The organism is Streptomyces montanus, assembly GCF_005786655.1.
In the GTDB taxonomy this organism is placed as follows: domain Bacteria; phylum Actinomycetota; class Actinomycetes; order Streptomycetales; family Streptomycetaceae; genus Streptomyces; species Streptomyces sporangiiformans.
In genome coordinates, this window is the sequence record NZ_VBZC01000009.1 from 172,595 (window position 1) to 223,577 (window position 50,983).

The 50,983-nt window shown below is 69.8% G+C and carries 44 protein-coding genes and 1 pseudogene (1 of these 45 only partly in view); 28 read left to right on the forward strand and 17 right to left on the reverse strand.

Features of this window, described 5'->3' with window-relative positions:
• Positions 1-72 carry the 3' end of an alpha/beta hydrolase gene (locus FE633_RS10440; protein ID WP_138044829.1) on the forward strand. Its footprint begins 846 nt before the window's first position, so 72 of the gene's 918 nt are visible here — the last part of the coding sequence; its start codon lies beyond the left edge, outside the window; the stop codon is at positions 70-72.
• Between the two features lie 1,002 nt (positions 73-1,074).
• Here FE633_RS10440 and FE633_RS10455 read toward each other — a convergent pair.
• Positions 1,075-1,542 (reverse strand): winged helix-turn-helix transcriptional regulator, encoded by a 468-nt coding sequence (locus tag FE633_RS10455; RefSeq protein ID WP_138044830.1) that lies wholly within the window; start codon positions 1,540-1,542, stop codon positions 1,075-1,077.
• 104 nt (positions 1,543-1,646) lie between these two features.
• Here FE633_RS10455 and FE633_RS10460 point away from each other — a divergent pair, with 104 nt between their 5' ends.
• The 6 genes and pseudogenes from FE633_RS10460 to FE633_RS48245 form a co-directional block, all read left to right on the forward strand.
• Positions 1,647-2,147: a PaaI family thioesterase gene (locus tag FE633_RS10460; RefSeq protein ID WP_138044831.1), complete on the forward strand. Its 501-nt coding sequence runs from the start codon at positions 1,647-1,649 to the stop codon at positions 2,145-2,147.
• A 246-nt stretch (positions 2,148-2,393) separates the two neighbouring features.
• Positions 2,394-2,984: a TetR/AcrR family transcriptional regulator gene (locus FE633_RS10465; RefSeq protein WP_138044832.1), complete on the forward strand. Its 591-nt coding sequence runs from the start codon at positions 2,394-2,396 to the stop codon at positions 2,982-2,984.
• Between the two features lie 325 nt (positions 2,985-3,309).
• Positions 3,310-3,711 carry an alpha/beta hydrolase fold domain-containing protein gene (locus FE633_RS10470; RefSeq protein WP_246113543.1) on the forward strand — a complete coding sequence of 134 codons (402 nt, stop codon included), beginning with the start codon at positions 3,310-3,312 and terminating at the stop codon, positions 3,709-3,711.
• A 419-nt stretch (positions 3,712-4,130) separates the two neighbouring features.
• Positions 4,131-4,946 (forward strand): oxidoreductase, encoded by an 816-nt coding sequence (locus FE633_RS10475; RefSeq protein ID WP_138044833.1) that lies wholly within the window; start codon positions 4,131-4,133, stop codon positions 4,944-4,946.
• A 148-nt stretch (positions 4,947-5,094) separates the two neighbouring features.
• Positions 5,095-6,177, forward strand: coding sequence for an SMP-30/gluconolactonase/LRE family protein (locus FE633_RS10480; RefSeq protein WP_246113544.1), 1,083 nt, complete (start codon positions 5,095-5,097; stop codon positions 6,175-6,177).
• 49 nt (positions 6,178-6,226) lie between these two features.
• A pseudogene (locus FE633_RS48245) lies at positions 6,227-6,352 on the forward strand (TetR/AcrR family transcriptional regulator); the annotation flags it as partial.
• 23 nt (positions 6,353-6,375) lie between these two features.
• Here FE633_RS48245 and FE633_RS10490 read toward each other — a convergent pair.
• A complete protein-coding gene (locus FE633_RS10490) occupies positions 6,376-7,113 on the reverse strand; it encodes a TetR/AcrR family transcriptional regulator (protein ID WP_138044834.1) in 738 nt (245 codons plus the stop codon).
• A gap of 149 nt (positions 7,114-7,262) precedes the next feature.
• Here FE633_RS10490 and FE633_RS10495 point away from each other — a divergent pair, with 149 nt between their 5' ends.
• Complete coding sequence (locus FE633_RS10495) at positions 7,263-8,729, forward strand: serine hydrolase domain-containing protein (protein ID WP_138044835.1); 1,467 nt, start codon at positions 7,263-7,265, stop codon at positions 8,727-8,729.
• Between the two features lie 146 nt (positions 8,730-8,875).
• Here the strand turns inward: FE633_RS10495 and FE633_RS10500 are convergent, their stop codons facing one another.
• Entirely contained in the window at positions 8,876-10,963 is a 2,088-nt protein-coding gene (locus FE633_RS10500) for an acyl-CoA dehydrogenase family protein (RefSeq protein WP_246113545.1), read from the reverse strand.
• A 289-nt stretch (positions 10,964-11,252) separates the two neighbouring features.
• On the opposite strand from FE633_RS10500, the gene FE633_RS10505 reads away from it, so the two are divergent.
• The 4 genes from FE633_RS10505 to FE633_RS10520 all read left to right on the forward strand — a co-directional run bounded on the left by FE633_RS10505 (position 11,253) and on the right by FE633_RS10520 (position 16,177).
• Positions 11,253-11,948 (forward strand): ScbR family autoregulator-binding transcription factor, encoded by a 696-nt coding sequence (locus tag FE633_RS10505; protein WP_138044836.1) that lies wholly within the window; start codon positions 11,253-11,255, stop codon positions 11,946-11,948.
• 124 nt (positions 11,949-12,072) lie between these two features.
• Entirely contained in the window at positions 12,073-13,332 is a 1,260-nt protein-coding gene (locus FE633_RS10510) for a cytochrome P450 family protein (protein WP_138044837.1), read from the forward strand.
• Between the two features lie 188 nt (positions 13,333-13,520).
• Entirely contained in the window at positions 13,521-14,279 is a 759-nt protein-coding gene (locus FE633_RS10515; RefSeq protein WP_138044838.1) for a TetR/AcrR family transcriptional regulator, read from the forward strand.
• Positions 14,280-14,569: 290 nt separating this feature from the next.
• The gene (locus tag FE633_RS10520; protein WP_212747195.1) at positions 14,570-16,177 is read left to right on the forward strand and encodes an MFS transporter; all 1,608 of its coding nucleotides are present in this window, start codon (positions 14,570-14,572) and stop codon (positions 16,175-16,177) included.
• Positions 16,178-16,229: 52 nt separating this feature from the next.
• Here the strand turns inward: FE633_RS10520 and FE633_RS10530 are convergent, their stop codons facing one another.
• Together FE633_RS10530 and FE633_RS10535 are read right to left on the reverse strand one after the other, a co-directional pair.
• A complete protein-coding gene (locus tag FE633_RS10530; RefSeq protein ID WP_246113546.1) occupies positions 16,230-18,002 on the reverse strand; it encodes an IclR family transcriptional regulator domain-containing protein in 1,773 nt (590 codons plus the stop codon).
• A 59-nt stretch (positions 18,003-18,061) separates the two neighbouring features.
• Positions 18,062-19,342, reverse strand: a complete 1,281-nt coding sequence (locus FE633_RS10535; RefSeq protein WP_138044839.1) for a M6 family metalloprotease domain-containing protein — start codon at positions 19,340-19,342, stop codon at positions 18,062-18,064.
• Between the two features lie 243 nt (positions 19,343-19,585).
• Between FE633_RS10535 and FE633_RS10540 the strand changes: the two genes are divergently transcribed.
• Both FE633_RS10540 and FE633_RS10545 read left to right on the forward strand, forming a co-directional pair.
• Positions 19,586-20,230 carry a TetR/AcrR family transcriptional regulator gene (locus tag FE633_RS10540; RefSeq protein ID WP_138044840.1) on the forward strand — a complete coding sequence of 215 codons (645 nt, stop codon included), beginning with the start codon at positions 19,586-19,588 and terminating at the stop codon, positions 20,228-20,230.
• Positions 20,231-20,456: 226 nt separating this feature from the next.
• Complete coding sequence (locus FE633_RS10545) at positions 20,457-22,010, forward strand: MFS transporter (protein ID WP_138044841.1); 1,554 nt, start codon at positions 20,457-20,459, stop codon at positions 22,008-22,010.
• Between the two features lie 169 nt (positions 22,011-22,179).
• Here the strand turns inward: FE633_RS10545 and FE633_RS10550 are convergent, their stop codons facing one another.
• Positions 22,180-22,683, reverse strand: a complete 504-nt coding sequence (locus FE633_RS10550) for a MarR family winged helix-turn-helix transcriptional regulator (protein ID WP_138044842.1) — start codon at positions 22,681-22,683, stop codon at positions 22,180-22,182.
• Positions 22,684-22,842: 159 nt separating this feature from the next.
• Here FE633_RS10550 and FE633_RS10555 point away from each other — a divergent pair, with 159 nt between their 5' ends.
• Both FE633_RS10555 and FE633_RS10560 read left to right on the forward strand, forming a co-directional pair.
• Entirely contained in the window at positions 22,843-23,610 is a 768-nt protein-coding gene (locus FE633_RS10555; RefSeq protein WP_138044880.1) for a dioxygenase family protein, read from the forward strand.
• Between the two features lie 548 nt (positions 23,611-24,158).
• The gene (locus FE633_RS10560; protein ID WP_119105859.1) at positions 24,159-25,157 is read left to right on the forward strand and encodes a sigma-70 family RNA polymerase sigma factor; all 999 of its coding nucleotides are present in this window, start codon (positions 24,159-24,161) and stop codon (positions 25,155-25,157) included.
• Positions 25,158-25,480: 323 nt separating this feature from the next.
• Here FE633_RS10560 and FE633_RS10565 read toward each other — a convergent pair whose 3' ends face one another.
• The gene (locus FE633_RS10565) at positions 25,481-26,464 is read right to left on the reverse strand and encodes a helix-turn-helix transcriptional regulator (protein WP_138044843.1); all 984 of its coding nucleotides are present in this window, start codon (positions 26,462-26,464) and stop codon (positions 25,481-25,483) included.
• 128 nt (positions 26,465-26,592) lie between these two features.
• Here FE633_RS10565 and FE633_RS10570 point away from each other — a divergent pair, with 128 nt between their 5' ends.
• The 4 genes from FE633_RS10570 (at position 26,593) to FE633_RS10585 (ending at position 32,226) form a co-directional block, all read left to right on the forward strand.
• Positions 26,593-28,128, forward strand: a complete 1,536-nt coding sequence (locus FE633_RS10570; protein ID WP_138044844.1) for an MFS transporter — start codon at positions 26,593-26,595, stop codon at positions 28,126-28,128.
• Between the two features lie 178 nt (positions 28,129-28,306).
• The gene (locus tag FE633_RS10575) at positions 28,307-29,068 is read left to right on the forward strand and encodes a DeoR/GlpR family DNA-binding transcription regulator (protein ID WP_138044845.1); all 762 of its coding nucleotides are present in this window, start codon (positions 28,307-28,309) and stop codon (positions 29,066-29,068) included.
• A complete protein-coding gene (pfkB, locus tag FE633_RS10580; protein WP_138044846.1) occupies positions 29,065-30,012 on the forward strand; it encodes a 1-phosphofructokinase in 948 nt (315 codons plus the stop codon). The genes FE633_RS10575 and pfkB overlap by 4 nt, the downstream gene beginning before the upstream one ends.
• 147 nt (positions 30,013-30,159) lie before the next feature.
• Positions 30,160-32,226 (forward strand): PTS fructose transporter subunit IIABC, encoded by a 2,067-nt coding sequence (locus FE633_RS10585; protein WP_138044847.1) that lies wholly within the window; start codon positions 30,160-30,162, stop codon positions 32,224-32,226.
• A gap of 169 nt (positions 32,227-32,395) precedes the next feature.
• Here FE633_RS10585 and FE633_RS10590 read toward each other — a convergent pair whose 3' ends face one another.
• The 3 genes from FE633_RS10590 to FE633_RS10600 all read right to left on the reverse strand — a co-directional run bounded on the left by FE633_RS10590 (position 32,396) and on the right by FE633_RS10600 (position 35,845).
• Complete coding sequence (locus FE633_RS10590; RefSeq protein ID WP_138044848.1) at positions 32,396-33,142, reverse strand: DUF6227 family protein; 747 nt, start codon at positions 33,140-33,142, stop codon at positions 32,396-32,398.
• Between the two features lie 168 nt (positions 33,143-33,310).
• A complete protein-coding gene (locus FE633_RS10595; RefSeq protein ID WP_138044849.1) occupies positions 33,311-34,516 on the reverse strand; it encodes a L,D-transpeptidase in 1,206 nt (401 codons plus the stop codon).
• 300 nt (positions 34,517-34,816) lie between these two features.
• Positions 34,817-35,845 carry a P1 family peptidase gene (locus tag FE633_RS10600; RefSeq protein ID WP_138044850.1) on the reverse strand — a complete coding sequence of 343 codons (1,029 nt, stop codon included), beginning with the start codon at positions 35,843-35,845 and terminating at the stop codon, positions 34,817-34,819.
• Between the two features lie 74 nt (positions 35,846-35,919).
• Between FE633_RS10600 and FE633_RS10605 the strand changes: the two genes are divergently transcribed.
• Positions 35,920-36,096 (forward strand): hypothetical protein, encoded by a 177-nt coding sequence (locus tag FE633_RS10605; RefSeq protein ID WP_138044851.1) that lies wholly within the window; start codon positions 35,920-35,922, stop codon positions 36,094-36,096.
• A gap of 72 nt (positions 36,097-36,168) precedes the next feature.
• On the opposite strand, the gene mscL is transcribed toward FE633_RS10605, so the two are convergent.
• From mscL to FE633_RS10635, 6 genes are all read right to left on the reverse strand, one after another.
• Positions 36,169-36,642, reverse strand: a complete 474-nt coding sequence (mscL, locus tag FE633_RS10610) for a large conductance mechanosensitive channel protein MscL (RefSeq protein WP_281291161.1) — start codon at positions 36,640-36,642, stop codon at positions 36,169-36,171.
• A gap of 135 nt (positions 36,643-36,777) precedes the next feature.
• Positions 36,778-37,341 carry a CpaB family protein gene (locus FE633_RS10615; RefSeq protein WP_138044853.1) on the reverse strand — a complete coding sequence of 188 codons (564 nt, stop codon included), beginning with the start codon at positions 37,339-37,341 and terminating at the stop codon, positions 36,778-36,780.
• A 271-nt stretch (positions 37,342-37,612) separates the two neighbouring features.
• Complete coding sequence (locus FE633_RS10620) at positions 37,613-38,455, reverse strand: S-methyl-5'-thioadenosine phosphorylase (protein ID WP_138044854.1); 843 nt, start codon at positions 38,453-38,455, stop codon at positions 37,613-37,615.
• A gap of 78 nt (positions 38,456-38,533) precedes the next feature.
• Positions 38,534-38,857, reverse strand: coding sequence for an FmdB family zinc ribbon protein (locus FE633_RS10625; RefSeq protein WP_138044855.1), 324 nt, complete (start codon positions 38,855-38,857; stop codon positions 38,534-38,536).
• 68 nt (positions 38,858-38,925) lie between these two features.
• Positions 38,926-40,239, reverse strand: coding sequence for an MFS transporter (locus FE633_RS10630; RefSeq protein WP_138044856.1), 1,314 nt, complete (start codon positions 40,237-40,239; stop codon positions 38,926-38,928).
• 298 nt (positions 40,240-40,537) lie between these two features.
• On the reverse strand, positions 40,538-42,043 hold the full coding sequence (locus tag FE633_RS10635) for a potassium/proton antiporter (protein WP_138044857.1): 1,506 nt from the start codon (positions 42,041-42,043) through the stop codon (positions 40,538-40,540).
• 234 nt (positions 42,044-42,277) lie between these two features.
• Between FE633_RS10635 and FE633_RS10640 the strand changes: the two genes are divergently transcribed.
• A complete protein-coding gene (locus tag FE633_RS10640; RefSeq protein ID WP_138044858.1) occupies positions 42,278-45,022 on the forward strand; it encodes a penicillin acylase family protein in 2,745 nt (914 codons plus the stop codon).
• 84 nt (positions 45,023-45,106) lie between these two features.
• On the opposite strand, the gene FE633_RS10645 is transcribed toward FE633_RS10640, so the two are convergent.
• Positions 45,107-45,682: a 5-formyltetrahydrofolate cyclo-ligase gene (locus tag FE633_RS10645; protein ID WP_138044881.1), complete on the reverse strand. Its 576-nt coding sequence runs from the start codon at positions 45,680-45,682 to the stop codon at positions 45,107-45,109.
• 133 nt (positions 45,683-45,815) lie between these two features.
• Between FE633_RS10645 and galU the strand changes: the two genes are divergently transcribed.
• The 6 genes from galU to FE633_RS10675 all read left to right on the forward strand — a co-directional run.
• A complete protein-coding gene (gene galU / locus FE633_RS10650; protein WP_138044859.1) occupies positions 45,816-46,718 on the forward strand; it encodes a UTP--glucose-1-phosphate uridylyltransferase GalU in 903 nt (300 codons plus the stop codon).
• A gap of 5 nt (positions 46,719-46,723) precedes the next feature.
• Positions 46,724-48,052, forward strand: coding sequence for a molybdotransferase-like divisome protein Glp (glp, locus tag FE633_RS10655; protein ID WP_138044860.1), 1,329 nt, complete (start codon positions 46,724-46,726; stop codon positions 48,050-48,052).
• A gap of 61 nt (positions 48,053-48,113) precedes the next feature.
• Entirely contained in the window at positions 48,114-48,626 is a 513-nt protein-coding gene (gene moaC, locus FE633_RS10660; RefSeq protein WP_138044861.1) for a cyclic pyranopterin monophosphate synthase MoaC, read from the forward strand.
• Positions 48,623-49,168: a MogA/MoaB family molybdenum cofactor biosynthesis protein gene (locus tag FE633_RS10665; protein ID WP_138044862.1), complete on the forward strand. Its 546-nt coding sequence runs from the start codon at positions 48,623-48,625 to the stop codon at positions 49,166-49,168. Before moaC ends, FE633_RS10665 begins: the two co-directional genes overlap by 4 nt.
• Positions 49,165-49,824: a GNAT family N-acetyltransferase gene (locus tag FE633_RS10670; protein WP_171059889.1), complete on the forward strand. Its 660-nt coding sequence runs from the start codon at positions 49,165-49,167 to the stop codon at positions 49,822-49,824. Before FE633_RS10665 ends, FE633_RS10670 begins: the two co-directional genes overlap by 4 nt.
• Positions 49,825-50,001: 177 nt before the next feature.
• The coding region (locus FE633_RS10675) for a gephyrin-like molybdotransferase receptor GlpR (RefSeq protein ID WP_138044863.1) at positions 50,002-50,983 on the forward strand (982 nt) is incomplete at its 3' end.

The following is a 50,983-nucleotide window of genomic DNA, read 5'->3' on the forward strand; positions in this document are numbered from 1 at the left end:
GGCCGGGTTCCGGAGGTCGACGCCGCCATCGCACAGATCGGCGCGTGGGTCCGGGAGAAGACGAAGATCTGACCTAAGCGGCCCCGGGGAAGTTCAGGCACGCCCCCACGCCGCCCGGCACGCACTCTCGCCGCACCGGCCAAAGGCCCAAGTAGCTCCGCTACGAGGACATTCGTCCGGCACGCCGAGAGCACGCACCGAACGACGCGGGAACGCACCCGCACTTCCCCGGACCCGCTTAGCGGTCCGGGCGCGGCAGTCGCAAGATCCGCGCGCCTGCCGGATCGGGACGGTGAACGGACGCCGACATGGCCTGCGGTGGCGCGCAGGTCCGCGACGCCCGCGACCTGGTCCCGGTCCGGCAGACGACGGTCGGGATTGCCGACCACGACGGCGGCTTCAGCTACGCGCGCACCGCCGCGCGCGACCAAGCTCGTCGACTCTCGGGTCGCCGTCCTGGCCGAGGATCCGTCACGCCCGGTCGACAGCGACGTCGCCACAGCCGTCGACGACGTACTCACCGTGCTTCGGGGGCGGCCGGCGCCAAGGTCCGCAGTCCAGCCGACGAGCCTCCCCGTCGACATCGCGACCAACCACCAGCCGGCCTTCCTGCCCCTGGTCTACGGTGCGTTCAGCTACGACCGCATCGCCCCTGCTCCTGCCTCCTACGCCGCCCTGCCGGCCCGGCTCGTCGAGCACCCACCCGGCGACGCAGGTCCTGCCCTGCGGAGAACCTTCGGTCGGGCGACGGCCATCTCGGTGCGCAGAGGCAGGAGCGGACTGCCCATCGGTCTGCGGGCCATGGGCCCAAGCGGGGGCGATCTCATCACCATCGAGTTCGCCGCGCTGCTGGGCCGGGAAGTCGACGGCTTCGTGCGGCCTCCGGACTTCGTCCAGACGGGTTACCCGGAGCGCACCGCGATCGTCTTCGGTGACGACCGCATCACGTACAGAGCTCTCGACGCCGCGGCGGCCAACCGCGTCGCGAACCTGCTCGTCTCGCGCGGCATCCAGCCGGGGGACAAGGGCGCAATGTCTCATCGGTGTCTGGCCCGCGACCGCGAGGTCGATGGCTCACGACCGGAGGCGGGCGCCTGTTCCCAGCCGGGCGGTGACTTCACGGGGAGTGAGGGGGGAGTGTTCCGCGGAGCACTCGACGACGACGCGGACCGGGGCCTCGCAGTCGGTGTGGCGGACGTCCAGCACGGGGCCCTCGGGGCCGAGGGCGTGCGTCTCGCCCCACTGGCTCAGTGCCATCAGGACGGGCCACAGGTCCCAGCCCTTGCGGGTCAGGCGGTATTCGTTGCGGGAGCGGCTGCCCGGCTCCCGATAGGGGGCGGTCTTGAGGATCCCGGCCGAGATCAGCTTCCGGAGGCGGTCGCTGAGGACGGCCTCCGACAGGCCGATGTGGCGGTGGAAGTCGTCGAAGCGGCGGACTCCGTTGACGGCGTCACGCAGGATCAGCAGAGTCCATTTCTCCCCGATCACGTCGAGCGTGCGCTGGACGGGGCAGTTCTCCGTGCTCGCCTCAAGCCACTCCATGCCGCCATCGTAAGGGTCTGGCTTCGTCATTGACAGTCAGGTGGGCAAAAGTCTAGCTTCACTTGGAAAAGTCAGCTGACAGTCAGAGGGAGAGGCGCTGGACCGTGGGGCGAACGCGTACATATCACTGGGACGATCCCGCGATCTCGGCGGAGGCTGCCGGGCGCATGGCCGGCATCGACTTCCTGCGCGAGGTGCGGGCGGGGCGGCTGCCGAGGGCGCCGATCAGCTCCACCGTCGACTTCGCCCTGGATGAGGTGGAGCCCGGCAGGGCGGTCTTCTCGCTGACACCGGGCGAGGAGCACTACAACCCGATCGGCAGCGTCCACGGCGGCGTCTTCGCCACCCTGCTCGACTCGGCGGCGGGCTGCGCCGTCCAGTCCACCCTCCCGCAGGGCATGGCGTACACCTCGCTCGACCTGACCGTGAAGTTCCTGCGGCCGATCACCGTGGACACCGGCACGGTGCGCGCCATCGGCACGGTCGTCAACAGGGGACGCCAAACCGCCCTCGCTCAGGCCCAGTTGGTCGACGCGACGGACCGACTGCTCGCCCACGCCACCAGCAGCTGCATGCTCTTCCCGGTACCCGCCCCTCGGGTGTGACTCCGCAGGCAGGGCCGTCGGTCCGTGGGGGCGGCCGGGGCAACAGCGAGTGCATCGAAGTTCCACTCGGCGGCGGCCCGCTGCCCCTGGGTGTCGGGTGTCGGGTGCTCTGCTCGGGCGGCGTGGACGGTGTAGCCGGCCGCGCCGCCGCCGCTGTCGACTCTTTGGATTACGTTCGCAATATCATAGACTGGCGAAGTCGGTGAAGGGCAACCGGTCCTTCCGGTCGGCGAAGGAGCGTGTGCTGTGGTGCGGTACGGAAAAGAGCACAAGTCGGAGACGAGGCGGCGGATCATCGAGACGGCGGGCCGCCGGCTCAAGCAGGACGGTATCGACGGCTCCGGGGTCTCGACGCTCATGAAGGACGCGGGGCTGACCAATGGGGCCTTCTACGCCCACTTCGAATCCAAAGATGACCTCGTCACCACGGCAATCGCCGACCAGTTGAAAGTGCAGGCCGAGAGCGTCGTCGCGCGGGCTGCTCCTGGCCGTGCCGGACTCGAGCAGATTGTGCGGGGGTACCTGTCGCCCCAGCACCGCGACAGCCGTGGCGACGGCTGCCCCAACGCCGCTCTGCTCGACGAGATCGGGCGCTGCACCGACACAACCAGGCAGGCGTACACCGACGGCGTGCTGGTCCTCATCGACGGCATTGCCGCCCGCATGGCACCCGAGGCCCCGTCCTCCGCACGTGTGAAGGCGCTCAGCCTCCTCGGCCTGATGGCCGGGACACTGCAGCTTTCCCGCGCCTTGACCGACAGCCAACTCGCCAAGGAGCTCCTCGATCAGGGGATCAACAACGCCCTCGCCCTGCTGGACGCCGGGCAGCGCGTCTGACGCACCACATCCCTGGCCCCAGGCCGTGGCTCTCGGGGGAGCGGTCCGAAGCCGGCAGGTTCTCTCCAGCTGGGACGCAGCCGACGCCACCGGGGATCTCTTCTCGAAGGGCATGGCCAACTTCCTCGCGGACTGGCCGCTCCAGACCACAGCCGAACCGGACGATTCAATCCGGGCGGGTCGGCGACAGCGGATCGGGTGCCGCCGCCAGGCTGAGTGAGGCGGCGCCTGGCCGACGTGGCGGCGGAGTCTGTTGCTGTGCGTACCGGGCGGCCGTCGACGCTGCAGGTGAGGACCTCGTAGCGGACGGGCCGAGATCCGGCCGGTGTTCCAACTGCTCCTCTACTCCATGCTGGACGACCGCACGACGACGAGAACCGACCTGGACACCCTCAAGGTGCGCGTCTGGACGCCCAAGAGCAACCGGTACGGCTGGTCGTCCTACCTCGGCGACGCCGTCGCGGGCCCGGACGTCTCCCCGTACGCGGCCGCGGCCCGCCGCGAGGATCTCACCGGTCTGCCGCCGGCCTGGATCGGCGTCGGCACCCTCGATCTCTTCCACGACGAAGACGTCGAGTACGCGCGTCGGCTGAGTGACAGCGGCGTCCCCTGCGACCTCGACGTCGTCCCCGGCGCTTTCCACGGCTTCGACTTCGTGTTTCCCAAGGCCGAGGTCTCGCGGGAGTTCTGGCGTCGGCAGGCACGGGCCCTGGAGGGCGCACTGTGAGGCCGACCGAAAGTGAAGGCAGATCGACATGCAGATCGCGGAGAGGGTTTTCGTCCTCACGGCGGCGGCAACGGGATCGGGCGGGAAGGGGTGCTCGGACGCATCTCCCGAGGTGAGCGCGTAGATGCTGTCGTCCACAGCGACAGCCGGGACTGGTGCCACCAGCTGTACCCGGTGGCGCCCCCTGCGCCACCCGCGGTGATCCCGAAACCGTTCGCTTGCCCTCTCGGGTGATGCGAGGGCCGGCCGTCTCGGTCAACTGCCCGTCGTCCGCTCGTGGTCTTTCCCGTACCGCACCCCACGTTTCCCAGAACTTTCTCGGATCGCCGGACGTGACCCCTTGCCATCGACCGACGACCACCATATGGTCGTACGAACGTAAGGCATACGAACGTAATTCAAAACCAAGGGAGCTCGTGATGGCGACAACTCGGCCCGTGGCGCTCGTGACAGGTGCCTCATCGGGGATCGGCAAGGAGACGGCCCGCGCCTTCGTCGCGGCGGGTTTCGAGGTGATCGGAACCGGCCGCAAGACCTCCGGACTCACCCCGCCCGCCGGTGTGACGTACCTCGATCTCGACGTGGCCAGTGACGACTCGGCCACCGCCGCGGTCAGAGAGGTGATCGACCGGTTCGGACGCATCGACGTCCTGGTCAACAACGCAGGCATCGGCTCGGCGGGCGCCGTCGAGGAGAACTCCGTCGCCCAGGCCCAGAGCGTCCTGAACGTCAACGTCCTGGGTGTCGTCCGTATGACAAAGGCCGTCCTGCCGCACATGCGCGCCCAGGGTGGAGGACGCGTCATCAACATCTCGTCCGTACTCGGGGTCGCCCCCCAGCCCTTCATGGCCCTCTATGTCGCGTCGAAGCACGCCATCGAGGGCTACTCCGAGTCGCTGGACCACGAGGTCCGCGAGCACGGCGTCCGGGTCCTCCTCGTCCAGCCCGCCTACACCAAGACCAGCTTCGACACCAACGCCATGCAGCCCGACACCCCGCTGCCGCTGTACGCGGAGCGACGGCGCGCCTTCGACGAGGTCATCGTGCAGGCGATGAAGGACGGCGACGACCCCGCCGTCGTCGCCAAAGCGATCGTCACCGCGGCCACCGACAAGAAGCCGAAGCTGCGCTACACCGCTGGCCCGCTGGCCTCACGCGTCACCACGGCGCGCCGCCTCGTCCCCGCCGGAACGTTCGACAAGCAGATCCGCAAGAACAACCGCCTGCCCGCCTGACATCAAGGTCCGGCCTCAAAGGCGCCGATGACATCCCGGTCCGGCTTCAAGGTCGCCGGTTCCGCCCGCATATCTCCGATGTACCCGACATCGCTGATGTCGCCGAAGGTCCATTGATCAGTTACTCGTTGATTTGCCAAGGAGAGGCATGCAGCAGCAACGCCAGCAAACGGCCCGGCGCAGTACATCGCGCGCAAGGCGTTTTCTGAAGAAGAACGCCGGAATCGCGCTGGCGGTCACCGTGACGGCGGCCGTCCTGGGGTCGGCGCCGTCCGCGTCCGCAGGGACGGGACACTCGTATGGCGGACCCGTTGTCACCGACGTAACGACCGCGGCGAAGTTCGACTACGCCGCCGGCGAGATCCCCGAGAACATCACCGCCAACCCCGACGGCTCAGTGACCCTGTCCATGCTCGGCAGTTGCGCGGTGTGCGAGCGCACCCATGGGCCGCAGCTGATGCGTATCTCCCCGTCCGGAGAGCGCACGGTGCTCGTCACCGGGCAGGTGAGTGAGGCGATCAGCGGCAACACCCGTGGCAGTGACGGCACCGTCTACTACAGCGTGTGGGCCCCGGGCAACGCGGCCAGGAACGGCGTATACGCGCTGCGTGAGGACGGTGCCCCTCAGCGCATCGCCGCTCTGCCCGCCGACTCGGGCCCCAACGGGCTGGCCATCGATGCGGCCGGACGCACCCTCTACATCGCGGACAGCCTGAAGGGCATCATCTGGTCCGTTCCGGCCTCCGGCGGATCGGCGACCCCGTGGCTGACCGATCCCGCTCTCGCCCCGGTGCCGACCGAAGCACTGCCGATCGGCGCCAACGGGCTCCGGTTCCACAACGGCGCCCTGTGGGTCAGCAACTTCAACAAGGGAACACTGCTGCGCATACCGGTCACCACCACCGGCACCGCCGGCCCCATCCGCCTCGTCGCGGGCGGCCTGCCCAACATCGACGACCTCAGCTTCCTGACCCCCCGCTCCGACGTGGTCTTCGCGGCGCAGAACGGCTCCTCCTCGAACAACGGCCCGGACAGGATCGTGGTCATCTACCCCAACGGCACCTACAAGCCCGTCCTGACCAGCGCGGACGGTCTCGCCTCACCCTCCGCCACCGCCGTTCGCGGCGACCGTTTGTACATCACCGACGGCGGGGTCCCCGAGCCCCACGACGCGAAACTGCAGACCGGGAGGATCAACTTCGCTGCTCTCCTTGCAGGCGCGGCACACTGACCTGACCAGCGGCAGCCGGGCGCAAGCTCCGGCTGCCATTGAGGAACACATCGTGCGGTACACGAAAGAACACAAGCGGGAGACAAGGCAGCGGATCATCGCGACGGCCGGCCGTCGGCTCAAGCGGGACGGCATCGACGGCTCCGGAGTCGCGACGCTCCTGCTGGGGGCAGGGGCCTGGTCGTGGTGTTCGGGGCGTTACGGTGCTGGTGGGAGGCGGGTGGCCAGGCCGTCCAGGACTCGGTCCAGGCCGTAGTGGAAGTTGTTGTCGCGGGACTCGCGGGGGTCCCTGCCGCGGGCTTCCGTGTAGCCCTCGCGGAGGTGGGGGTGGCCCTGGACGGCCTCTTCGGCGGCGGGCCAGAGGCGGTCGAGCCAGTCCTGTTCGGTCTGGCCGCTGCGGGCGACCGTCGTCAGCCAGGCCGCCTCGCTGGTGGTCATGCCGGTGACGTAGGCGAAGAGGGTGCGGACGGCCTGGTCCGCCTCGTCCAGAGGGAAGCCCGCCCGGGAGAAGAGGGTGAGCATGTCCTCCGAGAGCCGCATCATGTTCGGGCCGAGGTGGGACAGGCCCAGCTCGCCGAGGGCCGAGGCGATCCAGGGGTGGCGCAGGATCGCGGCGCGCAGGCTGTGGGCGAAGTGCGCGGCCGCCTCGCGCCAGTCCGCGCCCGTGTCGTCGGCCGCCGGTACCTCGATCTCGCCGTAGATCTCGTCCACGACCAGTTCGATCAGCTCGTCCTTGTTGGCCACGTGCCGGTAGAGCGAGGTCGCGCCCGCGTCCAGGCGGGCGCCGAGCTTGCGCATGCTCAGCGCGTCGATGCCCTCCGCGTCCAGCAGTCGCACCGCCTCGCTGACGATCTGCTCCTGGCTCAGGGCGGGCTGTTCCCGTCGGCCCTGGGGTCGGGTCCACACCGACTGGACGGCCTGCTTTCGGGTGGGCATGGGCGACCTTCCTGGCTCAGCGGTCGGTAAATGGTGCGCACACCATACGCATTCAGCGTACGCCGCGAAAGATTGCGAACGCTGCACCGTCATGCGTACAGTGTTCGCAGAGCGGTACGACGTACGTATCGCTCCTTGGAGGAGGAGTCATGGCAGCGGCGAACGTGACCTGGGACGCGAAGGGCGACTGGGAGGCATCCGGCAGCTGGGGGGCGACGGAATCGAAGGGCCGGGGCTTCTCTCTCGACCACTGGCAGGCCCGCCTCGACCGGCTCCGCGCCGCCCACCATGTGCCCGGTGCCTCGCTCGCCGTGCTCGCAGGCGGGCGCATCCACGAACTGGCCAGCGGGTTACTGCACCGCGGCACCGGAGTGGAGGCCACCGCCGACTCCGTCTTCCAGGTCGGCTCGCTCGCCAAGATCTACACCGCCACCCTCGTGATGCAGCTGGTCGACGCCGGGAAACTGGATCTCGATGCCCCCGTCAAGGACGTACTCCCGGACTTCGCCGTCGGTGACCCGGAGGCCACCGAGACCATCACCGCCCGCCGGCTGCTCTCCCACACCAGCGGGCTCACCTGCGACTTCACCTATGACTCCGGGCGCGGCGACGACTGCATCGCGCGCTATGTCGAGGCCGCCAAGGAGGTGGGACTGGACTGCCCGACCGGCACGGCGGTCTCGTACAGCAGCCTCGGTTACAACGTGCTCGGCCGCATCGTCGAGGTGCTGACCGATCGGACGTGGGACGACGCCCTCAAGGAGTGGCTGATCAAGCCACTTGGGCTCGGCGGCACGATGACGCTGCCCGAGGAGGCGCTCTCCCACCGGGTCGCCATGGGGCACCTGGGGGAGCTCGGACAGGACCCCGATCCTGCGCCCGCGTGGGATCTCATGCCGCGCTCGGCCGGGCCGTACGGGCGAGTGCTGGCCACGGCCGGCGACGTCGCCCGGCTCGCCAGGATGCATCTCGACGGCGGTTTGGCTCAGGACGGCACCCGGCTGCTGAGCGCCCGGAGCGTCGCCGCCATGCAGCGGCGCGAGGTCGACGTACCCGACAAGTGGACGGTGAGCGCGGACGGTTGGGGACTCGGCTGGACTCTCTACGACTGGTTCGGCAAGCCCGGCTTCGGACACGACGGCGCCTCCATCGGGCAGTACGGGTTCCTCCGTGTCGTCCCCGAGGCGGGCGTCGCGCTCGTGCTGCTCACCAACGGCGGCGACGCGCGCAGGCTCTACGAGGAACTCTTCGGCGAGCTGCTCGCCGACCTCGCCGACGTGCGGATGCCGGACCCGTTCGGGCCGCCCGCGCAGCCGCCCGCGGTGGACATCGCGCCGTATGCCGGCACGTACAAGCGCGAGGGCGTGCTCATCACGGTCACGGTCACGGGCGACGGGGAAGAGGGGAAGGCGCACCTCGTCTACGAGTTCGTCGACGGGATGAAGGACTTCTCGCCGCCGCTGGAGATGGACCTCGTGCCGGTGTCGGAGAACGTCTTCGCCGGGCCGGGCTCCGGGGCCTACAGCGCGGACTGGATGCCGGTGGTGTTCTCCACGCTCGCGGACGGCACGGGGTGCGTGTACATCGGGATGCGGGCCGCGCCCAAGGTGGCGTGATCTCGCTCGCGCCCACGCGTCACACAACTCCACGCGTCACACAGCACATGGACTGCGGCGACCAGGGCTCCCACCCCGGCCGCCGCAGTGCGTCGATGCAGTACGTCAGCGCAGTACGTCCATCAAGTGCGCCTGCGTGAACCTGGTCAGCAGAGCGCGGCGAGCCTTTCGGTCATCGGCTCCGCCGCCTCACCGAGTGTCCGCACAATCGATCCGCCGCTCGCGATCGGAATGCTCGACAGAACCTCGGCCGGCAGGTCGAAGGCGTCGACGAGAGTCATCATGTGCGGGGCGAGATCACCGATGACCGTGTCGACGGCCTTCGGCAGGGCCCGTACGTGATCGGGCGTCAGATGGCCCTCGGCGAGCAGGTCCCCCGTGTGCTCGCCGAGTTGCTTGAGGAGGAACAACCTGCACAGGCCCTCCATCAGGAAACGGGATCGGGGGTCCCGGGCCCGTGCCGCTGCCCCGAGGAAGGCGTCCGCCGCCTGCAGGCGGGCGTGCGCGGAGACCATCTCGAGGGCGGCGGCCGACGTCACGTTCCAGCGGCCGACCGGGTCGCCCGACGGGCCCTCGCGCAGAGCGGTGCGCGCCCGGCCCTGCCAGAGGTGTTCGACCTCGGCGAGCAGATCGCGCAGGAAGGTCAGGTCGGTGAGGTCCCGGTCGTCCCCGTCGTCCCGGTCGTCCCCGTCGTCCCGGTCGTCCCCGTCGTTCCGGCCGGACACGTGGCCGACTTGGCCCGTACGGGCCACCTGGTGGCCGAAGACCATCTCGGAGGCGGCCTTCACCCAGATCACCAGGTTGTCGCCCTCGGCGGTGATGCCGCCCTCGATGTTCAGCGGCAGATCGGCCAGGCCGTTCGCCGGGAACAGCCCCTGCGCCCCGCACCGCTCCCGGCACTCCGTGGTGATCGCGCGGGCCTGCCAGGTGATCCAGCCCTTGGCGACGGCCACGTCACGCTCGACCTCCGCCCGGTCCTCCTCCGTGTGCAGGGCGAATCGGTTGACCATTGAACGGTGCAGGAACGTCATCGCGTACCCCGTCGCCAGCGCGTGCAGCAGGCGGCCGTGGTGGCTGCGGTGGGCGGCCAGCGGGATGCGCTCGCCGGCCCTCGGACCGGCCAGGATGCGGCTGTGGGCATAGCGCACCGCGATGGCCAGCGCGGCTCGCGACATGCCCAGGGTGCCGGCGCTCATGCAGAGCTTGCCCATGGTGACGCGGTTGATGGAACGGAGCAGTCGTTTGCGCTTGTTGCCGAGATTGCTGGTCAGCGTCCCGTCCGTGCCCAGGCGTCCGTGTTCCGCCTCCAGCAGTGCCTCGCGCGGCAGCCAGACGTGGTCGAAGGCGGTGAGGGAGTGGTCGACCGGGGTACCGGTGCGCTGGGGCAGTTGCCGGACCCGGACCCCGGGGAGATGACCGTTCTCGTCGCTGAGCGGGGTCAGGAAGAGGAAGGTGCCCTGGTCCTCGCCGTCGACGATGAGACGCGCGGCGACCACGGCGGTCTTGGGGCCGCCCGTCAGGCTGGTGTTGGGCATGAACTTCTGGGCGCCGGGGTTCGGCGTGTTCAGGTAGAAGCCGTTGGTCGACCGGTCGTGGACGGCGACGGTCTCCATCGACGCCACGTCGTTGCCGTGCTCCAGCTCGGTGCACAGAAACGTTCCCGTGTGCTGAAGCGAGGTGAACCGGGACAGGTCGCGGAACTGGCCGCCGTCGTGGTCGAGGATGCTGCCGAGGAACAGGTTGTAGTGGATGCTCGCGAGGGTGGTCAGCCCTCCGTCAACCGGCCCCGTCCACTCGTGCAGACCGGCGAGGCGGTGCGGATCGGTCGTGAGCTCCGCCGGGTCGCCGGCCGCGGAGTTGAGCAGCCGCAGTCGGTCGTACGAGAGGGCCGCCCGCTCGTCCGGTGCCAGTCCGGGCCGGTACGTGAACTCCTTGCCGGACAGAAGCCGGCGCCATGCCCCGTGCACACGCTCGCGGTCGGCGCCCTCGAAGAGCAGTTGTGCCAGTTCATCGGCCGCCGAGCTTGCCGCGGAGTTGGCTGCCGAGTTTGCCGCGGAGTTGACCGCAGATTTGGTTCTCGTGTGCGTGGGCATGGTGCCCTGGTCATGGGCGCCTTGGGTGCCGCCGATGGTTCCTGTGGTGCCTGCGGTGCCGATGGTGCTGGAGGCCGTGATGACCTCTCGTTCGTTGGATCTGTCCGTCCGCGACGTTTCGGTCGTCAGCGCGGTTGCCATCGAACCCCCCCTGGGTCTGGGTAACCGGTCGGATGTGAATGACCGCCACCGAAGATACGTACCAACCGGTTTTGTTTTCAAGGCGCTTTCTGGATTTCCTGGCGGTTTTGGTGGAACCTTTGGGTCAAGTTGTGCATTTTTGCTGGTAGCGAAGGGGTTGATGGTTGGTTCTCGGGCATACTTGAGAAACCGAGTGGATGGTTTTATTCTGAGCCGGGAGGTCTCCCGCTGTAAGGTGCGGACCTTCTGGTCTCTTTTCCCGCTGGGCGGGCTGGTACGGAGGTTCCTTGTGGCGCGGCAAGAGCGAGCCATTCGGACGCGGCGGGCGATCCTGGTCGCGGCGGCCGAGGTGTTCGACGAGGTCGGATACGAAGCGGCGACGATCTCGGACGTCCTGAAGAAGTCGGGTATGACCAAGGGCGCCCTGTACTTCCACTTCACGTCCAAGGAAGAGCTCGCCCAGGCGGTCCTCGCGGAGCAGGTCACCTCGCTTCCGCGGGTGCCCGAGCGGGAGTTGAAGCTCCAGCAGTCACTGGACGAGGCGCTGCTGCTCGCGTATCTGCTCAAGCAGGACACGGGGGACCCGATCGTCCAGGGCGGCGTGCGCCTCACGGTGGACCAGGGTTCGCCCAGGGACCACCTCAACCGACGGGTCCCGATGCAGGCCTGGCAGGACCACACGGAGTCGCTCTTCGAGCAGGCCAAGGTGAAGGGGGAGGTCCTGCCGCACGCCGATGTGGCCCCGCTGGCGAAGCTGTTCGTCGGCGCCTTCACCGGCGTACAGGTCCTGTCGCGGATCATGACCGGCCGCGCGGACCTGGCGGAGCGGGTGGCGGACCTCTACCGGCATCTGATGCCGTCCATCGCGGTGCCGGGCGTGCTCGTACGCCTGGACTTCTCGCCGCAGCGCGGGACACAGGTCTACGAAGAGGCCGTGAAACTGCGTGACGCGGAAGCCGCGGCCACGGTCGGAATCACCGACTGAATCACCGACTGAATCACCGACTGAATCATCGACGGGGGACTGTTCTCCTCGGTGTGCGTAAGTGCGACCACGCGCGACAGCGCGACCACGCGAAACGCAACGACCAACCGAACGGAGTGCACGGATGGACATGACCGCATGCCCGTATGCGCTGGACGTGATGGGGCGCGATCTCGGGGGAGAGGCCGCGGAGCTGCGCTCGCGCGGGCCCGTGGCCGAGGTGGAGCTGCCGGGTGGAGTGACCGCCTGGGCCGCGGTCCGGCAGAAGTACGTCAAGCAACTGCTGCTGGACTCCCGGGTGTCGAAGGACGCGAGACAGCACTGGCCGGACTTCATCGAGGGGCGCATAGGCGAGGAGTGGCCGCTGTACCCGTGGGTGGCGAACGAGAACATGCTCTTCGCGTACGGGGAGAGCCATGCGCGGTTACGGCGGCTGGTCGCGGGGGCGTTCACCGCGCGCCGGAGCGAGGCCCTGCGTCCGAGGGTCGAGGAGATCACCGCCGGGCTGCTGGACGAACTCGCCGCCGTGCCGGCCGGGGAAGAGGTCGATCTGCGGGCCCGGTTCGCCAAGCTCCTGCCGATGCGGGTCATCTGCGAGCTGTTCGGGGTCGCGGACGAGGGGCGTGAACCCCTGTGCGCGGCCCTGGAGTTGGTGTTCGGCACGGCCGTGCCGGCGGAGAAGATGGCAGCCGCCCACGTAGAGGTCTTCGGAATGCTGGCCCAGCTGGTCGCCGAGAAGCGGGCGAACCCCGGCGGCGATCTGACGTCCGCGTTGATCGAGGCCCGGGACACCGAGGGCGGGCTCACCGAACAGGAGCTCCTCGGCACCCTGTACCTCATGATCGCGGCAGGTCAGGAGACGACCTGCACCCTCATCACCAACGCCGTCGGCGCGCTGCTCGCCCACCCCGAACAGCTCGCGCATGTCCGCGGCGGGCGGGCCGGCTGGGCGGACGTGGTGGACGAGACGCTGCGGACGCACAGTCCGGCGGCGTACTCGCCGATGCGGTTCGCCGTCGACGACATAGAGCTCGACGAGGTGGTGATCCGGAAGGGGGACCCGATCCTCGTCTCCTTCGCGGCCGCGTCCCAGGACCCCGAGGCGTACGGGGACGATGTCGCCGTCTTCGATCTGCTGCGGCCGGGTCGGCGTGAGGACCTGGGCTTCGGGCACGGCGTGCATCGGTGCCTGGGCGCGCCGTTGGCGCGGATCGAGGCGGGCGTTGCTCTGGCGGCGTTGTTCGAGCGCTTTCCGGAGGTGACGGCGGCGGTGCCGGTGGACTCGGTCGAGCCGGTGGAGTCGTTCATCGTCAATGGGTACGGGTCCTTGCCCGTGGTTCTTCGCGGTGGGTCTCGGGCGGGGGTCGAGTCCGGGGTTCGCTGATGGTTGCGGTGTGAGCTCGAACGGAACTCCGGAGTCGGAACGGACTCCGGAGTTCCGTGTTTTCGTTGCCGGGCACCCGAGGGGTTCGCGCACTGGGTTCGTGCACTCCACGGCTAGAAACCGCGCAAGCGGTTTGTTATGGTGGGCCACTCCCGGCACCCTCACCATAGGCAGCAACGGAGCGCCCGATGGCCAAACAGGAACGTGCGGTACGCACGCGCAACGCGTTGATCGAGTCAGCGGCGGAGCTGTTCAGCAAGGACGGCTTCGAAGTGGTGTCCCTGTCCATGATCAGTGCGCGGGCCGGCGTCAGTAACGGGGCCCTCCACTTCCATTTCGCCAGCAAGGCGGCGCTGGGTGCGGCGGTGTGGGAGGCGGCGGCGCAGCGGTTGCGGCAGATCACGACCGACGGGGCGGCGGGCTCGGGTTCGGGGGCACGCGCGATCCCGGGTGCGGGTTCGGGCGCGGGGTCAGGCGCGATCTCGGGTGCGGGTCCGGGCGCGGGGTCAGACGCGATCTCGGGTGCGGGTTCGGGCTCGTACGTGGGGGAGGTCGGTGGCGCCCTGCAGGTGTTGGTCGATACGACACACGCGTTGCTTCAGGCGCTGGGACATGACGTGATCCTTCGGGCCGGGTTCGATCTGAGCGAGTCCCTGGAGTCCTCGGTGGACGGGGAGGATCTGCGGCGGCGGTGGCAGGAGTGGGTGGAGGGTGTGCTCGCCAAGGCCGATCAGGAAGGGGCGCTTGCGCGGGACGTGTCGGCGCAGGACGCCGCGAACACCGTGGTCGCGGCCACCGTGGGATTCGGTGCGCTGGGAAGTCACGACGCGCAGTGGCTGTCGCAGGGGACGCTGACGCGGTTCTGGGCGCTGCTGCTGCCGCGGCTCGCCGCGGGGGCGACGCTTGAGGAACTGGTCGCTTCGGGGCGGCGGGTGGGCGCCGGCTGACGGTCCGTCTGCGGCTCGGGCCCGCTGACCTGTTGTTCTTTTCCAAGGCGTGAACCGGCGCCCCTGGTGGGCGGATCGGTCCACGCCTTTTCGTGCGTTCGCGACCCCGAATCCGCACACCGTTTTGGCTTGCGCACACTGTGCGCTCGCCCGTACATTGTTCATCAGAGGCGCTCGACACTCTTCGGCTACTCGGGTCCTGCGCTGCGCCTTTGCGTCCTGAGACCAAAACCGCTGAGTCGGTTTGTCGTTGTGAGTCCGCACCATCCCACTGCCTGAAAGGTTTGAAAATGGACCGCCATCCGCGCCGCTGGCTCATCCTGATCGTGTTGTGCCTCAGCACCTTGGTGCTGGTCATCGACAACATGGTTCTCACCGTGGCGATCCCGACGATCGCGGAGGACCTCAAGGCGAGTGCCCAGGACCTCCAGTGGATCCTCGACTCATACATGCTGGTCTTCGCCGGCTTACTGCTGACGGCGGGCAGCCTGTCCGACAAGTTCGGCCGCCGGAAGGTCATGATCATTGGGCTCGCGCTCTTCGGAGCCGCGTCGGTCGTGGCCATGGAGGCCGCCACACCCGAGCAACTGATTCTGGGGCGCGTCCTGATGGGCGTCGGCGGCGCACTGGTGATGCCCAGCACGCTCTCCATCCTCATCACGGTCTTCGACGACGACGAGCGCCCGAAGGCGATCGCCGCCTGGAGCGCGGTCGCCATGGTCGGCCTGGTCGGCGGTCCGGTTCTCGGTGGTGCCCTGCTCGCGGAGTTCTGGTGGGGCGTGGTGTTCCTGATCAACATCCCGATCGCCGCCCTCGCCATCGTCGCCGCGCTGGTCCTGATGCCGGAGTCGAAGGGGCCCTGGCGCAAGGCCGACCCGTTCGGGATGGTCCTGTCGATGGTCGGTATGACCGCCCTCATCTGGACGATCATCGAGTTCCCGAAGGACGGCCTCGACCACCTGGGCACGCAGATCTCGCTGGCGGTGACCGCGCTCAGCCTGGTGACGTTCGTCGCCTGGGAGAAGCGCTCCGCGTCCCCGATGGTCCCGATGCGGCTCTTCCGCAACCGGGTGTTCACCGGCGCCAGCTTCTCGCTGGTCCTGCTGACGCTCGCCAACGGCGGTCTGATGCTGGTCCTGACGCAGTACCTGCAGTTCGTCCTCGGCTACAGCGCCACCGAGACCGGACTGGCCTTCACACCGCTGGCTGTCGCCGCGCTGGCCTTCAACAGCGTCGGTGCCGCCCTGCTCCCGAAGACCGGCAACCGCGCCATGGTGGTGTTCGGGCTCCTGGTCATCGCCTCCGGATTCGGGCTGCTGTCGACCCTCGGCATGGACAGCGGCTGGGGCGTCCTGGCCGGTGCCATGTGCCTGATGGGTGCGGGTGGCGGTCTGGCGATGCCCGCGGCGATGTCGGCCATGATGGGCGCGATCCCCGACGAGCACGCAGGTGTCGGCTCCGCGCTCAACGACACGATCCAGCAGGCCGGTGCGGCCCTCGGCGTCGCCGTTCTGGGTGCCGTTCTCTCCAGCACCTTCACCAGCCACATGCCGGCCGACGCTCCCGAGGCGGCCCGCCGCTCCATCGGCGACGCGCTTGCCGTGGCCGGCGGCGGCAGGGACGCCGGTCTGCTGGACTCCGCGCACGACGCCTTCACCAGCGCGATGTCCGCCACCTTCATGGTGGGCGCGGCCGGAGTGGTCGGCGCGGCCGTACTGGCCCTCTTCCTGATGCGCGACATGGGCGACCGCAAGGACGCCACCCCGCAGACCGCGACCGAGACCGAGTCGAAGAAAGAGACCGCGACCGGGCCGAAGAAAGAGACCGAGACCGAGAAGAAAGAGACCGAGCCGACGAACGAGACCTCCACGCCCTCGCTCGTCGAGACCGCTCACTGACGGAGCGCAGGCGGTCGGCCGGGAGGGTCCGTGACACACGGACCCTCCCGGATCATGCGGGCGGTACGCGCGTGAAGCGCCCCGCGACATGGAGGTCCGCCTCGATCGCGCTCGCCGTCGCGCGCAACTCGGGCAGTACCTCGCGGACACACTGCTCCGGGGTGCGTCGCGAGCTGTGCATGGCGACGTTCACGGCCGCCACGACCATGCCCGTGCGGTCGCGCACCGGGACCGCGACGGAGCGCAGCCCCTCCTCCAACTCCTCGTCGACCAGGGCGTATCCGTCCTCCCGTACGCGGTCCAGGACGGCCGTGAGCGCCTGGGGATCCGTGACCGTGCGCGAGGTCGGCGCGCGCAGGTCGGGCGCGGGACGTTCGTCGGGCGCGAGGTCCGCGAGCATCACGCGGCCCAGCGAGGTCGCGTACGCGGGCAGCCGGCCGCCGACCGTGACGTTGACGCTCATGATGCGGGTGGGCGCGACGCGGGCCGTGTACTGGATCTCGTCGCCCGCCAGCACCGCCAGGGACGCCGACTCGTGCAGCCGTCGCGCCAGCTCGGCCAGGTGCGGGGCCGCGATCTGCGGAAGCGTCGTGTGCGACAGCGGCGGGAAGCCGAGGGCCAGGACACGGGGTGTCAGACGGAAGGTCCGGCCGTGCGCGCCGACGTACCCCAGGTGCTCCAGGGTGATCAGCGCACGGCGTGCCGTCGCGCGTGCCAGCCCCGTGGCCCGCGCGACCTCGGTGAGCGTCAGCTCGGCCCGCCCCTCGCCGAACGACGTCAGCACGGTCAGCCCGCGCGCCAGCGACTCGACGAACTCCCGGCCCAGCTCCTGCTTCGACGCACCCGTCCAGAGGGCGAGCCCGGACGGCGTGGCGGGAGCCCCGGCGGGCACCCCTGCCGGTCCGCCACTCGGTCCGCCGCTCGGTCCGCCTCCCGGTCCGCCACTCGATTCCCCGCCCAGCGCCTCGCCCATGTCACCTACGCTGCCCGCGTCCTCGTCCAGATCCGCGCGAAGCTCCCGTTCCATGGCGCGTACGGTCGCCCGCAGTCGGGGCAGGAGCGTGTCCCGCAGCGAGGACGCGGTGTGCCGGCTGGTGTGGCTCACCACGCTCACCACGCAGGCGATCCGTCCGGTGCCGTGCTCCCGTACGGGCACGGAGACCGCCACCAGACCCGGCTCGATCAACTGGTCGTCGAGCGCCCACCCCCGACGGCGCGCCTGACGCGTCCGCTCCTCGAACTCCTCGTCCCGGGTGGCGCGTTCGCGCGCCGGTACCGCCGGAAACCCCCGGTCCCCGGGATCGGCGGCCCGTCGCTCGCGCCATCGCGCCCAGTCCTCGGGCAGCCACTCCGTGGCGAACAGCGGCCCCGGCGCGGTGCGTTCGACCGGCAGCAGATCGCCGATCCGAAAGCTCAGCGACATCGCGCGCCGCCGGGTCGCCTGGTGGATGAAGCGGATACCGTCCCGGTCCCCGACCGCCAGCGACACCGACTCGTCCAACTCGTCCGCGAGCGCGTCCGCCCGCGCGCCCAGCAGCCGGGGCAGCCGCAGCGCGGCCAGATACGCGTTGCCCAGCTCCATCAGCCGCGGTGCGAGCACGACGTCCCGCCCGTCCAGCCGTACGTACCCCATGCGCGCCAGCGTCGCCGCGATCCGGTCCACGGTGGACCTGGCCAGCCCGGTGGACCGCTCCAGGCCGCTGAGGCTCGACGTCCCGCCCGCCTCGGTGAGCCGGCGCAGCACGGTGATCCCGCGCATCAGCGGGGCGACGGCTTCGGCGGGCACGACGGCGCCGGGCGCCGGCGTGAGGTGTGTCGATGGCATGGGCTCGGCTCTCCGTGACCGGGGTGTCCGGACCACCGTAATGAATGCGCGTCCCGCGCTCAGCGGCGCGTGACGTACACCAGGTAGTTCCCGGCGCGGTCCTTCTTCCCGACCGCGATCCGTATCCCCGTCCTGGGGTCCTTGAAATGCTCGCCGGGGCGGAACGGAGCGTCGGACAGCTCGGCGTGCACGTTCGAGCTGAGGGTGCAGCCGCCGCTGTCCCTGGTGGAGTCGACCACGTTGATCGGGCCCCGGCCGGTGTCGATGTCCGCGTCGACCTTGTAGATGAGCACGCCCGCCCTGCAGACATCGACGTCGTTGCCCCCGCGGGTGCGCACCTCGACCGCGTATCCCGTCCTCGCGTCGATCGGCACGAAGACCAGTTTGCCGCCACCGCCGCGCTGTTGCAGTGGCGTCAGCCGGTGCTCGGTCGTGCCGCGCCTGGCCGCGCAGCCGACCTGGTCGTCGTCGAGCCAGCCGAGCTTCCACTTGTGCCAGCCCAGCAGGTCGTTGTCGGTCCCCCAGTCCTCGCTCATGATGTCCCAGTGCCCGGCCGCGCCGCCCCCGTCCTGGGTGTAGAGGTCCGGCAGGCCGAAGACATGGCCGTTCTCGTGGGGGAGTACGCGGTAGCCGGTCTCGGTGTACGAGCCGGAACCGTCGTCCTGGCGGCTGTAGACGAAGGACGCGTTGGCGATGGGGACACCGTCGGCGGCCGGTGCCTCCGCGTTGCCCGCGAAGGTAACCGACAGGACAGTGTCCAGGGCGGAGGGGCCCGCGTTGGGGGTGACCAGGACGTTCACCAGGTCGTACGCCCTGAAGTCGACATCCCCGTCGGCCACGGACACGAGGTCCTCGACCAGTTCCCGGTAGCCGGGGTCGAAGGGGGCGCCGCGCTCTATCCCGTACTCCTTGAACGGCTTGGGCATGCGCAGCCAGTGGCCGACAGGGGCCTCGGGGCGGTAGTCGAGGCGGCCGTACGAGCTGATGCGGAACCAGCGGGTGGTCTGCGGGAAGAACTCCCCGAAGCGGTCGAGCGCGCTGCCCTCGCCGGGCGCGTCGGAGAAGTCGACCATCAGGTTCAGGGCCCGGACGGTGCCGGTGGAGCGGGCGTAGCCGGGCGGGGTCGGTATGCCTTCCGACATCTGTACGCCCAGGGCTCCGGTGATCATGCAGGGGGTGAGCGCCGTCGTGCGCGCCGTCGCGATCGGGCCCCCGGTCTTGGAACCGGCCGTCAGGTGTCCGGCCCCGCCCGCGGTGGTGACCGTCAGGGTGAGCACGGTCACCGAGGCCATGGCCGCGGCGCGACGGCGCGGGCGTATCCGACAGTCGGTCGGCCGCATGCACGGGCCTTTCGCTCCAGGCAGCCAGCCGTATCTGGCCGCACCCTGTCCGTTCAACCCTCTGCCGTGGGATGCGGGGGCGCGCGCTGGAGGAGACCGATCGTGGGAGCCCAGGGTGTGTGATGCAGGTCACATGAAGCTGGGGAAATAACTGGGGATGGCTTCCCCGTTTAGCCCAGTGTCCGCACGAACCGGGGATGGATTCCCCGGATTGCGAGAAAGCTTCGAAGGAAGGAGTACGCCGTGGGCACCGCAACCTCCGTGCAGCGCAAGGCGCCCCGTCCGCGGGCCGATGCTCTGCGCAACCGGGAGCGGATCGTCGCCGCCGCGCGGGAAATGTTCGTCGAGCTCGGCGCCGAGGTGCCGCTCGACGAGATCGCCCGCCGGGCGGGCGTGGGCAACGCCACGGTGTACCGCAACTTCCCGGACCGTGACGCCCTCCAGCGCGAGGTCGTCTGCTCGGTCATGGACCGCGTCTCCCGGCAGGCCGAACAGGTGCTGGCCGAGAGCGGCGACGCCTTCGAGGCCCTCTCGCGATTCGTGCACGCGTCCGCCGACGAACGGATCGGCGCGCTCTGCCCGATGATGTCCGAGACCTTCGACCGGCATCACCCGGATCTGCTCGCCTCGCGCAATCAGCTGGAGAGTCTGGTCGAGGGATTCATGGAGCGCGCCCGTGAGGCCGGGCAACTGCGCCCCGATGTCGCCTTCGGCGATCTGATGGTCGCGATCGGCCAGCTGACCAGGCCGCTGCCGGGAACGGCGTGCCTGAACATCGACCGCTTCGTGCACCGCCATCTGCAGCTGTTCCTGGATGGCCTGCGGGCGCCGGCCCGCTCCGAACTGCCCGGCACGGCCGCGACTTTGGAGGATCTGCGACAAGCATGACCCAGACGAGCACGACCGAGACGAGCCCGACCGAGGTGGGCCCGACGGAGACGAACGTGACCGAGGTGGGCCCGACCGAGACGAGCGTGACCGTTCAGTCATGACCGATTAGTTCCGCGCACAGCGCCAGTCACCACACGCACAGAGACTTCCGGCCGTCACAGGCGACGAGCCGTCCCTTATCACCTGTCTTTTTTCGCTACCAAGTCCTGAAGTGGGTACCCCCATGTCTGAAGCAGTCCAGGCCGCCGCCGGCAAGAAGTCGGCGCCGGCCCCTGACTCCAACCGCTGGAGAGCGCTCGTCTTCATCGCGCTCGCCCAGCTGATGGTCGTGGTCGACGCGACCATCGTGAACATCGCACTGCCCTCGGCCCAGCAGGACCTGGGGATATCCGACGGCAACCGGCAGTGGGTCATCACGGCGTACGCCCTCGCCTTCGGCGGACTCCTGCTCTTCGGTGGCCGTATCGCCGACCTGTGGGGCCGCAAGCGCACCTTCGTGGTCGGTCTGGTCGGCTTCGCCGCCGCGTCCGCCCTCGGCGGTGCCGCGACGACCGAGGCGATGATGCTCGGCGCGCGGGCGCTCCAGGGCGCGTTCGGCGCGCTGCTCGCGCCCGCCGCGCTCTCCCTCCTCGCGGTGATGTTCACCGAGGCGAAGGAGCGCGCCAAGGCGTTCGGCATCTACGGCGCGATCGCCGGTGGCGGCGGCGCCGTCGGCTTCATCCTCGGTGGTGTTCTCACCGAGTACATGGACTGGCGCTGGACGTTCTTCGTCAACATCCCGTTCGCGATCATCGCCGCGGCCGGTGCGTACTTCGTCATCCGTGAGCCGGAGGGCAGCCGCAACCGCTCGCCGCTCGACATCCCGGGTGTCGTCCTGTCCATCGTCGGTCTGGTCTCCCTCGTCTACGGCTTCACGCGCGCCGAGTCCGACGGCTGGGGCGACTCGGTGACGATCGGCCTGTTCATCGCGTCGGTGGTGCTGCTGGCGGCGTTCGTCCTCGTCGAGGCCAGGTCCAAGGCCCCGCTGCTGCCGCTGCGCGTCCTCACCGAGCGCAACCGCGCCGGTGTCTACCTCTCCCTCGGCCTCGCGATCATCGCGATGTTCGGCACGTTCCTCTTCCTGACCTACTACCTGCAGGTCGTGAACGCGTACTCGCCGGTGAAGACCGGCTTCGCCTTCCTGCCGATGATCGCGGGCATGATCGTGGGTTCCACGCAGATCGGTACCCGCCTGATGACCCGGGTCGCGCCTCGGCTGCTGATGGCGCCGGGCTTCCTGGTGGCCGCGGCGGGCATGCTGATCCTGACCCAGATGGAGATCGGTTCCTCGTACGCAGCCGTGGTGCTCCCGGCCATGCTGCTGCTCGGCCTCGGTATGGGTACGGCGTTCATGCCGGCGATGTCCCTGTCCACCCACGGCGTCGAGCCGCGGGACGCGGGCGTGGCCTCCGCGATGGTCAACACCTCGCAGCAGGTCGGCGGCGCGATCGGTACGGCCCTGCTGAACACGATCGCCGCCTCGGCGACGACCTCGTACATCAAGGACCACATCGCGGGCGCCACCTCCAAGTCCCAGCAGCAGCTGATCCAGCTGGAGGGCCAGGTGCACGGCTACTCCAACGCGATCTGGTTCGCCGTCGGCATCCTCGTCCTCTCGGCCGCGATCGCCTTCGCCTTCGTCAACACCGGCCGCCCCGACATGACTTCGGTCTCCGGCGCGGGTGAAGGCGCCGAGGGCGACGAGGACGAGGTGAAGATTCCGGTGGTCGCGCACTGACGGGCCGGCGCGGGATCACCCTCTGAACCTCGTACGTACGCGGGGGTGGGGACGCCTTCGTACGTACGTTCCGGGATCTGCCCCGGCTCCGAGAGCGGCGAGCCGGGGCAGATCCATGTCCGGGGCCGGCCTGCCTGAATCTGCTGCCTGAACCCGCCCGGACCCACTCCTATCGGAGCCAGGGCAGATCCGCGCCCGCCTCCTTGGGCTGGAGACCCTCGGCGATGAGCCCCATGGCCTCGCCGAGGGCCTTCTGCTGGTCCGGGGAGAGCTGCTCGAAGATCGCCTGGCGGACGGCGGCCACATGTCCGGGCGCGGCCTCCTCCAGTACTCCGAAGCCCTGGTCCGTCAGCACCGTGAACTGCCCGCGCTTGTCCGAGGGACAGTCCTCGCGCCGCACCCACCCCTTCTTCTCCAGCCGGGCGACGGCGTGCGACAGCCGGGACCGGGTGATCTTCATCCTCATCGCCAGCTCGGTCATCCGCAGCCTCCGGTGCGGCGCCTCGGCCAGCTGCACCAGCAGGTGGTAGTAGATGTGCGGCATGCCCGCGTCGCGCTGCAGTTGGCGGTCGAGGTGGTCCTCAAGGAGGGTGGCGGCGTGGACAAACGCACGCCAGACGCGCTGTTCCTCATCACTGAGCCAGCGCGGCTCTTCAACGGGTGCCGTATTCATGTATCTACTGTACGAGATCGCTTCTTGAATTTTAAACAAAAGGTAGGTACGATCTTTTCATAAAAGTTGAGACCTAAAACATGTAGTCTGCAACTTTCCGCCGGAAGGGAGTCCGTCGTCATGTCTGCCGTCGCCGAGGAGCGCGTCATGCCGGAGCGCATGCCCGCCCTCTACCTCTCGCACGGTGCCCCACCCCTGGCTGACGACCCCATCTGGCCCGGTGAGCTCGCCGCCTGGTCGGCCGATCTCCCGCGTCCCAAGGCCATCCTCATGATCTCCGCCCACTGGGAGGAGGCCCCGCTGGCCCTCGGTGCGGTCGAGACCATCCCGCTCGTCTACGACTTCTGGGGCTTCCCCGAGCGCTACTACCGCGTCCAGTACGCGGCTCCCGGCGCGCCCGAACTCGCCGAATCCGTCCGCAAGCTGCTGCGCGCCCCCGGCATGCCGGTCCAGGACATCCCGGACCGCGGCCTCGACCACGGGGCGTACGTCCCGCTCGTCGAGATGTTCCCGGCCGCCGACATTCCTGTGCTGCAGATCTCGATGCCCACGCTCGACCCGGTCCGCCTCATGGAGATCGGCCGCAAGCTGGCGCCGCTGCGCGACGAGGGCGTCCTGATCGTCGGCTCCGGGTTCTTCACGCACAACTTGGCCGCATTGCGGCACACGGGCGGCGGTGTGCCCTCCTGGTCGAGCGAGTTCGACGACTGGGGGCACCGGGCCCTGGAGGCCGGCGACGTGGACGGGCTGCTGGACTTCGAGCGCAAGTCCCCGGCGGGCCGTCTGGCCCACCCGCGGACCGAGCACTTCGCCCCGCTCTTCGTGACCATGGGCGCGGCGGACGTGGCGGGCGAGCTGGGCGGCCAGAAGTCCGTCATCGACGGTTTCTGGATGGGGATGGCGAAGCGGTCGGTGCAGTTCGGGTAGTGGTCGGGTAGCGGCCGGGCGGCGGGCTCTCCGGCGGGATCCGGTGGGCCGCGGGGGATGTGACCTGCCCAGGAATCGGCTGTGAGTCCGCCGACGCGGCAACCATCGGGCGATGCCGATCGTCTTTCAAGGTGGGAGGACGGCCAAGGGCGACGGCCTTCCGCAGCCGGATCGCCATCCAGATCGCCGTATCGAGATCCAGATGTCGAGAACGCCGTTTCGAGTACACCGTTTCGAGATGGCCGTATCGAGAACGCGGTATGGAATCTGAGGGTGTGAGGGCTGTCTCACGTACGTAGGGGTGGCGCATGTCGGGGAAGGCTGCGAAGTCCCTCGTGGCTCCGGGCCTGACCTGCGCCTCCGTGGGTGCCGACGACCTCTTGCCTCTCGATGTGGCGGTACAGGGTACTGCAAGATCAGAAAAATTGAGTGGCAGGTTGGGAATTCTGTCCGGATTCCAGTCGTTGTTTCCTTCGGATGCAGGGCACCCGGAAGGGTGTCCCAGCCGCCACTGACGACCCGCAAGCCCACCACGCAAGGGAGCACGCATGGCAACCCGTGCCGTCGCCCGTCGTAAGTCCGCCACCGGCGAGACCGACGTGGCAAGCAGTGTTCGCGCCGTAGGCGGCGAGATCGCCGACCGCGACCTGGTCGGCATGTACCTCGACGAGATCGCGCGTACACCGCTGCTCGACGCCGCGAAGGAGGTCGAGCTGTCCCAGATCATCGAGGCGGGTGTGTTCGCCCAGCAGATCCTCGACGGCGAGGTCACCGATGCCCGGGCCGACGCCTCCCGTGAGGAGCTAGAGGCGCTGGTGGCCGACAGCGAGCGAGCCAAGGACATCTTCATCCGGTCCAACCTGCGCCTGGTCGTCGCCGTGGCGCGGCGCTACCCGCGCAGCGGTCTGCCGCTGCTCGACCTGATCCAGGAGGGGAACGCGGGCCTGGTGCGAGCGGTCGAGAAGTTCGACTACCGCAAGGGCTTCAAGTTCTCGACGTACGCGACATGGTGGATCCGTCAGGCCATCACGCGTTCGATAGCCGACCAGTCGCGGACCATCCGGCTCCCCGTCCACCTGGTGGAGGAGCTGGGCCGGATCCGCCGCGTGCAGCGCGAGTTCAACCGCGAGCACGGCCGCGAGCCGGAGCCCGCGGAGATCGCCGCCGAGCTGGGTTCGACCCCGGAGCGCGTCGGAGACGTACTGGACTGGGCCCGCGACCCGGTCTCGCTCAACATGTCGGTGGACGACGAGGGTGAGACGCAGTTCGGCGATCTGCTGGAGGACACCTCGGCGGTCTCGCCCGAGCAGTCCGTGCTCACGCTGCTGCGCAGCGAGGAGCTCGACGACCTCATCGGGCGGCTCGACCAGCGCACGGCCTCGATCATCAAGATGCGGTACGGCATCGAGGACGGCCGGGAGCGCACGCTCACCGAGGTCGGCAAGGAGCACGGCCTCACCCGTGAGCGCATCCGGCAGATAGAGAAGCACGCGCTGCTGGAGCTGAAGAAGCTCGCCCGGGACACCGGGTTCGACGCGGCGGCGTAGCGCTCGCGCCGACGGTGCGGGGGAGAGTCCCGCACCGCCCGGCCGCGCGTTTCGAACGAGCAGAACATAAGGCCGTTTACGGCCGCTTGAACCAGCCGAGCCTGGGCACAAGACTCCCAGGCTCCCTGAGCCAAGTCCCGACGCACTCCCCCCCAGCGCCGGGACTTCCCCGGGCCGAGCTCCGGCGCCTCCCCCCCCCTGGCGCCGGGGCTCGGCTCATGAAGGACGTCATGAAGCAAGTCATGCAGCAAGTCATGAAGGAAGGGTCACCCCGGACCTGAACCCCGGGGTGACCCTGGTGACACATTCTGTCACGGGGCAGGTCAAGCCGCCCCTTCCTGTCGTGGCTCCGCCGCCCGCGTCAGGCGGCCGCCCAAGTCCCGTACACACGCGATCAGTTCCGCCGGTTCGTGCACCGTGAACTCGCAGTCGACCATCGCGAGCCGCAGAGCCAGCCACTCCACCGCGTCCCCGACCGAGGCGCGCAGTCGGCAGCTGTGGTCGTCGATCGGCTCGGGCGCACCGAGCCACTGGGGCAGCCGGGCCGCGATGAACTCCGCGGGTGCGGCGAACGTCGCCTCGAACTCGTACGTCTCCTGTCGCCGGTACATCGACTGCCGCAGATATTCGGCCGCGCTCCCCGCCGGCACCTCACGCGGCGCGAAGCGGGCACCGGTCGCGAAGGGTTCGGCGACCCGGTCGACGCGGAACGTCCGCCAGTCCTCGCGATCCAGGTCGTACGCGACGAGATACCAGCGGCGGCCGGTCGACACGAGACGGTAGGGCTCGGTCAGGCGCTTCGAGGCGGTGCCGTCCCCCGCGCGGTACGCGAACCGCAGCCGCTCCCGGCCCGCGATGGTCGAGGCCATCACGGTCAGCGTCTCGGGCGCGATGCTCGCCCCGTCGCCGCTGGTCAGGGGAGTGGTGGCGGACTGGAGGGTGGAGACGCGGTGCCGCAGCCGGCCCGGCAGGACCTGTTCCAGCTTGGCCAGCGCCCGCACCGAGGCCTCGTCGACGCCCTCCACGGCGTGCCCGGCACCGGCCCGCAGACCGACCGCGATCGCCACCGCCTCCTCGTCGTCGAGGACGAGCGGCGGCAGGGCCTTCCCGGCGATCAGCCGGTACCCGCCGTCCGCCCCCTTCGTCGCCTGTACGGGATAGCCCAGCTCGCGCAGCCGGTCGACGTCCCGCCGCACGGTCCGCCGCGAGACGCCGAGCCGGCCGGCGAGCTCGCCGCCGGGCCACTCGCGCGGGGTCTGGAGGAGGGAGAGCAGCTGGAGGAGCCGGGCCGGGGTGTCGGTGCTCATGGGGTCTGCCTCTCGGGTCGTCCACCGTGTTCGGTCATGGCTGCGTGTTCGGCCGCATGTTCTGACGTCTTCGAGGATGCCCCACTACTAGGACACGATCTGACCTAATAGGCCTCTAACTTCGAGACATGTCCTTCAACGAGACCACCCTCAGCAGCCCGGCCGCTCCGGCCGACCGGCGTCGCTGGTTCGCGCTCGCCATCGTGATGACCGCGGCCTTCATGGACCTGGTCGACGTCACGATCGTCAACATCGCGATCCCGTCCATCCAGCGGGAGGCGGGCGCTTCCTTCAGCCAGATCCAGTGGATAACGGCCGGATACGCGCTCGCCTTCGCCGCCGGCCTGATCACCGGCGGGCGGCTCGGCGACATCCACGGCCGCAAGCGGCTGTTCCTCGTCGGCATCGGCGGATTCACGCTCGCGTCGGCGCTCTGCGGCCTCGCCGTGAACCCCGAGATGCTCGTCGCCTCCCGCATCCTCCAGGGAGGCATGGCCGCGCTGATGGTGCCGCAGGTGCTGTCGATCGTGCACGCCACCTTCCCGGCGCACGAGCGCGGCAAGGTCTTCGGGCTGTTCGGCGCGATCGTCGGGCTCGGGGCCGTGTCCGGTCCGCTGCTCGGCGCGCTGCTGACGGAGTGGAACCTGTTCGGTCTGGAGTGGCGGCCGATCTTCCTCATCAACCTGCCGGTGGGCGTCGCGGGTCTGCTCCTGGGCAGCCGTTTCATCACCGAGTCCAAGGCCCCGCGGGCGCTCAAGCTCGACCTCGTCGGCGTCGCGCTCGTGACCCTCGGTCTGCTGATGCTGCTCTACCCGCTCACCCGTGGCCGTGAGTTGGGCTGGCCGATGTGGGGTTACGTCTCGATGGGCGGCGCACTCGTGGTGTTCGTGGCGCTGGTGGCGTACGAGAGGCGGAAGACCGTGCGGGACGGTTCGCCACTGGTCGAGCTCTCGCTGTTCAAGGTGAAGAGCTTCGCGGCGGGTATCGCGGTGCAGACGGTCTTCGGGGTCGGGCTCGGGATCTTCTTCCTGGTCTGGACGCTGTACATGCAGATCGGCCTCGGCTGGGGCGCGCTGCGGGCCGGTCTGACGGGCGTCCCCTTCTCCCTCGCGGTCTCGACGGCGGCCGGGCTGTCGGTGCAGAAGCTGGTGCCGCGGTTCGGGCGCAAGGTGCTCCAGGCGGGCGCGCTGGTGATGGCGGCCGGCGTACTCCTCTACATCTGGGAGTCCGAGCGGTACGGCATGTCCATCGCTCCCTGGCAGATGGCGCTGCCCCTGGTGGTCATGGGCGTGGGCATGGGCCTGATCGTGGCCCCGCTGACGGACGCGATCCTCTCCGAGGTCCCCCGTGAACACTCCGGCTCGGCGTCCGGTCTCATCAACACCGTCCAGCAGATGGGCAATGCGCTGGGGCTCGGCCTGGTGTCCGTGGTGTTCTTCGGCACGATGTCCGACCGGTTGCCCCGGGCCGAAGTGGGACCGGCCTTCGTCGACGCCTTCCAGAACGCGCTGATCTGGGTCGCGGCGGTGATGGCGGGCATCTTCCTCCTGATGTTCGCCCTGCCGAAGCGTCCCGCCCAGCACGCGGAGGGTGCCGAGGGCGCGGGGGAGGCGCCCCTCGCCGCCACGGGCAAGGAACCCGAACTCGCCGGACTCGCGGGCTGACGCCCCTGGTTCACACCTCCCGACACGTTGCGGCCCGGCCCTCTCGGATCGACCGAGAGGGCCGGGCCAATGTCCGTTCATGCCCACATTGGCGCCAGACCCGTTTACTTATCGGACATCCGGGCGTAGCCTGCCGGAGAAACAACAGGTTCGGGCATAGAAGTGGAGGTGAACGGACATGTACGCACCGGAGCGGCAGCAAGAGATCCTCCGGCTGGCCCGTGATGGAGGGCGCGTCGACGTGGTGTCGCTGGCCGAGGAGTTCCAGGTCACGGCCGAGACCATCCGGCGGGACCTCAAGGCGCTGGACCGCGCGGGCCTCCTGCGCCGGGTGCACGGAGGTGCCATCCCGGCCGGCCGACTCGACTTCGAGCCCGACCTCGCCGAGCGTGAGTCCACCGCGGCGGACGAGAAGGACCGCATCGCCAAAGCCGCGCTCGCCGAACTGCCGGACAACGGCACGATGATCCTGGACGCGGGTACGACGATCGCCCGGTTCGCCGCGTACCTCCCGCTGGAGGTGACGCTCACCGTCGTGACGCACAGCCTTCCCATCGCCGCCCGCCTCGCCGACCACCCCGGCATCCAGCTGCATCTCATCGGCGGCCGCGTACGTCACCGTACGCGCGCGGCGGTGGACGCCTGGGCGCTGCGGGCGTACGGCGAGATCCGTGCCGACGTCGTCTTCCTCGCGTCGAACGGCTTCTCCGTCGAGCACGGCCTGACCACCCCCGACCTCGCCGAGGCCGCTGTGAAGCGCGCGGCCCTCTCCGCCGCGCGCCGCGTCGTCCTGCTCGCCGACTCGGCCAAGCACGGCAAGGAGCACTTCGCGCGCTTCGGCACCCTCGGTGATGTGGACCTGCTGATCACCGACAGCGGGTTGAGTCCCGAAGACGCCACCGCCATCGAGCGCGGCGGCACGGAAGTGGTGCGCGCATGATCCTCACCGTCACGCCCAACCCCTCGCTCGACCGGACCTACGAGGTCCCGTCGCTCGACCGGGGGGAGGTCATCCGGGCAACAGGCGAGCGCATGGACCCGGGCGGCAAGGGCGTCAACGTCTCACGGGCGGTCACCGCGGCCGGTCAGCGGACCGTTGCCGTACTGCCGCTCGGCGGCGCTCCCGGGGCTCTCGTCGCCGACCTGCTCGACGCGCAGGGCATCGAGGTCGCGCCGGTCCCGGTCGCCGGCGCGACGCGCTCGAACATCGCGCTCGCGGAGGCGGACGGGGTACTGACGAAGATCAACGCACCCGGCCCCGAACTCACCGCCGCCGAGGAAGAGCTGCTCCTGGAGACCGTGCGGACGCAGTCCCGCGACGCCTCCTGGATCGCCTGCTGCGGCAGCCTGCCGCGCGGTCTCGCGCCGTCCTGGTACGCCGAACTGGTCGCCCGCACGCACTCCGCGGGCGCCCGGATCGCCCTGGACACCTCCGGCCCGGCGCTGCTCGCCGCCCTGCGCGAACGGCCCGACGTCGTCAAGCCGAACGCCGAGGAGCTGGCCGAGGCGGTCGGCCGCCCCCTCGTCACGATCGGCGACGCCGTGAAGGCGGCCGAGGAGCTGCGCGAGCAGGGCGCCGGGGCGGTGCTGGCCAGCCTCGGCGCGGACGGGCAGCTGCTCGTCGAGGCGACGGGCGTGTGGTTCGGCAGCGCGCGGGTCGACACCGTCCGCAGCAACGTGGGGGCGGGTGACTCCTCGCTCGCCGGCTTTCTGATAGCCGGCGGCAGCGGTCCCGAGGCCCTCGCCTCCGCGGTCGCGCACGGCGCCGCGGCCGTCCAGCTCCCGGGCAGCGTGATGCCGGGCCCCGCGGACCTCGACGCCTCCGCCGTGACCGTCACGTCGGAGATCCCCGTGGATCGCGTACTGAGGGAGCCGGCGGCATGAGTTCCCGTAACGCCTTCCCCACCCACCCCGGCTTATGTGACACTTCCGGCGATTGCGTCATAAATCGCCGAAACCCCCCACTCCCCCCTCCCCGTCCCCACCCCGCCCACGACTCCCCCGGGCGATACGCGTGCTAAGGAGCCCGCGATGAGCGAGATGATCACGGCGGACCTGGTCGACCTCGACCTGTCCGCCGATACCAAGGAGGCGGCGGCGCGTGCCCTCGCCGAGCGCATGGTGGCCAAGGGCCGGGTGACCGACCTGGACGGTTTCCTCGCCGACGTGGCCGCCCGCGAGGCGCAGATGCCGACCGGCCTCGACGGAGGCATCGGCATTCCGCACTGTCGCAGCGAGCACGTCACCGAGCCGACGCTGGCCTTCGGGCGCAGCGCGGCCGGGATCGACTTCGGTGCTCCGGACGGGCCCGCCGACCTGATCTTCCTGATCGCCGCCCCGGCAGGTGCCGACGACGCCCACCTCACGATCCTTTCGTCGCTGGCCCGGCAGCTGATGAACACCGAGTTCACCTCCGCGCTGCGGTCGGTCGACGACACGGCGGGCGCGGCCGCGCTCATACGCGGGGACGAGCCCGCGGCGGACGAGACCTCGGCGGACGAGGCCGCGGCGGCAGCACCCTCCGCGTCCGAGGACCCCGCCCCGGCACCGGACGCCACGAGCACGGACGCGTCGGACACCGGCTCCGCCGAGCCCGGCGGCCGCCCGTTCCGTATCGTCGCCGTCACCTCCTGCCCCACCGGTATCGCGCACACCTACATGGCGGCCGAATCGCTGGAGAACGCGGGCCGCGCCGCCGATGACGTCGAGGTCGTCGTCGAGACGCAGGGCTCGGCGGGCTTCAGCCGGCTCGACCCGGCCGTCATCGCCGCCGCAGACGGCGTGATCTTCGCGCACGACCTCCCCGTACGGGAGAAGGACCGGTTCGCCGGGAAGCCGACCGTGGACGTCGGTGTGAAGGCGGGCATCAACCGCCCCGCCGAGCTGATCTCCGAGGTCCGGGCGAAGGCCCAGCGCGGCGAGGTCACCGCGGCCGCGAAGGGCGGCACCCCGGTGGAACGCGCCGGCGAACCCGGCGAGGGCTACGGCACCAAGCTGCGCAAGTGGCTGATGTCCGGCGTCAGTTACATGGTGCCGTTCGTCGCCGCGGGCGGTCTGCTCATCGCGCTCGGGTTCGCGATCGGCGGCTACCAGATCAACGAGGCCAAGTCGGTCACCGAGCACTTCGACTGGGGCCAGGTCGACAGCTGGGGCGCGCTGCTGTTCCAGATCGGCGGCGCCGCGTTCGGCTTCCTCGTCCCGGTCCTCGCCGGCTATATCGCGTACGGCATGGCGGACCGGCCGGGGCTTGTGCCCGGCTTCGTCGGCGGCGCGATCTCGGTGACGATCGGCGCGGGCTTCCTCGGCGGTCTGGTCGCCGGCCTGCTGGCCGGTGGTGTGGTGCTGGGGATCCAGCGGGTGAACATCCCGGCTCCGTTGCGCGGCATCATGCCGGTGGTGGTGATCCCGCTGATCTCCGCGGCGGTGGTCGGCTTCCTGATGTTCGTGGTGATCGGCAAGCCGATCGCCGAGGCGCAGAAGGCCCTGACCGACTGGCTGAACGGCCTCAGCGGCGCCAACGCCATCCTGCTCGGCGTGCTGCTCGGCCTGATGATGTGCTTCGACCTCGGCGGCCCGGTCAACAAGACCGCGTACACGTTCGCGACGGCCGGCATCTCGGTGGCCGCCCCCGGCGACTCGGCGATGAAGATCATGGCGGCTGTGATGGCGGCGGGCATGGTGCCGCCGCTGGGCATGGCGCTCGCGACCGTGGTCCGCAAGCGGCTGTTCACCACGGCCGAGCGTGAGAACGGCAAGGCGGCCTGGGTCCTGGGCGCCTCCTTCATCTCGGAGGGCGCGATCCCGTTCGCGGCCGCCGACCCGCTGCGCGTCATTCCGGCCTCCATGGCGGGCGGCGCGGTCACCGGCGCCCTGACCATGGCCTTCGGTTCGACCCTGCGCGCCCCGCACGGCGGCATCTGGGTCACCTTCCTGATCGGTAAGCCGTTCCTGTACCTCCTGGCCATCGCGGTCGGTACAGCGGTCACGGCAGGCCTGGTCATCTTCCTGAAGGGCCTCCGCAAGACGCAGCCCGAGGGCGCGGACCAAGCGCCGGAAGCGCTGTCGGCGTCCAAGGCCAAGGAGCCGGTCGCGGCTTAGACGAGACACGCGAAGGGCCCGGGACGTTGGTCCCGGGCCCTTCGCGTGTCCCCTGGTGTCCACTGGCCCTCGACGCAGTGGCTCGGCGCACTGGCGCACCCGGCGCACTCGGCACACCTCGCTCCCGGCGGGGCGGCCGCCCCGACCCATCAGCCTCCCGGCGGAGCCGTCAGCGCGGGGAGGCGGCCCGCCGCTCCATGGCGTCCCGCGCGGCGTGCTCGCTGGGGTAGACCTCGCACATGTGGCGCCCATCGGGAGTGGCCGTGTGCTCGACCTCCCACAGCGACAGCTCCCGCCCGTCGTCGAGCAGAAACGCGTGCTCGTAGAGCGAGAAGCACAGCCCCGCCGCCCCGGCCCGGCACGGCTGCCCGAAGGCCTGCGTGATCTGGTGCGCGAACGCCGTCCGCAGTAACGCGGCCATGTCCTCGCCCGGCCGGTCCGCGTTCTCGGCGCGCCGCAGTAAACGCCGCCCGTGGTCCGCCGAGTCGTCCGGGAAGTACGCGTGCCGAGGCCTGGGAACCGGCGACATCCGCGCCATGACCGGCAGTTCGAAGTCCGGCGTGTCCGGGGGCAGCGGCAACCGCTCGGTGGCGGCCCGCAGCTCCTCCTCGTCCTCGTACACCTCGGCTTGAGTTTCTCTGCCCGGCGCGGTGTTGTGGACCAGCTCCCAGAGGGTGAGCGCCGTGCCGTCGGCGAGCAGCCAGGTATGGCGGTACGTCTCGCGGTGCAGCCCCGAGCTGTGATGCGCGGAGTGCAGCGAACTGTCGTGCGCCAGCGCGCAGTCGAGCAGCCCTATCGTCTCGTCGGACAGCTCGAAGGAGTTCAGAGCACGGCCGAGGAGTCGCGCGAGATGCTCCTCCGGAGACTCGGGCGACTCGGGTGGCTCGTACGCTGCCGTCTCGTACGGAACGCTCAAGGTTTCTCCCGGCGTTGCTGCATGTCACCTTGTGGGTGCATACCGTAGCCCCTCGGTCGGACATCATGTCCGGGAACCGAGAAAACGTACGCATGGAAAACGTCGAGGCCGCGTGAGAAGTTCCCACGCGGCCTCGACGCGGCCTCAAACCTCCCTGGCCAGACGGCGTCAGAGGGCGCTTCCCCCGGTCCACTCGCTCCACGACATGTTCCAGCCGTTGAGACCGTTGTCCGGCGCGACCGTGCTGTCGGGGGAGTTCTTGACCGTCACGACGTCCCCGATGAGCGAGTTGTCGTAGAACCACTTGCCGACCGTGTCGCCCTGCGCGCCCTGGACATCGGCGAGCCCCACGCACCCGTGGCTGGTGCCCTGGCGACCGAAGGGCGGATTGCCCCTGCTGTACCAGTAGTTGCCGTGGATGAAGGTCCCCGACGTCGTCAGCCGCATCGCGTGCGGCACATCATCGATGTCGTACTCCCCGCCGAAGCCGACCGTCGACCCGTTCATCCGCGTCTGCACGAACTTCTCCGAGATCACCATCTGCCCGTTGTACGTCGGGTTCTGCGCGCTGCCCGCCGAGATCGGCACCGACTTGAGGGTCTTCCCGTCCCGGGTGACCGTCATGGTCTGCGTGCCGACGTCGACCGTGGAGACCTGGGAGCGCCCGACGGTGAAGGTGACCGTCTTGTTCTGCACCCCGTAGACCCCGTTCGCGCCCTCGACCCCGTCCAGGTCGATCTTCATCGTGACCTTGGAACCGGCCTTCCAGTACTCCTCGGGCCGGAAGTCCAGCCGCTGCTCCCCGAACCAGTGACCGACGACCTGCTGCCCACTGCTGGACTTGACCGTGATGTGCGACTGCACGGCCTTCTTGTCGCTGATCGCCTTGTCGAAGGTGAACGAGACCGGCATCCCCACGCCGACCGTGGTGCCGTTGTCCGGCGTGTATGTCCCGATGAAGCTGTTGGCCGAAGACACGGTCGTGAAGATGGAGTTGGCCGCCGCCGTCTTTCCGTTGGAACCCTTGGCGAGAGCCGATATCCGGTACTTCGTCCCCCGCTCCAACTGCTCCTTGGGCTTCCAGTTCTTCCCGTCCGTGGAGATCGCTCCCGGCACGGCGGTCCCGGTGGCCGACTCCGTCATCTTCACCTCGGTCAGCTTCCCGTCGCTGACCTTCACACCGGTCGCGTTGATGGACGCGCCCGTCGAACCGTCCTTCGCGGAGATGGTTATCTTCGCCCCGGAGGTCTCGGTCTCGCCGGCCTTGTTGTCGGCCTTGGCGTCGCCACCGCATGCGGTGAGGGTCAGGGCGCCGACCACCAAGGCGGCACAGGCCACCAGCGCGCGGCGGGCTGCAATGTCCGGGGTTGTCACGGGCTGCTCCAAGTTCTCGCGATGTGGGGGATCCGCTCCAGTCCGTGAAGAAGGAGGGCAGCACCGGCCGCCCGGGTTCCCGCCGAACCACCACGGACACCATCACGTGACAGACCCGGGACAATCCGCCCGCTCGTCGAGCCCGTACAACTCCCCGCCTACCGGCTCCCCATAGCGCTCCCGTCCACCGCCCGTCCACAACTCCCCGTCCATCCACCCGAGTTCGCCGTCTACAGGCTGTACAACTCCTCGACTGCCAGCTCGTACAACTCCCGCCCATCGGCCCGTACAACTCCCTGCCTACTGACCCCCGTACAACTCCTCGTACGCCGGCCACGCCCCACCTGGTCCCTCCACGGACTCCGCCGCCCGTACCGCCCGTACGATCGCCCGCGTCACGAGATCCGCCCCGGCCGCGAGGATCTCGTTCAGCGCGAGCGGGTTCTCCGTCGCCAGCGGACGCGCCCCCGTGGCGAACGCGAAGACCGTGTCCCCGTCGTTGAGCAGATGCACGGGCCGTACGGCGCGCGCGATGCCGTCGTGTGCCGTTCCCGCGACCTTCTGCGCCTGCGCCTTGGACAAGTCCGCGTCCGTGGCGACCACCGCGAGCGTGGTGTTCAGCGGGGGAGTGCCGCTCTTCGCCGCGGCCTCGGCCAGCCGTGCCTGCGCCGCCTCGTGCACCTTTGCCGCCGGATACGTCATACGCCCGTGGAACAACTCCCCGTACAGCGCTCCCGTCAGGGGATCCACCGCCGACCCCGCCGCGTTGGCCACGACCAGCGCGGCCACGGTCACCCCCGAGTCGAGCACGGCGCTCGCGGTGCCGACCCCTCCCTTCAGGCTCCCGACCGCCGCCCCCGTACCGGCACCCACACTTCCCTCCTGGACCGGCGCGCCGGTCTCGCTCGCCGCGGCGGCGGCCACCGCCGCGAGCCCGGTCGCCGCGTCCGGCCTTGCCCGGAAGTCGCCGCCTCGGCCCAGGTCGAAGACACAGGCCGCCGGGACGACCGGCACCACATGCGCCGGGTCGGGCCCCACACGCACCCCGCGCCCCCGCTCTTCCAGCCAGGCCATCACGCCCGCCGCCGAGTCCAGCCCGTACGCACTGCCGCCGGTCAGTACGAGCGCCTCGACCTTCCGCACGACGTTGCGCGGATCGAGGGCGTCGGTCTCCTTGGTGCCCGGCCCGCCGCCGCGCACATCCACGGCCGCGACCGCGCCGCCCTCGGGAGCGAGGACGACCGTGGTACCGGTCAGCCAGCCTTCACCGGTCCGCGTGGCGTGCCCCACGCGCAGCCCGGCCACATCTGTCAGAGCGTCAACAGTCATGACACCCAGTGTCGCCCCCGGGGCCGGACACGCTCATCGGCACCGGCTCGCCCCCAGGGCCGTACCCTGGACGCATGAGTACCGCCCCCGAACCCGAACCGCGCGACCCCCAGGCCGCGCTGGTCTTCGACGACCCGCTGAGCCGGCAGTCCTCGGACGACACGGACCGCGGGTGGGGGGAGCGGCCCAGCGGTGACAGCGCCGGAGACCTGGCCCGCTTCCTCGACGAGAAGCCGCCCCACCACCTCTGAGCCCCGTGGGCCGACGCCCCGTGCGTCGATGTCCCGTGAGTCGATGTCCTGTCGTCCGTCGGCCGGCGGTGGCTATCGCTCGGTGTGCTCCGGACCGCGCTGCGCGACGAGGGCGTCGCGTATCTCCTTCAGAATCTCCAGCTCGGTCACCTCGATGACCTCCTGCGTGCCCTCCTTCTCCTTCTGGCGGGCCGCCTGGCGGGCCAGGTACTTGGACATCGGCAGCACCATCAGGAAGTAGACGACGGCCGCGGTGATCACGAAAGTCAGCGTGGCGCCGAGCACCGAGCCCCACATGATCCGGATCCCCGTCGCGGTGTCGCCGGTGCCGGTGCAGGGCGCCTTGAGGCAGGAGCTGTAGTTGTCCAGATTCTTCGTGCCGATCGCACCGACCAGCGGGTTGATGACCCCCTTCACCATCGAGTTGACGATGTTGGTGAAGGCCGCGCCGATGACTACCGCCACCGCCAGATCGACGACGTTCCCGCGCATCAGGAAGGCCTTGAAGCCCTCCAGGATGCCCGGCTCCTTCTTCTCCTCGCTCACCAGGGAGCCCCTCTTCAGCCGCACAAGTTGTGGAACGAACAGTTCCGCAACCTACGTCAGGGCCTGGGCGGCCTGTCCAGCCCCCCGTCCTCGGCCAGGGACGTGACCGCCGGCCGGTGATCGTCTCGCGCAGGCTCAGCACAGGGTCACCGCCAGCCTCGAGGTCGCGCCGGCTCCCGCCAGCCGCACCGCCGTCTTCCGCGGCACGGACAGTACGACCAGCGCGCCGGCCTCGGTCACGCCGTCCAAGGCCTCGGGCACCTTCGTCACCCGCGCCCCTCGCGCGACCACCCGCGCGTCCCCGCCGCCCGCCGCGGACTCCTCGGCCGCGACGACGTCGACACGATCGCCGGGCCGCAACAGCCGTACCGTCGCGCCGTCGGCGATCCGCACCGGCGCCGTCACCATCGCGACGGCACGCGGCTCCCGTGCGGATCCGCCCGTCGTTCTGGACTCCGCCGCAGCGGAGGGACCCTCGGCCGGATGGGCCTGCGCCCGGCCCGCGTCACGCGGCCCCGCCGCCACCAGCGCGGCAGCGGTCATGGCGAGGCCCGCGGCCACGGCCCGCCTTCTGTGCCGCACGAGCCGCCGCAGCTGATACCGCCCGCCGCGCACCCGCACGGGAGCGAAATGCGGCACGTCACATGTGCCGGGCGCGTCCGCTCCCAACGGGCGCGGGAAGGAAGAGAGCTGCGACACGGGAACCACCACCTGCGGTCGGGAGATCGGCTTGCGATGCCAGAGTGCGGCTTCGCGCCGAATCCCGCTGAGGCCCGTGGATCACCGGCCGATTGTGGACAACTCGCTCACCCGAAGGGGAAGTTCCGCCCACGCCAGGCCTTACGCCAGGCCTTACGCCAGGCCTTACGCCAGGCCTCACGCCAGAACTCACACCAGAAGTCACGCCAGACCTCACGCCCAGCCCCCGCCGCTCGGCGCTGGCCTCAGTCGCCACCGCCGACCGCCCGCGCTACGGCAGCTCGAACCCCGGATCCATGCCGCCCAGCGCCTTCGTGCACAGACAATCCCGCGTCGCGTTCGCGGGCAAGGCGGCCACCGCGTCGAACAGAACGCCCCGCAGCCGGTCCACGTTCGCCGCGAACACCTTCAGCACCTCGTCGTGCGAGACCCCCTCGCCGGTATCGGCCCCCGCGTCGAGGTCGGTGACCAGGGTCAACGACGTGTAGCAGAGCTCGAGTTCACGGGCCAGCGCCGCCTCGGGATGCCCGGTCATGCCCACCACCGACCAGCCCTGCGCCTGGTGCCACAGCGATTCGGCCCGGGTGGAGAACCGCGGCCCCTCGACCACCACGAGCGTCCCGCCGTCCACCGGCTCCCAGTCGCGCCCGCGCGCCGCCTCCAGCGCGGCCTTGCGCCCGATGGGGCAGTAGGGGTCGGCCAGGGACACATGCACGACGTTCGGCACCTGCCCCCCGGGCAGCGGCAGCCCGTCGAAGTACGACTGCGCCCGGGACTTCGTACGGTCCACGAACTGGTCCGGCACGAGCAGCGTCCCGGGGCCGTACTCGGCCCGCAGCCCGCCGACCGCGCAGGGCCCGAGCACCTGGCGCGCCCCGACGGAGCGCAGGGCCCACAGGTTGGCGCGGTAGTTGATGCGGTGCGGCGGCAGATGGTGGCCGCGGCCGTGGCGGGGCAGGAACGCGACCCGCCGCCCGGCGATCTCGCCGAGGAAGAGGGAGTCGCTGGGGGCCCCGTAAGGGGTGTCCACCTGTATCTCGGTCACGTCGTCGAGGAAGGAGTAGAAGCCCGAGCCGCCAATGACGCCGATCTCGGCGTTCTCCGTGTTCGCCATGACCGCACCCTAGCCCGGCCCGAAAACGCCGCGGACCCCGCCGTCGTACGACGACAGGGTCTCGTAAGAAAGCCGGCCCTACGCGGCGGAGCTGCTGCTCGAGGAACCGCTGGAGCCGGACGACGCCGAGTCCGAGGACGACGACGTGGAGGAAGCGGTCGACGAACCGGACGACGTGGACGACGCCGAGGACGACTGCTTGGCCGTCGAGCTGCTCGACGAGGAACCGCGGCTGTCGTTGCGGTAGAAGCCGGAGCCCTTGAAGACGATGCCGACCGCGGAGAACACCTTCTTCAGGCGGCCGGCGCAGTTGGGGCACTCGGTCAGGGCGTCGTCGGTGAACTTCTGCACCGCCTCGAGGCCCTCGCCGCACTCGGTGCACTGGTACTGGTACGTCGGCACTTGTCTTCCTCCTGGCACTCTCACTCGATGAGTGCTAACGACGATCCAGTCTGACCTATTCCTTGCGTTCAGTCCACTGTCAGCGATACGCGGTGACCGACGCCACGTGCGACGGTCCGGCTTACGGGCCTGGTCGCAAGCCGCGAGCGCAGGGCCACGAGGGTCGCCAGGGCCAGCAGCGTGCCGCCCATCGGGACGAGGAATCCGGCACCGTCCCAGAAGCGGTCCTCCAGCTGTCCGGCCACCGTGACGGCCGCCGCCTGACCGAGTGCGACCGCGCCGGTCAGCCAGGTGAAGGCCTCCGTGCGGGCACGCGTCGGCACCAGGCCGTCGACCAGCGTGTAGCCGGTGATCAGGGCGGGCGCGACGCACATGCCGACCAGGAGCCCGACCCCGGCGAGGACGGCCACGGAGTGCGCGGCCCACAGCCCGGAGGCGGTCAGGGCCAGTGCGGCGTACCCGACGACCAGGCGGCGGCGCGGGGCCGCCTTCCAGGCGACGGCGCCGCAGACGACGCCGGAGAGCATGTTGCCCGCGGCGAACGTGCCGTACAGGACACCGTTGAGGCCGGGCTCACCGATCGACTCGGTGAACGCGGCGAGCGAGACCTGCATGCCGCCGAAGACGGAGCCGATGCCCAGGAAGGCCGCGATCAGGACGCGTACTCCGGGGACCGACAGGGCCGACGCGTGCTCCACGCGCGCGTGCCCACCGAGAACGACCGAAGGCTGTGTGCCCCTCCGGGCCGCGAACAGCAGGCCGCCGACGAGGGTCAGCGCGGCCTCCGTCAGCAGGCCCGCGGCCGGGTCGACGGTGGTGCACAGCGCGGTCGCCAGCAGTGGTCCGAGCACGAAGGTCAGCTCGTCGGTGACGGATTCGAACGCCGCCGCCGTCGTCATCAGGGGCGTGCCCTGGAGCTTGACACCCCAGCGGGCGCGCACCATGGGCCCGATCTGTGGCACCGAGGCACCGGTCGGGACGGCGGCCGCGAACAGCGTCCAGAGGGGAGCGTGCCCGAGCGCCAGGACCGTCAGGGAGAGTCCTGACACGGTGTGTACGAGGACGCCGGGGATCAGGACCGTGCGCTGGCCATGGCGGTCGGCGAGACGGCCGGCGAGGGGCGCGAACAGTGCCATGGAGACACCGGTGACGGCGGCGACGGCACCGGCGGCACCGTACGAGCCGGTGGTGTGCCGCAAGAGCAGCACGAGGGACAGCGTCAGCATCGCGAACGGCTGTCGCGCGGCGAAGCCGGGGATCAGGAACGTCCATGCGCCGCGGGTGCGCAGCAGCTGCCCGTATCCCGGGCGGGAAGGGACCGAGTTGCCGGGGGACCCGGAAATACCGGACGGTCCTCGTCCGGAAGCGACCGTGGATGCCACGGCCCGTGCCTTTCTGCCGCCTGGTAGCGGGCCCCTTTTTTGTTCGCGGGGGTGCCGAGAGCTGTCCTCTTGCGCGGAGCTGCGGTAGATACCGGGCCGCCCACTGTGAGGGCACCGCGGCCGCCATACGGTCGCGCCAGCTCTGCGTCAGGCAGAGTCGGTTCGATCTGAGTGCGCCTTCATCGTACAGGTATCAACGATCGTGCCCCTGGGAAAGCGAGCACCCGAGCCGCATCCACCTACGAAGCCCTCGTAGCCCCGTAGCCGCCTGCGCAGCCCCCGCAGCGCCCGCAGCCACCTACGAAGTCCCGTTGCCGCCCGTCCCCAGCCAGTCCGCCAGCTTGCCGCCTTGGCCGACGGCCCGCAGTCGCCGCTCGGCCTGGTCCCGGACCGGGTCCGTGGCCACCACGAGCAGCTCGTCGCCGCGGCGCAGCACGGTGGTGGGCAGCGGAACGAACGATTTTCCATCCCGTACGACGAGGGTGACCGCCGCGCCCGCGGGCAGCCGCAGTTCGTTGATCTCGACGCCGTGCATCTTCGACCCCTCCGGGATCGAGACGGACAGCAGATGCCCGCGCAGCCGCTCCAGAGGCGCCGATTCGATGCCGAGGTCGGCGGCCTCTGTGGCGGAGGTGTCCAGGTGCAGCTGCCGGGCCAGCCACGGGAGTGTGGGGCCTTGGACGAGGGTGTAGACGACGACCAGTATGAAGACGATGTTGAAGATTCGACGGCTTTCCTCGACGTCGTACACCATCGGGATCGTCGCCAGGATGATGGGCACGGCGCCGCGCAGGCCCGCCCAGGACATCAGGGCCTGTTCCTGCCACGGTCTGCGGAACGGCAGTAGCGCGATCACGACGCTCAGCGGCCGCGCCACCATGGTCAGCACCAGGCCGATGGCGAGCGCGGGCCAGATGTCGTCGGCCAGGTCGTGCGGAGTGACCAGCAGGCCGAGCAGGACGAACATGCCGATCTGGGCGATCCAGCCGAGCCCGTCGGCGAAGCCGCGGGTGGCGGGCCAGTGCGGCAGCTTCTGGTTGCCGAGGACCATCGCCGCCAGATACACGGCGAGGAAGCCGCTGCCGTGGGCGAGCGCCCCGGCCGCGTACGCCGTGACCGCGATCGCCATGACGGCGATCGGATAGAGACCGGAGGCGGGCAGTGCCACATGGCGCAGCCCGTACGCGCCGAGGAAGCCCACCGCGAGGCCGATGGCCGCGCCGATGGCGAGCTCCATGGCTATCACGCCGAGCAGGGAGTACCAGTGCTCGATCGGGCCGGCCGTGGAGAACTCGACGACGAGGATGACCACCGGAGCGTCGTTGAAGCCGGACTCGGCCTCCAGCGTGCCCGTCACGCGCGGGGGGAGTGGCACCTTGCGCAGCACCGAGAAGACCGCCGCCGCGTCCGTCGAGGACACGACCGCGCCGACGATGAGCGCCTGCCGCCACTCCAGGTCGATCAGATAGTGGGCCGCCGTGGCCGTGACGCCGACGCTCACCGCGACACCGGCCAGCGCCAGCGAGGAGGCGGCCGGAAGAGCCGGCTTGATCTCCTTCCACTTCGTTCCGAGGCCGCCCTCGGCCAGGATCACGACCAGAGCCGCGTACCCGATGACCTGGGTCAGTTCGGCGTTGTCGAATTGGATGCCGCCGATTCCGTCCTGGCCCATGGCGATGCCGATGCCCAGGTAGACGAGCAGGCTGGGGAGCCCGCTGCGCGAGGAGATCCGAACCGCTGCCACCGCGACGAGCAGAACGAGCGAGCATGCGAGCAAAAGCTGGTTGAGGTGGTGGACAGTCAGCGGCCGTTCCCTTCTCGGTACCCCAGGTACTTCGTTACCTTACCTAACTCTTGACGTTTTCTTGACGATCGCGGGGGCGGCCCGACAGTGACTGCGCATACGGTCTCGAACTGCTGAATGCGCGCGTTCCCGACTCCGCGTCAAGGCGCTGAGAGCCCTGACCTATGGTTGCTCCATCGTTCAGTCAAAAGCACAGCCCCGTCTGCCGCTCGCGTTAGGACAGCAAGGACAGCGATGCCCCCCAACACCACCTCATCTTCCGGCCAGAAGCCCGGAAATTCCGGCAGGAAGAAGGGGCGCAGAGCCCGTCTGATCATGATCGCGCTGGTCCTGGCCATCATCGGGGGCGTCGCCTTCGGGGCGTACTGGTCCATCAGCACCGTGAGAGCCTCCTTCCCGCAGACCAAGGGCTCGATCGCACTCGACGGACTGTCAGGGCCGGTCGACGTCAAGCGGGACGACAACGGAATCCCGCAGATCTACGCCTCGTCCGACGCGGACCTGTTCATGGCGCAGGGCTACGTCCAGGCGCAGGACCGCTTCTACGAGATGGACGTGCGCCGCCACACGACGTCCGGCACGCTCTCCGAGATGTTCGGCAAGGGCCAGGTCGACAAGGACGAGTTCCTGCGCACGCTCGGATGGGACCGGGTGGCGAAGGAGGAGTACGAGACCAAGCTGTCGGCCGAGACGAAGAAGTATCTCCAGGCGTACGCCAAGGGAGTCAACGCCTACCTGCGGGGCAAGGAAGGCCGGGACATCTCCCTGGAGTACGCGGCCCTCGGTTTCTCCAACGACTACAAGCCCGCGGAGTGGACTCCGGTCGACTCGGTGGCCTGGCTCAAGGCGATGGCGTGGGACCTGCGCGGCAACATGCAGGACGAGATCGACCGCTCCCTGATGACCAGCCGTCTCGGCCCGAAGCAGATCGACGATCTGTACCCGGAGTATCCGTACGGCCGGAACAAGACGATCGTCCAGGAGGGCTCGTACAACAACATCACCAAGGAGTACGAGCAGGGCGCCGGCGCCGGCACGTCCACCGCCGGCACCGGGCTCACCGGCGGCGCCACGGCACCCTCCGGGCTGCAGAGTCAGCTGTCGGGGCTCTACGACGTCCTGGACGACGTGCCCACGGCCGTCGGCGTGAACGGCAACGGCATCGGCTCGAACTCGTGGGTCGTCTCCGGCGACCACACCATCAGCGGCAAGCCGCTGCTCGCCAATGACCCGCACCTGTCGCCGTCGCTGCCGTCGGTCTGGTACCAGATGGGCCTGCACTGCCGGAGCGTCTCCGCCGAGTGCCAGTACGACGTCTCCGGGTACACGTTCGCGGGCATGCCGGGCGTGGTCATAGGGCACAACCAGAACATCGCCTGGGGCATGACCAACTCCGGTGCCGACGTCACCGACCTGTATCTGGAGAAGCTCACCGGGGACGGCTACGAGTACGACGACAAGGTGCTGCCCTTCACGACCCGCAAGGAGAAGATCAACATCGCGGGCGGCGGGAGCAAGACGATCGTCGTGCGGGAGACCAACAACGGGCCACTGCTGTCCGACCGCGACGACGAGCTCGTGAAGGTCGGCAAGAAGGCCACGGTCGACAGCGCGGCGCCCGACCGCGGCGACGGCTACGGCATCGCCCTGCGCTGGACCGCGCTGGAACCCGGCACGTCGATGGACGCCGTCTTCGCGGTGAACAAGGCGGCCGACTGGACGGAGTTCCGCAAGGCGGCCGCACTGTTCGACGTGCCGTCGCAGAACCTGACCTACGCCGACACCAAGGGCCACATCGGCTACCAGCTGCCCGGGAGAATCCCGATCCGCGGCGACGGCGACGGCTCGCTCCCGTCGCCCGGCTGGGACTCCAAGTACCGCTGGACCGGCTACATCAAGCAGTCCGAACTGCCCTACGAGTACGACCCCGAGCGCGGCTACATCGTGACCGCCAACCAGGCCGTCGTCGACAAGGACAAGTACCCCTACGTGCTCACCAGGGACTGGGGATACGGCGCGCGCAGCCAGCGGATCACCGACCTCATCGAGTCGAAGATCAAGGGCGGCGGCAAGATCTCGACCGACGACATGCGCCAGATGCAGCTCGACAACAGCAGTGAGATCGCCAAGCTCCTGGTGCCGATGCTGCTCAAGATCGACGTTCCGGACAAGAACGTGCGCGAGGGGCAGAAGCTCCTGGAGGGCTGGAACTACACCCAGGACGCCGATTCGGCGGCGGCCGCGTACTTCAACGCGGTCTGGCGCAACATCCTGAAGCTGTCCTTCGGCAACAAGCTGCCCAAGGAGCTGCGGGTCAAGGGCCAGTGCCTGTACGTCGAGCCGACCGATTCGACGGGCCCTGCCGACGAGGACCGGCGGGTGCGCGAGTGCGGTCAGCGCGACGCGGACAACGCGCAGCCGGACGGCGGCGACCGCTGGTTCGAGGTGGTCCGCAAGATCCTCGACGACGAGGACAACGACTGGTGGCAGGCGCCGAAGACGCGCACCGACACCGCGGCCACGAACCGCGACGAGCTCTTCGGAAGGGCTCTCGAGGACGCCCGCTGGGAGCTGACCGCCAAGCTCGGCAAGGACATGGACACCTGGAGCTGGGGCCGGCTGCACCGGCTGTACCTGGAGAACCAGACCCTGGGCACCGAAGGCCCCGGCTTCCTGCAGTACATGCTCAACCGTGGCCCGTACGACATCGGCGGCGGCGAGGCGGCGGTGAACGCCACCGGCTGGAACGCCGCGGGCGGCTACTCGGTGGTCTGGGTGCCGTCGATGCGGATGGTGGTGAACCTCGACGACTTCGACAAGTCCAAGTGGATCAACCTCACCGGTGCCTCCGGGCATGCCTACAGCGGCCACTACACCGACCAGACCGACAAATGGGTCAAGGGTGAGCTGCTGAACTGGTACTCGTCGGAGAGGGCGGTCGGCAAGAACGCGTCGGACTCGCTGGTACTGAAGCCCTGAGGCCTGCGGATCGGCACATGGCCCTCCACGCGCGCGTGCAGCACGCGCGCGTGGAGGGCCATGTCGCGTACGAGGGGCGGGACCTCAGCGGAAGTGGCGCACTCCCGAAGGGGTGACGACCGCGTGCACCGGCCGGTCGTGCGGTTCCTCGGGGACACGGTCGACCACTTCGGAGTCGTACAGCAGCACCACCAGCGCGGGATGGGCCCCCGCCGCGTCCAGCCGCGCGAGCACCCGGTCGTACGACCCGCCACCGCGGCCGAGCCGCATCCCTCGCGCGTCCACGGCGAGCCCCGGCAGCAGCACGGCGTCGGCCGAGAGCACGGCGTCCGGGCCGAGTGGCTCGCCCACGGGCTCCAAGAGGGCCATCTTTCCCCGGTGTTGTACGGGTGCGAGCGAGCCCTCGCCCTCATACGCACCCCAGTCGAGGTCGTTGTCCGTCAACAGGACCGGCAGCAGCACGCGCACCCCGCGCGTGTGGAGGGCATCGAGGAGCGCGCGCGTACCCGGTTCACTCCCCACGGAGACGTACGCCGCCACCGTGTGCGCTTGCGCCAGTTCGGGCAGCTCCAGGGCCCGGGCGGCGAGTACGGCCTCCGTTTCCCGCAGGTCATCAGCCGTCAACCGGCTCCTCACCGTGAGGAACGCTCGCCGCAACATTCGCTTGCCAGAGTCGGCCTCGGGTCCCAGCTGACTCACAGTTTGCTCCCGTACTCTCGGTAATGCGCTCATATGAGAACGAATTAACCGGAGCCGCAGATTCCACGCAAAGGCACCGGTTATGGTGTCGGGCATGACTGAGTCGCACCCCAGGATCAGCAAGGCTGTCATCCCCGCAGCAGGCCTCGGCACCCGGTTCCTGCCGGCCACCAAAGCCACTCCCAAGGAGATGCTGCCGGTTGTCGACAAGCCGGCGATCCAGTACGTGGTCGAGGAGGCCGTGTCCGCGGGTCTCGACGACGTCCTCATGATCACAGGCCGGAACAAGCGCCCCCTTGAGGATCACTTCGACCGCAACTACGAGCTGGAGTCGGCCCTTCAGAAGAAGGGCGACGCCGGGCGGCTCGCCAAGGTGCAGGAGTCCAGCGACCTCGCGACCATGCACTACGTGCGCCAGGGCGACCCCAGGGGCCTCGGCCACGCCGTCCTCTGCGCGGCCCCGCACGTCGGCCACGAGCCCTTCGCCGTCCTGCTCGGCGACGACCTGATCGACCCGCGCGACCCCCTGCTCGCGCGCATGGTCGACGTCCAGGAGCGGCACGGCGGCAGCGTCATCGCGCTCATGGAGGTAGCGCCCGAGCAGATCCACCTCTACGGATGCGCGGCCGTCGAGACCACCGTGGACGGCGACGTCGTCAAGGTCACGGACCTGGTCGAGAAGCCGGCCGCACAGGACGCCCCGTCGAACTACGCGATCATCGGCCGCTACGTCCTCGACCCGCACATCTTCGACATACTCCGCAAGACCGAGCCGGGCCGCGGCGGCGAGATCCAGCTCACCGACGCCCTCCAGCAGCTGGCCTCCGACGAGAAGGTCGGCGGGCCCGTGCACGGCGTCGTCTTCAAGGGCCGCCGCTATGACACCGGTGACCGAGGCGACTACCTCCGTGCCATTGTCCGACTCGCGTGCGAACGTGAAGACCTGGGCCCCGAATTCCGGACCTGGCTTCGCAGTTACGTCACCGAGGAGATGTAGCAATCTTGAGCAGCGCCGCGACCCGCGTCACCGGCCAGGACCAGGACCACCTCTGGACGGTGACCGAGCACCTGGAGGACATCCTCACGACCGTCCGCCCCCTCGATCCCATCGAGCTGCAGATCCTCGACGCCCAGGGCTGCGTTCTGGTCGAGGACGTCACGGTGCCGGTCTCCCTGCCGCCGTTCGACAACAGCTCGATGGACGGGTACGCGGTCCGGGTCACCGATGTCGCGGGCGCGAGTGAGGAGTTCCCGGCCGTTCTCACGGTCATCGGGGACGTCGCGGCGGGCCAGGGTGAACCGCTCCACGTGGGTCCCGGCGAGGCCGCCCGCATCATGACCGGCGCCCCGCTGCCGCCCGGCGCCGAGACGGTCGTTCCCGTCGAGTGGACCGACGGCGGTCTCGGCGAGGGCGCCGCCTCCCGGATGCGCGCCCACAGCGCGGCCCCCGAGGGGGCCACCGGACAGGTGCGGATCCACCGCCCGGCCCCGGCCCGCGCGCACGTGCGCGCGGAGGGCAGCGACGTCAAGGCCGGGGACCGCGCCCTCGAAGCGGGCACCGTCCTCGGCCCGCCCCAGATCGCGCTGCTCGCCGCGATCGGCCGCGGGACGGTACGCGTGCGCCCGCGCCCGCGCGTGGTCGTCCTGTCCACGGGCAGCGAACTGGTCCAGCCCGACGAGCAGTTGGGCAGCGGCCAGATCTACGACTCCAACAGCTTCGCGCTGACCGCCGCCGCCCGCGACGCCGGAGCCATCGCCTACCGCGTGGGCGCCGTCGCCGACGACGCCGAGACGCTGCGCTCCACCATCGAGGACCAGCTCGTCCGCGCCGACCTGCTGGTCACCACGGGCGGCGTGAGCGTGGGGGCATACGACGTCGTCAAGGAGGCGCTGGAGTCCGTCGGCGACGAGGACGAGCCCGGCAGCGGCATCGAGTTCCGCAAGCTCGCCATGCAGCCCGGCAAACCCCAGGGCTTCGGCTCCATCGGCCCCGACCACACCCCGCTGCTCGCGCTGCCGGGCAACCCCGTGTCGTCGTACGTCTCCTTCGAGCTGTTCGTACGTCCCGCGATCCGCACCCTGATGGGCCTCGACGACGTCCACCGGCCCACGACCAAGGCGGTCCTCAGGACGGACAAGGCGCTGACGTCACCGACCGGACGCCGTCAATTCCTGCGCGGGCGGTACGCGGACGGGGAGGTGACCCCCGTCGGCGGTGCCGGATCGCACCTGATCGCGGCCCTCGCGCACGCCGACGCGCTGATCGTGGTCCCCGAGTCCGTGGAGTCCGTGGAGCCCGGTACCGAGGTCGAGGTGGTCCTGCTCGGCTGAGTGCCCGGACTTGGGGGTACCGTGTCGCGCACAACAGGCCCGACCGGGAGCGCCGCAGCACATGACTGTTCCTTCCCGGGGAGAAACCCCCGGACCCTCTGCGCAGGACCGACTGACGCACCTCGACGATGCGGGCGCCGCCCGCATGGTCGACGTGTCGGGGAAGGACGTGACCGCGCGCACCGCCCGCGCCAGCGGTCGCGTCCTGGTCTCACCCCGGGTGGTCGAGCTGCTGCGCGGCGAGGGCCTGCCCAAGGGCGACGCGCTCGCCACCGCGCGCATCGCGGGCATCATGGGCGCCAAGCGCACACCGGACCTGATCCCGCTGTGCCACCCGCTGTCGGTGTCGGGTGTGAAGCTTGATCTGTCGGTCGCGGACGACGCCGTCGAAATCCTGGCCACCGTGAAGACCACCGACCGTACGGGCGTGGAGATGGAGGCCCTCACCGCGGTCAGCGTGGCGGCCCTCACCGTGATCGACATGGTCAAGGCGGTCGACAAGCAGGCGGTCATCACGGACGTACGCGTCGAGGAGAAGACGGGCGGCAAGTCGGGCGACTGGAGTCGGGCATGACCGCACCGGCCGAACCGCCGATCGGCGGCGCCCTCGTCGCTCCGTACTCCGCTCTGGTCGTGACCGCCTCGAACCGCGCTGCCGCGGGCGTGTACGAGGACAAGGGCGGCCCCTTGATCGCGGAGGGGCTGGCGAAGGCCGGCTTCGCGGTCGACGGACCGTGGGTCGTGCCCGACGGCGATCCGGTCGAGAGCGCGCTCAGGGGCGGCGTCGAGGCGGGGTACGACGTGATCGTCACCACCGGCGGCACCGGCATCTCGCCCACCGACCGCACCCCCGAGGCCACCCGTCGCGTCCTCGACCACGAGGTACCGGGCATTCCGGAGGCCATCAGGGCGTTCGGAAGAGAGAAGGTGCCCACGGCGGCACTGTCCCGGGGACTCGCGGGAGTCGCCAAGGGGACGCTGATCGTGAACCTGCCGGGCTCCACGGGCGGGGTGCGGGACGGGCTCGCGGTCCTGGAGCCCCTGCTGATCCACGCCGTCGACCAGATCCGCGGCGGCGACCACCCCAGACCCAGCGGCAGTGGGGGTGCGAGCTGAACAGTCCATCGTGGCCGGTCGAGCTGGCGGAAGGCGATGTCCTCCTCCGGCCCATAAAGCTGCGCGACCAGCGAGCCTGGCGCGAGGTCAACCGGCGTAACCGGGAGTGGCTGCGCCCTTGGGAAGCGACCATTCCACCGCCCACCCCCAGTGGGCCGATAGCGCACCGGCCGACCTACCGCCAGATGGTCCGTCACTTGCGTTCCGAAGCCAACGCGGGCCGGATGCTGCCGTTCGTCATCGAGTACAAGGGGCGGCTCGTCGGGCAATTGACGGTCGCCGGGATTACCTGGGGCTCGATGTGCTCGGGCCATGTCGGGTACTGGGTGGACGAGGCGGTCGCCGGGCGCGGAGTGATGCCGACGGCTGTCGCGCTCGCGGCCGACCATTGCTTCCGCACTGTTGGTCTGCACCGCATCGAAGTCTGCATTCGCCCCGAGAACGGGCCCAGCCGCCGGGTCGTCGAGAAACTCGGATTCCGAGAGGAAGGGATTCGTCCCCGCTATCTGCACATCGACGGCGCCTGGCGCGACCACCTCGTCTTCGCCCTCACGGCCGAAGAGGTACCCGATGGGCTGCTCAGCCGCTGGCAGCGGTCACACTCGCGGAACGCGTCCGAAAACTCACCAAGGGACACGCCTCGGAACCCCGCGTAAATGAAATAAGTGTTCGAAAATGATCGGCGTTCGACCGCCCTCGGACATTAATGTGGCCCTCCCGGTGGCCTGCTGATCGCATCGGTCACAAAAAAAGCTCGAAATATCAGCCAGATCGTGCGACACACCGGCGGAATTGGCAGATGGCCTCACGCAAACCCCTCTACCGTGTGAGGCGTGAGCAGCAGCGGCCTCATCTACGCAGTCATCGTCGGGGCCTGGGCCGCCTACTTGGTGCCTATGTGGCTCCGTAGGCAGGACGAGCTGAATGAGGCCCGTCCGACGGAACGCTTCAGCACCGCCATCCGGCTGCTGTCCGGACGGGCGGGAATGGAGCGCCGGTACGCCAAGGACCTGCGGGCGCGCTCCGCCGAAGAGGGGGAGCAGCGCGCCGAAACGGGCGGCATCACCGGCTCGGTGGACGCCCGGGCCTTCGCCATGCCTCAGACACGGCGCGAGGTACGGGCCGACGTCGAGGACGAACGAGGGAACGCACGGAACAGTGCGCGGGGCGCACGAGGCGCGCGGGGCGCACGCGGTGACGCGCGGCCCGAGGCGCAGGGCGGGCCCGCGGCGAAGCCGGCGCCCAAGTCGAAGTCCAAGTCGGCATCCGCGGCGGCGCCGAAGCCCGGCTCCCAGAAGGGGGCGCAGTCGGCCCGCCCGGCGGGCTCCCGGCCGGTGCCTCAGCAGGGCGGCAAGCAGGGCGCCAAGCCGGGGGGCAAGCAGGGTGCCTCGTCGGGTGCCAAGCAGTCGTCGTCCGCGTCCGCATCGTCCTCGTCCGCGGCATCGTCGTCCGCGTCGTCGCGCGCTCGGCGCAACGCGTCGGCGGAGGCCGCCGCGCGCGCTCGGCGCTCGAAGGTACTCGCGCGCCGACGGCGTACCACGACCGTTCTCTTCCTGGCCTTCACACTCGGCGCGATCGTGGCGGCCGTCGGCGGACTCGCGTTCCTGTGGGCGCCCGGCGTGCCCGCCGTGATGCTGAGCGTGTACATCGCGTATCTGCGCTCGCAGGAGCGGCGGCGCTTCACGTACACGATGGATCGCCGGCGCGCCGAGGCAGCGGCGCAGCGGCTGCGGGAGCGGCAGCCCCGGCGGCGGCCGCCCGCCGAGCCGGGCGCCGCTGACGAGCCGGAGGACGGACCGGGGCCGGCCAGTGACC

What these genes read in the sequence shown, in the direction of transcription:
- FE633_RS10455 (WP_138044830.1), bottom strand. Translation starts at nt 1,542, where the DNA reads ATGGAGTGGCTTGAGGCGAGCACGGAGAACTGCCCCGTCCAGCGCACG.
- FE633_RS10475 (WP_138044833.1), top strand. Translation starts at nt 4,131, where the DNA reads ATGGCGACAACTCGGCCCGTGGCGCTCGTGACAGGTGCCTCATCGGGG.
- FE633_RS10480 (WP_246113544.1), top strand. Translation starts at nt 5,095, where the DNA reads ATGCAGCAGCAACGCCAGCAAACGGCCCGGCGCAGTACATCGCGCGCA.
- FE633_RS10490 (WP_138044834.1), bottom strand. Translation starts at nt 7,113, where the DNA reads ATGCCCACCCGAAAGCAGGCCGTCCAGTCGGTGTGGACCCGACCCCAG.
- FE633_RS10495 (WP_138044835.1), top strand. Translation starts at nt 7,263, where the DNA reads ATGGCAGCGGCGAACGTGACCTGGGACGCGAAGGGCGACTGGGAGGCA.
- FE633_RS10500 (WP_246113545.1), bottom strand. Translation starts at nt 10,963, where the DNA reads ATGGCAACCGCGCTGACGACCGAAACGTCGCGGACGGACAGATCCAAC.
- FE633_RS10510 (WP_138044837.1), top strand. Translation starts at nt 12,073, where the DNA reads ATGGACATGACCGCATGCCCGTATGCGCTGGACGTGATGGGGCGCGAT.
- FE633_RS10515 (WP_138044838.1), top strand. Translation starts at nt 13,521, where the DNA reads ATGGCCAAACAGGAACGTGCGGTACGCACGCGCAACGCGTTGATCGAG.
- FE633_RS10520 (WP_212747195.1), top strand. Translation starts at nt 14,570, where the DNA reads ATGGACCGCCATCCGCGCCGCTGGCTCATCCTGATCGTGTTGTGCCTC.
- FE633_RS10530 (WP_246113546.1), bottom strand. Translation starts at nt 18,002, where the DNA reads ATGCCATCGACACACCTCACGCCGGCGCCCGGCGCCGTCGTGCCCGCC.
- FE633_RS10535 (WP_138044839.1), bottom strand. Translation starts at nt 19,342, where the DNA reads ATGCGGCCGACCGACTGTCGGATACGCCCGCGCCGTCGCGCCGCGGCC.
- FE633_RS10545 (WP_138044841.1), top strand. Translation starts at nt 20,457, where the DNA reads ATGTCTGAAGCAGTCCAGGCCGCCGCCGGCAAGAAGTCGGCGCCGGCC.
- FE633_RS10550 (WP_138044842.1), bottom strand. Translation starts at nt 22,683, where the DNA reads ATGAATACGGCACCCGTTGAAGAGCCGCGCTGGCTCAGTGATGAGGAA.
- FE633_RS10555 (WP_138044880.1), top strand. Translation starts at nt 22,843, where the DNA reads ATGCCCGCCCTCTACCTCTCGCACGGTGCCCCACCCCTGGCTGACGAC.
- FE633_RS10560 (WP_119105859.1), top strand. Translation starts at nt 24,159, where the DNA reads ATGGCAACCCGTGCCGTCGCCCGTCGTAAGTCCGCCACCGGCGAGACC.
- FE633_RS10565 (WP_138044843.1), bottom strand. Translation starts at nt 26,464, where the DNA reads ATGAGCACCGACACCCCGGCCCGGCTCCTCCAGCTGCTCTCCCTCCTC.
- FE633_RS10570 (WP_138044844.1), top strand. Translation starts at nt 26,593, where the DNA reads ATGTCCTTCAACGAGACCACCCTCAGCAGCCCGGCCGCTCCGGCCGAC.
- FE633_RS10575 (WP_138044845.1), top strand. Translation starts at nt 28,307, where the DNA reads ATGTACGCACCGGAGCGGCAGCAAGAGATCCTCCGGCTGGCCCGTGAT.
- pfkB (WP_138044846.1), top strand. Translation starts at nt 29,065, where the DNA reads ATGATCCTCACCGTCACGCCCAACCCCTCGCTCGACCGGACCTACGAG.
- FE633_RS10585 (WP_138044847.1), top strand. Translation starts at nt 30,160, where the DNA reads ATGAGCGAGATGATCACGGCGGACCTGGTCGACCTCGACCTGTCCGCC.
- FE633_RS10600 (WP_138044850.1), bottom strand. Translation starts at nt 35,845, where the DNA reads ATGACTGTTGACGCTCTGACAGATGTGGCCGGGCTGCGCGTGGGGCAC.
- FE633_RS10605 (WP_138044851.1), top strand. Translation starts at nt 35,920, where the DNA reads ATGAGTACCGCCCCCGAACCCGAACCGCGCGACCCCCAGGCCGCGCTG.
- FE633_RS10620 (WP_138044854.1), bottom strand. Translation starts at nt 38,455, where the DNA reads ATGGCGAACACGGAGAACGCCGAGATCGGCGTCATTGGCGGCTCGGGC.
- FE633_RS10640 (WP_138044858.1), top strand. Translation starts at nt 42,278, where the DNA reads ATGCCCCCCAACACCACCTCATCTTCCGGCCAGAAGCCCGGAAATTCC.
- FE633_RS10645 (WP_138044881.1), bottom strand. Translation starts at nt 45,682, where the DNA reads ATGTTGCGGCGAGCGTTCCTCACGGTGAGGAGCCGGTTGACGGCTGAT.
- galU (WP_138044859.1), top strand. Translation starts at nt 45,816, where the DNA reads ATGACTGAGTCGCACCCCAGGATCAGCAAGGCTGTCATCCCCGCAGCA.
- moaC (WP_138044861.1), top strand. Translation starts at nt 48,114, where the DNA reads ATGACTGTTCCTTCCCGGGGAGAAACCCCCGGACCCTCTGCGCAGGAC.
- FE633_RS10665 (WP_138044862.1), top strand. Translation starts at nt 48,623, where the DNA reads ATGACCGCACCGGCCGAACCGCCGATCGGCGGCGCCCTCGTCGCTCCG.